Origin of the sequence: Ferroplasma acidiphilum, from assembly GCF_002078355.1 — an archaeon.
Lineage (GTDB): Archaea > Thermoplasmatota > Thermoplasmata > Thermoplasmatales > Thermoplasmataceae > Ferroplasma > Ferroplasma acidiphilum.
On sequence record NZ_CP015363.1, the window covers coordinates 287,996 to 345,666 of the forward strand.

Below are 57,671 nucleotides of genomic sequence, written 5' to 3' on the forward strand. Positions count from 1 at the left end.
GTACCTTATCTTTGAAAAACCATACCCTGCGGTTAAGGCATCAGGCAGTGGTTTTGGCCCTGGTGCTGGTGCAGGTGCATTTTACACCTTCAGCCCGACAGTGATGCAGGGGCTTGGCGTGCTTATTGCATACATAATAATATGCGGGATAATTGCGATAATATTGTACTCAAGGAGGCAAATAGAGGGATAAATATGGAAATAACATTCAATAAAGTTACAAAGAAATACCATAAATTTATGGCACTCGATGATGTTTCATTCAATTACCGTGACCATGGGGCTATTGGATATCTCGGGCCAAACGGCGCTGGAAAGACCACAACCCTTAAGGTTATGACAAATCTCCTCCGCCCGTCTGAAGGGCATGCGGAATTAAATGGCATAGACGTAAATAAATATCCAAAGAAAGCACTGGCAAATGTTGGCTCTATGATAGAAACGCCAACTCCATATCCATTTCTTACTGTGAAAGAATCAATGCAATTTGTTGGTGAATTAAGAGGAATAGATAAAAAAACAATCAATTCAAAGATAGATGAATTCTATGATGCATTGAAATTGCCACCATTGACATCGAAAATGGGCCAGCTATCCAAAGGTCAGAGGCAAAGGGCAGTGTTTGCATCTGTATTAATATCTGATCCAGATGTAGTTATACTTGATGAACCCACCAGCGGGCTTGATCCATTTGAAAGAAAGATATTCCGGGATTTTATACTGGAATTGAAAAAAACCAAACTGGTCTTCTTTTCATCACATATACTTTCAGAGGTTTCAGAAACCTGTGACGATGTGATTTTTATTAATCATGGCAAGATACTGAAACAGGGTAAAATTGATGAGATAGCCCAGGAGTTTAACACCAATGCCGTCTCTATAGAATTCCTCAAACCCTTAGATAACAATATGATAAAAAACATTCGGTCACTGGGAAGCGGTGTATTAAAGACAGATGGGAAATACGCCGTAATTAAATTTTCAGGGAAGGAAGATGAAAGGGCACAGATACTGGAGAATGCAATAAAACTTGCACCAATTATTTCATATACTTCGTATGGTTCTGACCTGGAATCAGCATACCTGTCAATTCTGGGTGAGAAATCCTAACTTTAGTGGTGGAGTCAATGCTCAGGAAATTTCCGGATAATTTCATGTTCGGTACCGCGACAAGCCCATTTCAGGTGGAAATGGGCAGATCAGATAATTCTATATCTTCAGAGAGCGACTGGTATAAATGGTCACATGATAGTAATATAATACAGAAAACCTATGTAAGCGGAGATTTCCCGGACGATGGCCCGGATTTCTGGAATAATTATAAAAGATTCATCGATGCTTCTATTGATATGGGAAATAATTCCATAAGAATTGGCATAGATTGGGCCAGAATATTCAAAACATCAACTGAAAGTGTGGATGCAGTTGCAAGCAAAAACGAAAAGGGTGATGTTTATGCAATGTCATTCCCTGATAACTTTATCCAGAGAATGGATTCCATTGCGGATAATGATGCTGTAAAACATTATGCTGAAATAATGGAATACATAAAGGCAAGAAATTTAAAGCTTATTTTAACAGCATACCACTGGCCTTTGCCAATATGGTTGCATGACCCTGTAAAATGCAACCAGGATTTTGCAAATTGCAGGGAAAAAGGATGGGCAGACAAAGCCACAGTAGAGGAATTCGGCAAATACACTTATTATCTTTATAATAAATTTCACAGATATGTGGATATTTGGAATACACTGAATGAACCGAACATAATAGCTATTAATGGCTATGTTTATGGCAATCTGGAGGGATTTCCTCCTGGATTGTCTAACTTTTCAATAGCTGTATCCGTTATGAGGAACCTCGCCTACGCACATAATATAGCGTATAAAATTATCAAGGCACTTGATCATTCCTCACAGGTCGGGATCAATGTAGCTGTCCCATATTTCCAGCCTGAAATGGATACACCGGAAAACAGGTTCATTGTAAATTATGTTAAACACATTTTTTATGACCTGTACCTCAATTCTGCCCTGTACGGAAACTTTGACAATTCCCTATCTGGAATTTTTAATGAATCACGGCCCTCTGAATTTGCAGGTACAGATTTTATAGGAATAGATTATTACAGCAGGATAAGGGTAAGATATGTGGACAACGACAATGTTGACCTGAGGTATAGATTTGCCTTTTTGCCCTGCAGCAAGTGCTCGGATAATTACTGGGATATATTTCCTGAAGGCATACGCAATGTTTCGAGGTCAGTATTCAACCATTACAGAAAACCTGTTATGATACTGGAAAATGGGGTTGCGGATGCAGAAGGATCATTGCGCAAAGAATTCATAGAAAAACATCTTATAGAGCTACATAAGGCCATTAAGGAAGATTATATACCTGTAAAAGGATATTTCCACTGGTCTATAGTGGATAACTATGAATGGGCCAGGGGTTATAAGGACAAATTCGGGCTTTATAAAATCAATAATGGAGAATTCGTGAAAACGGAAGCCTCTGAATTTTATAGCAAAATATGCCACGATCATGGTGTGGAAGATAGCGATTTTAAAACTTATTAGCTAAATGAAATCCAGAGAGAATGCATAAAGGTTAAAAATATATAATAAAGCTATATACTATTATATGTATCTACGAAGCTATTTAAATTCACCGGAAGTAATGGAATTAATAGATCATATAGTGCATTCTGATTTTGTAAAATCCATGAAAGATGGAACTATAGAGGATGAACGATTCAGGTATTACTTAAAGCAGGATCATATATATCTAAAATATTATAAAGCAGCAGGAGACGTTATAGGGAAAAATACCGGTGATGATAATATCAGGGAACTCTACAATGAAATTGGCAGCGAAGAGCCAGAATTTCACAGGAACATGTTAAAGCAATTTGGAATAGATGAGGCCGGAATAAAAGAATCTGAAATAAACTATACAACATATTCTTACATAAATCACCTTTTACGGTGGTCAAAAGACTCTTCTATTAACGGGATGCTATCCATGTTCCCATGCCAGTGGTCTTACGGTTATATTGCGGAAGCAACTGCAGCACCCTCAGAAAAATATCTATTCTGGTTTGATTTTTACCGGTCAAAAGATTACAGGTCAATAACTGATAAATATCTTGAAATATTGCAAAAAGAACCTTTAAGCACATATCAGGAACAGATTATCAAATTTGGCCTGGAGTATGAATTAAATTACTGGAAAGAATGCTATATCGAAATAAAATAAATAGTGGTTTACCATTCACATCTAATGATAAACGGGGCACTGGATTACCTGTATAACCTCAAACGGGAAGGCATTAAACTGGACCTGACTGCAACTCAGGATTTCGCCAGCCATGTGGGCAATCCACAGTCTAAATTTAAGACGATACACATAGCAGGAACAAATGGTAAAGGTTCCATAGCATCATATGTGTATAATATACTCCGGCAAAAGTATAAAACAGGAATGTACACATCCCCGCATTTGCTTGATTTCAACGAAAGAATAATACTTGATTTAAATATGATTCCCGATAGTTATATTATTGATTTTATGAACTCAAACCGCGATTATATAGAAAATCTTGCAACCGTATATAGAAATCCCACATTTTTTGAAACCACAACAGTAATGGCATTCAAATATTTTGCTGACAATAATGCTGACTACGCGGCGATTGAAGTCGGACTAGGTGGGAGGCTGGATTCTACCAATATAATTAACCCGGAAGTAAGCGTCATTGCACAGATAGGGTATGAACATTATCAGAGGCTGGGCTGTTCACTAACTTCAATAGCCCACGAAAAGGGTGGAATAATCAAAAATGGAAAACCGGTTGTACTGCTGGATAATAAACCCGAAGTTGTGGCAGAGATTACTAAAATTGCCAGTGTAAGGAATTCAAAGCTTGTAAAAATTTCAGATTATTGCTCTATAACGGATCTTAAATTCAATCTTGACGGCATGTCTTTTAAGCTCCAGACACCCGTAGAGGAATATCATATCACCACATCAAACCTCGGATTATTCCAGCTCGGCAATATCAGCACAGCAGTAGCAAGCATGGAACTTCTGCCGGAAGGGTCCCCCGGTAAAAAATCCATAGAAAAAGGTATAAGGGAAAGTAGATGGCCATCCAGGTTTGAGGTAATAAGCAGGGAACCACTGGTAATAATGGACTCATCACATAACCCTCCCGCAGCACACGCACTAGTAGAGACCTTCTCAAACTTTGTAACGCAAAAGCCGGTACTGTTGATAGGAATGCTTGATGACAAGGATTATTTCTCCTATATGTCAATATTAAGAAAACTTTCAGACAGTGTAATTTTAACCACACCGGATGAACCATCCCGTTCACTGGATCCGGATGCCCTGGCAGCTGGCATAGGACATATGTTTCCTTCTATCAGAATAATTAAGGACCCAGTTGAGGCGTATAATTTTGCAATTCAGAATTATAGCTGTGTTCTGGTAACAGGTTCAATGTATCTTGTAGGCATGTTAAAAAAGTATCTGGGTTCGTCTGTCAGACCGTTTAACATGGATTAATCTATCGGTAAAATAGTAGGTAACAAACCAGGTTAAAAAACCTATTTGTATGTAGAATATATATGATGTAATTACTGGTATCTATGGACAATCCTTTTATCAAATACAACAAATCAAACGATTACGTGGTGGGCGACCTGAAGAAACTCAGCAGTTCATACATACCCGATAACTTCCCACACAGGGAAAAGCAGATAGATAGCATTGCAAGGGTTCTGAGCTCCATCGTTACAGGCGGGCTGTCATCAAATCTGCTGCTTTATGGCAAATCAGGCTCTGGCAAGACCTCTTCAGTTATTTATGTTACAGGCATGCTTAAGGAAACACTCAAAGGAAATATTAATATTATTTACATTAACTGTGAAATTTATGATTCGCAGTATTCCATCCTGGTATACCTTACCAATGCCATAAATTCTGGAGATGCCCCCATTCCCATACTTGGCCTTCCCCAGGACAAAATATATTTTGAACTGGTTAAAAGATTAAACAAATCAGGGCGTTATACAGTAATAATACTGGATGAGATAGATAAGTTGATTCAGAAGAGCGGCAGTGACGCTCTTTACGTGCTTTTAAAGATAATGGCGGATAGCAACACATCATTGATAGGAATAACAAATGATGCATCATTTGTAAATGCACTGGATGCCCGTGTGCAGAGCAGGTTGAACCAGGAAAGCATCATATTTCCCCCATACAATGCTATGGAACTCAGGGATATACTGAATTTCAGGGTTTCAGGAATAATTAAAGATGGATTTATCACAGAAGCATCCATAAACCTCTGCGCTGCTTTGGGTGCCCAGGAACACGGTGATGCGAGGAAGTCTATAGACCTCCTGAGAATAGCCATAGATTCTGCCCTGAAGGACGGTAAAGATTGTGTTACTATAGATGATGTATACCTTGCCCGTGACAGGTTTGAGATGAACGTTCTGAAGGAGTCAATAAGGACGCTTCCCATCCATTCGAAGATGGTGCTGCTTAGCGCATGCCTCACACAGGAAACAGACGCAGATCTTTCAGTGACCGGTGAAATATATGAAAATTATGGGAACATATGCACCGAGCTGGGATTCCAGCCTCTTACAATGAGGCGGATATCAGATCTGCTGTCTGATCTGGAAGATACAGGCCTGCTTACCACAAATACAAGATCACTGGGAAGATATGGAAGAATGAAATTTATCAGGGTAATGGGTTCTATACAGAACGTAAAGGGATACACCCTTGAAGATCCTGCATTCGTAAATTTTCAGGGTTCAAAAATAGTCCGCCAGTCCAAATTAAGAACCAATTTTGATGCGTATGTGGAAACTTATAAAAACGGCGATTTTGACAATAAATGAGTTTTACAATCACCGGAGTGAAAGTTTCCAGTGTTGCGCATATGCCTGTCACAAAAATTTAATAAGGTTTTTACAATAATGGAATATGTTTAAATTATACAAACTGCCAAAGGAAGATAGGGGAATTATAGACGCCCTCCTTGCCGATGATGTTGTCGGGAGGCAGACAATTACCTATAAAGATGGAGTCAATTATGGCTATGATTCATCATATATTGTTCTTATAGAAGGTCCTGAAGATATTTTTAAAAACGTTGAAACTATTGCATCAGGAAAACTTGAACCGCTGGGCAAATCAAAACAGGAAGATATATACAAAAAGATCAAAGATGAGGAAAACAACTCCCAGAATGGGCTGGGCTTTATTTTTGGATGAATATGCTTATCATAACAGGCATGCCGGGTTCTGGCAAAGATGAATTTGTAAAGGTTGCAAAATCTATGGGCTTTATAGATGCCCATATGGGGAACACAGTAAAGAAAAATGCCTTGGAAAAGAAAATTCCCTTAGATGATGGAAGTATAGGTGCATATGCAACTGAAGAGCGCAAGAAATACGGTATGGATATCTGGGCAAAGAGAACCGCAGAATTGATTACTGAACCTGATATAACTATAGTGGATGGTTTAAGAAATGAGGAAGAGCTTGATTATTTTAAGGGCAATTTCCAGAATATTATAGTAATAGCAGTATTTGCAAATGAAAATGACCGCCTTGAAAGAATACTTGCAAGGGATAGGGAAGACGATTCACATAATTATAATGGCATGCACCAGCGCGATAATCGTGAACTTTCATGGGGTATCGGAAAAGTAATATCACTCGCAGATTACATGATAGTAAACGACTCAAGCCTGGATGAATACCATAAAAATGTAAAAATTCTACTTAACCATATTATTTCAAGGCATCCTGAGATAAATATAAAATCAGGCGCCTAATTTTTTTGTATACTCATAAAGGGAATTAAAGAAGACCTCTCCTGTTCCATTCTTATGCTTGTTGCCATCATTCATCATCTGAAAGCCGTAATAAACCCTTTCAGGATGTGGCATAAGACCTATTACATTTCCTTCCCTGTTTGTCAATCCAGCTATGTCCATAACAGACCCATTGGGATTCCATGGGTATGAAGAATCGGTGCCGTTAATATCTGTATATTGAAAGATCATCTGATCATTTTCTATAACAGAATCCAGTGTTTTCTTGCTGTCAAATATTACTTTCCCTTCCATGTGGGCAACAGGAACCTGTAATATCTTGCCCTCAAAATGCCGCCTAAAAATTTTGTTTTTTGATGTATACTTTATGTATGTATACCTGCATTCAAACCTATCAGAATCATTTGTTCCCAGAACCATGGTTCTTTTTCTTTCTGTACCTGTATCTGGAATCATGCCCAGTTCGCTCAGAACCTGGAAGCCGTTGCATACACCTATCAGTATTTTTCCTGAATCTACAAATTTATTAAGCTCATTTATGTGCGGTGCTAAACGGGAAGCAAATATTGCTCCTGCCCTTACATAATCGCCGGCTGAAAAGCCTCCTGGTATAAACAATAAATCATAATCTTCAAACTTCTTCTTTCCTATTTCCGATACATGTACATATTCAGATTCAAAACCGGATCTTCTAAGGGAAAGGAAAGCCTCTTCTTCATTATTGGTGCCTTCCATTCTTAAAATTCCAGCCTTTAATTCATTACTTTGCACTCTTTCTCTCCTTTGATTTGACTCTTAATCCAGTATAACCGCATTTTCTGCATTTTGTTGCGTTTATTGAATTTCTTGCATAACATTTCATACATATTTTGCGTGTCAATCTTCTTTCTATTGCTTCTGCGAACGGCATAAAATCACTCACTCCTTATCTTTTAAGAATATTTTAACTTTGTTGTAAAATGGTAAAAATTATAATTAAATAAAAATATTAAATATTATTGCCCGCCCTTCATCTCAGAATTAGCGCCCTTATCTTCTATTTTCTTAAAGTCCTGTGCACGTTTTTCGAGGATTTTCGGGAGTGCAGTGTATTCCATATCTTCATCAGGAAGCCTGTGTGGCTCAAATACACCCATTCTTCTCATGTAGTTGGCCATATTCAGTGCCTCATTTCTTGCATAATCAAAGGCTACATCCCTGAACATATCAACAGGACCTGCCAGTTTTCCCTCTTTCATGACAAAGCCAAGAGCCATAACTCTTGGTGGGCCATCAAATCTGGTCATCTGTGCATTATCCATTCCAACCGGCATCATAGGCCCATTAAACGATCCTCTCATCCAGCCTGATACAAGATAAGAATTGGCAAATGGCTCCAGTGCTTCACCTGAGGCAGGCAATCCTGATTGTATTCTAACTATGCCTGCAGGGTCATCTTTGCCTACATATTCTCCGGCTATGAATGATAATTTATCCGTAGTTATTACTGCAACATTTTCATCCGGTAGTTTTGTGTGAGTATTCTTTGTGTATACCCTCTTAATTACGTATTTGGACTTTGAACCGATAAATGCGAGCAAATCATATGTATCTTCAGGCAGTGATAGATAAATCTTTTTTCCGTTGTATATATCCCATACCTCAAATTTGAATCCCATATGCATATTCGGGTCAATTACAAGACCTGGTGTGTTGAACGGGTCTCCGAACATTTTATATATCGGATAATTAAATGCCCCTGGCTCGGTTTTGTCCATCATGTATACAATGAATGGTTCAGCCTTCCGTGGAGTTATTTCAAGTTCAGCAACTCCTGGCCCCATACCCTTTATATTCCCTGAAAATGCATCCTTTAATAAATCCTGCCCGGCACCATATAACCCTATTTTTTTTGCAACTTCAGTGCCTGCTTTAAATGCGTCCCAAGCAAGCTTGTGTATTTCCGGATTGTCAGCACCTCTTGTGTGCACCATGGTAATCTGTATGTCATCACCTATGTGTGATATATGGAAATCTGAAATCAATCCCTCTGAATTGTTTTTTACATAATTTTCTACTTCGTCAACTACTGGCTGGTATACAACAGTATGCCCGGGCAGGCTTCCAATATCTGCCTTAATATGTGAAATTGTTGTTTTCATACATTTCTATATCAATAATAACTATTAAATTTTATGTTAAATTTCTGTACGAATTTATCTTATTTCTATGTTTCCATATAGTTTTTAACAATGTGTCCGGATTGCTAGTAGAAACTGACAGTTATGTAAGAATATTTAAATACTATAATGTAAACTCATGATAATTTCTATACTTCCCGCGCATGGTTTATGGAAAGTGCAACCGCCGCTTCTTTTATTATGTGCGCTATGCTTCCGTGAACAAAAATATTGCCAATAGTCCCGAAATACTGGTCCCCCACCCTGATAATATTTGCAAAATTATTCGGTACAAAGGGTTTTGTCCCTCCCATTGCGTTTTCCATTGCTGTAATTCCGGATGACCTGGCAATTATAGCCGACATAGGAATAAATCCGCCATTATCCACCAGCATTGAATCACCTGCGGCATATACATCGGGATAATCCACAGATTGCAAAAATGAATTTACAACAATCCTGGAGTTCTTTGTCTTTAATTCCTGTTTCATTTCCGGGAGATTCCCTGTAAATCCTCCGGCGAATAATGTGATATCTGAATTAAACTTTTTTGTGCCGGATACCACACAATCCTTCTTAACCTCGTCAACAGGGTTTCCAAGTTCTATATTTACCCCATTCTTCTCGAGCAATTGTGTGGCATAATCTGAAAACTTTAGTGGCAAACCAGCGAGTATTCGGTTCCCAGCTTCCAGTATGGTTATACTGGCGTTCTGCATTGCTCCAGCGACCTCTACTCCCAGGTATCCTCCTCCGATTATTACTATTTTCTTTCTATTTACCAGTTGATTGCGCAGGTAAAGTGCATCCTCAAGACCGGAAAATCCATGGATATACTTGCTCCCATTTATGAAATCATATTTCTGGGAATGGCCAGTAGCTATGACAAGTTTTTCATAGGCTATATTTTTTCCATTTATATTAACAGTCTTTTCTTCCAGGTCTATCCCTGTGGCTTTTCCAGTATAATCTAGATTTCTCTTTATTCTTGGAAAATCCACGCTTTTTCCGCGCAGCGTATCTATGATTCTCGGAGCCATGATCATAAAAGGATTCTCATCCATAAGTTTTGATTTTCTGTTTCTCAACTTCGCAGAAATGCCTGCAATACCGCCGCCTATAACAATAATTTTGCCAGCCATGAATTCCAGTATGTTATCTCCAATAATATTATTAATTTTTGCAGTTAGAACGGAATTGAATTTTAGATGCAATTTCAGAGATACATGCCAGAATTCAGAACAGGGTAAATATTATGATACCGTACATTATTTAATTCCATTTTATTGCATCTCATATTATTCTGTTACCGGGTCATTACGGGGTTCTGGCAAAATAACCAGAGGCAATGAACACTATAAAGACAGACCGTGCTAATGAATCATAGATGATTTTTAAATATTAGAAAATGATTAGTGAATATGGATGAAAACGATTTAAACGAACTTAAATACATTTTTTCTTACCTTGTGGATTCGTTTTCATATGAGGTTGAAAGGGATAAAAAATCAGGCGAAATAGAAAATATGACCAGAATGCTTGAGAATGACAAAAAAGCTATAGATAAAATGAAGAAAGGCATGAGAGAAAACATGGATGAATTTGTTGTAATCTACAATGATTTTAAAGTAAATGAAGAAAAAATTATGGATTATATCAGTTCAGTCACTGATCAGTATTATACAAAACATTCCCAGGACATACTTTCAACAATTTCACAATTACAGCATGAAACTGAGAATTACATTGAAAATGGCGTAAAGGCAATGAACCAGTTTTTTTCACTGAATCCACTGACTATACTGAACTCATCCATAGAAATATCGGCAGGCAAAGATGCATTTGATATAAGGCAATCTATACAGTCCAGTTATGGGATAAGCTATATATTTAGCCTGGAACCGGCACTCAGCCAGTTTATGAAAAACCCATATTTTTCATCACTCTATACAGGAATCAAAATTCCAGTATTAATTGCTGGCGATGGCAGTGTAAATTATGAAAACCTGGATAGCTATAAACTTTCAGGTGCAAAATTATCCGAGAATATTCTTGACTGCAGTTTTTATAATGAAACCTCAGGGAATTTTATCGACTTCAAATACAAAATCAGTGGCCCCGATATAGAAATTGTTTTTGCCAACAATGGCGAGAAGGTTAAAATAACGGATAACCCTGATTTTATGTCCCATATGGATGTAAAGATCATGGATGATGCACTTGGCAAGCTCGCAAATGAAATTACCGGATTAACTGGGAAAGATAGGCATCTTGTATCCCTGAAGATTGATGGGGAAGAAATACTTACCACCATGTCATTTGAAAAAATATTTTTTAGAATAATTAAATCAGATTACATTAAATCACTTGTAAAGGAATTGCCCGAAAACTGTGAAAACTGTGAAAATCCCGATAGCATTTCAAAGGAACTTATAAGGCACAGGATACACATAATAGGGAAAGATGAAGATTATATACTTTCAACTCTTTTTGGATGATTTTCTGAATAGATGTGTAAAATCAGGGTTGTAAAGATATGATTTCTTATCGGAGTTATATGATATATTACCACCTACCATTATAAGCGCCTGCCTGTTTATCCTGTTTTCAAATAATGAATGCTCAAGCCCGTTAATCGTTGTTTCTATTATCTTCTGGTCAGGCCATGATACCCTGTATGCTATTACTGCCCTATCATCACCTTTGTAGCCTCCCTTAATTAGCTTCTCCGTTACTGCCCTAGCATTGGATGCACTGAGAAAAATTGCCAGTGCAGTTTTGTGTGAAGCAAGAATATCAAGTTCCTCATTTTCAAAATGTTCTGTTCTCCTGGGCACCCTTGTTAGAATTACCGACTGGGTGGTACCCGGCGATGTTAATTCCATGCCCATGCTTGCCGCAGCCGCGAATACAGAACTTATGCCCGGAATAATTTCATATTCCATTCCATTGCTGTTAAAAAACTGAATCTCATCATTAATTGCACCGTATATTGAAGGGTCCCCGCTGTGTAACCTTGTTATATCAAGGCCCTCGTCGTAATATTTTTTAACAAGCATGTTTATCTGTTCTATGTTGAGCGTAGACGTCTTTACAATTTCCTTTGCCCTGCTCTCACTGAAAGTTTCAGGGCTTACAAGGGAGTCAGCATAAATTATTACATCGGTCGAATCTATAATTTTCTTTGCCTTTACCGTTAAAAGCTCGGGGTCTCCGGGCCCTGCACCAACTATGTGTATCGTTTTATCACCACTATTGTCATATAATCCTTTATATCATCAATGTTATTATAAATTATTTCCTTTTCAGTTGAAACATAGCTCATAATATAATAATTGGTGAGCTGATTTTTTTTAATGATTTCCTTTATAATTTCTCTTGCCCTTATTGCCTTAAATATTACTACATTTCCATAGGACATAATTTTTTCTTCCATATAGCTATAATCCTTTACTGCCGGGAGCACCAGGAGCGGTTCATCCTTGGTAGCTAAAATAATCTTCATTGCAGCTGATATGCCATTCATGGAGCTGATTCCTGGAATGACATCAAATTCAATATCAATATATGGCATTATGTCAAGGAATGTGCTATAAAGCATCGGTTCTCCCTCAACAGCGTATACAGATTTAAGATTATCCCTGCTTGCTTTCATTATCATACCTGCGTATTCCCTGCTCAATGCGGATATTTTTTCGCTTCCAATTGGAAATTCTAATTCCCTCATGCGATTACTATTGACGCCCAGGGACTTCAGGATATTCTCTGCAGAGTTTAACGATGTTTTCGGATAAAATACAATATCTGCGTCCATTATGGCTTTATAGCCCTTCATGGTTATAAGTTCAGGGTCACCTGGCCCGAGCCCTACAACCTTAAACAAACTCATTTTTTCACCACCTTTACAATGTAAATTTGATCAAGAGGCTCAAACCTTGTGTACACTGATACTGGCTTGAGCCTGGAGATATTTACCTGTTTCACATCAAATTGCAAGTTATTTTCTTTTATATAATTCATCATGGCATAGAAATTTTCCATTGTGGTTATATTCGCAACCATTCTGCCTCCATCTTTAAGCCGGACATAACAATACTTAACAATATTTTTAATATTTCCTGAGGAACCACCGATAAATACAGCTTCCGGGTCTGGAATTCCATCCAGTGCTTCCGGTGCCTCTCCATTTATTATGTTAATATCAGTAGAAAATTTCCTCATATTTTCATCTATGAAATTGCAGAGAGCCTTATCTTTTTCTATTGCAAAAATATTTCCATCGGGGTTTATCAGGGATGCATATATGGCAACAGATCCTGATCCGGAGCCCACATCCCACATCGTGTCTCCGTTATTTAAATCAAGTTCAGAAACAGAGATTTCACGTATCTCTTTTTTTGTAATATTATTGTTTTTTCTTAAAAGCACTCCATCATCTAGTAGTGAAATTTTGACATTGCCATCTTTAATTAAAATCATAATATTCAAATCATTGAATTCTTTGCCTATTAATTCTTTAATTTTATATTTAGAAATAGACTCATCTTTATATCCAAGCCTTTCCAGAACATATGACGAGTAATCCACCAGCCCGAAACTGGTCATGTATTCAGCTATCCTTGATGGTGTGTTATTTCCATCAGTGAATATTGCAATTTTCCTTTTATTCCTTATTTTCTGTGCGAGACCTTTTATTTCCCGCCCGTGCAAACTTATTGCCACCATATGGCTTGCATCCATCCCCAGCCTGGAAAGGGCCACCTGCAGTGAGCTTACTTCCGGGACGATATAGATATCACCGGAATCATAATGTTCCGTTATATACTTCCCGATGCCAAAAAATAAAGGGTCTCCGGATGCTACAACTGTAACTGTCTTATTGTCTGCCAGTGTATTTGCCAGATCTCCTGTAAACTGTTTCATAGAACCTATATTAAAAATCTGTGCTGGAGTTTGTGGGATTAATTCCAGATTGCGCCTGCCTGAAAATATTACCTGGCTTTCCATAATGCACTTCTCCGCCTCTGGATTTATTGGCCTTCCAGGAAAAACACCGACTATATTAATTCTTTTCATCCCCGTCACCAAAATACGACATAACTTTGCTGTACAACCCTTCATATGGATATTCAATCCTTATTACTCCAGCTCCATCCTTTACCTCTATTCCTTCCGGCAAAGTATCTGATTGCCCACCTATTATTACAAGATCAGATTTTTTAACATAATCATCTATATAGCTTCCCATTTCCAGAGGCTTTACCTTCACAGCCTGCAATTCCTTTTCTTTCCCGGAACCTATCCATATATAATCATTTCCAGATTCTGAAATATCAGTGGTATCAAATATTCCGTAACTTTGAAGCAATGCTTTCCCGGTTGAATCTGTTGCAATTTTTCCCAGCCATCTCAAATCAAATCCACTGGAGCGGAGTATATCCATTAACATATCCGTGTAACAGCCATAAAATGCAATATTTTTCCTATAAAGCTGCGCAGTTTGCATATTGCCCGGAAATACATCTGCGCAGCGTATCTTGAATACAGTAATCCCTTCATTTTCCAGATCATCTGTATCCGGGGCATACAGATCATAGAAGAGTGTTACAATTTTCCCTGAATAAATTCTATGCTCTGATCTGGAGAACTCTTTATGGTATTGTACAACATCACCTATAACTATGAGCGAGGGTGAATCATCATATGAATAGTCTATGTCTCCAAGTTTTCCTGTATATGTCTTCTGGTAATTGTATGTTCCATTTTCTATCAGGGCTATAGGCAGGGCAGGGTCATAGCCCGATGACAGGAGCCTTGATACTATATCTCTCAGATTGTGGGCACCCATGAATATAACAAGTGTATACATTCTGCAGTTAAAGGTGCGGCAATCAGGTATATTTAAATTTTCCACACTGTTGCCCGTTGTTACAAGTACTCCATGATTTACATTTCTATGGGTCAGTGGAATTCCCGCAGATTCCGGAACCCCTGTCAGGGATGAAATGCCCGGTATAATCTCATATTCTATATTATTTCTAATCAATTCCTCTATTTCTTCTCCCCCGCGCCCGAAAACAAATGGATCGCCTCCCTTTAGCCTGGCCACGGTCCGGTATTTTAATGCTTCATTTACAATAATTTTATTTATTTCTTCCTGGGATATCCGCTTAACGTATGGTTTTTTACCCACATAGATTTTTCTGGTGCCAGGAGTGGCATAATCAAGTATTTCAGGATTTACAAGGTGGTCATATATTATGGCATCAGCATTTTTAATAATTTTAATTGCCTTAATTGTAAGCAAATCTTTGTTTCCCGGGCCACACCCTACTATATACGCTTTTCCCATCTATCAGATATTTTATTCTAATATATGTTTTTACTTATATTTTTCCGCCGGGCACAGTCTGTATAGCAATATATATGAATATTCTAATCCCTTATTCCTGCCACATTCCATCGTTCTAGATGTTAGAGAGACGCATCCATCTTTTTCATTGCTTCCATCCCAAGCTTCATAGCCTTGAGGTTTATATCGAGCATCTTCCCGCTGAACCTATCATTCAATGCCTCAATTATGCTTTTTTCATCGACTGGAAGTATCCCAAGAGAAAGCACTGCACCTATCATAACTGTATTGGCTGATCTGAATGAGCCTGCCTGGTTGCCAATATCGCCAGCATCAATTTCATAGATCTTTTTTATGCCGGGGATAAGCAATGCCATGCCGTTGACATCAGGATATTCTGCATCTTTCAGGCTAACAGATATTGGCGTTATTTTTTCCTTATTCATAATTACCCTGGCATCACTGTTAATTGTGCTTAAAATCCTCATAGTCTCAATCGGTTCAAATCCAAGCACCAGATCAAATTTTCTTCTGGGGGAAATAGGGCCGTAGGCATTACCAATCCTTACTTCTACATTAACTGACCCACCACGTTGTGAGAGACCATGTATTTCAGACATTACCACATTAAGCCCCATTTTAATTGCAGCCTCCGATATCAGTGTGCCGGCAGTGATAATCCCCTGCCCACCCACGCCTGTAATAATAATATTAAACGTCTTCATTGTGCCACCTCTATAGCTTTAAACGGGCAAACATAAGGTTCAGCACATACACCACAACCATCGCATATATTGGAATCTATTTTAATATTTCCACCTTCTATCGATATGGCAGGGCATGCAAAATTTTCCACGCAATTCATGCATTTGCCGCATTTGTCCTGGTTAACAGTATATGTGATAACTCTGTGAGTTTTCTGCATTGCTTTGTCCCTAAGGATTGCACACTCCCTGCGTGCCACAATCACAGAAAGCGTATTTTCTCTCAATGCCTTTGTTACTGCCTTTAATGTTTCCTTTATATCATAGGGGTCAACTATCTGGACATCAGCAACGCCTATGCTTCTGGCAATATTTTCAATGGATACTGGTGGCAATTCATCACCTGGCGGGCTGAAATTTTCCCCGGCATTAGGTTGCTGGCCTGTCATTGCAGTAGTTCCATTATCAAGTACCATCACAAGCATATTAAGCTTATTGTGTACAGCGTTTATCAATGGCGGTATTCCTGAATGGAAAAATGTTGAATCCCCTATAAATGCAATAACTTTCTGTTTAGTAGACATTGCAAACCCGTTAGCCATTCCTATGGAGGAACCCATGGAGATCATTGTATCAGCTTCTTCATAGGGGTCATAGAGCCCGAGTGAGTAACATCCTATATCTGACGCATATATTGTATCAGTTTTGTTCATCATCTTAACTGCCCTCTTGACGGCATAATATGTTGCCCTGTGTGGGCATCCAGGGCAGAGCACGGGTGGCCTTGCAGGGAGCACCAGTTTATTCTCAGGCACATCCTGCACAGCAAAACCCATAATCCTGGAAAGTGAATGCGCCACTGTATCGGGTGTAAATTCATGGCTTTCACTGAAATATCCATCAAGTTTTCCGAATATTGTGGAATCCAGTTTATTCATCTGGGCAATAGTCCTGATTTTATATTCAAGATACGGGTCAAGTTCCTCGATGATTATTACTTTTTTATTATCTGATATAAATTTAACAATAGCACTCTCCGGCAACGGGTTGGTGAATCCTAGTTTCAGGACGCTTATATCAAGGTCATATTCTGAAATAACATCCATTACAGAATTATACGCAGCTCCGGATGCAATTATCCCATATTCTCCGGTACCTTTCCTTATAATTCTATTCATAGGTGATATATCTGATTCTTTTTTCAATTCATGCTCTTTTTCAATAAGCTTCTCTTTGAGTGTGTATGAATTTGAGGGAAGGCAAACAAATTCATGGATGTCCCTGATAAATACGCCTGTATCCGGCTGGCCTTCCCTGATTTTACCCGGTGTCACAGCACCACGCATATGGCTTACTCTCGTAGTAGTTCTGAACAGTACAGGCAACTTAAACTTTTCAGATAGGTCGAAAGCAAGTACAAGAAAATCCTTTGCTTCCTGGGGATTTGAAGGTTCAATCATAGGCACATGTGCAAGGTCTGCGTAATGCCTGTTATCCTGTTCGCTCTGGGAGGAATACATAGAAGGGTCATCTGCTGACATTACTACCATGCCTGCCCTGACGCCCGTGTATGCAATGCTCATGAAAGGGTCAGATGCTACGTTTAAACCAACATGTTTCATAAATACCATTGACCTTTGCCCGGAAATAGATGCTGCAAATGCAGTCTCTATAGCAACCTTCTCATTAATAGAAAATTGAAATTTCATTCCAGATTTGCCTGCTATATGTGACAGTGTGTCTCCCACCTCACTGGACGGAGTGCCCGGATACGTTGTTGCAACTCTAACTCCAGCTTCTACAGCCCCTCTGGCTATAGCCTCATTGCTCAATAAAAAAAGTACCTCATTCTCAGAATTATCCACCATATTAGCATCAAATTTTACCATAACATTACCATCCTATAATGATACATAAACTGAGAATATATAACTATTTAGAATTATATAAATATATACATAAATTTTAAGTTTTATAATACTGTACAAAGATACCCGGGAAGAAGTGAATGCTTATTGGGAAACAGGAAATATACACAGGATATCTAATTGCAAGGTTAAAAGTTAAATATAAATATATACTAATGATGTATGGACACTACTAATGTACTTATTATTGGTGACGCCAACGCCGGAATAATAACGGCAAACAAGTTGAGAATGCATACAGGCAAAGATGTAAATATAACCATTATAGGCAATTCGGAAAAAACATATTTTAAACCTGAAGGTGTACTTATACCTTTCAACGGAATAGATTACAGGGATTCAATCAAGCCTACAGATTTTCTTATAAATTATGGCATTAAAAGAATAAAAGCCATGGCAACCAGGATAGATCCGGCAAACCGGTCTGTCGTGCTGGATAACGGGCAGAAACTTACATATGATTATCTTGTAATAGCTACAGGAGATCGACTTGTCCCGGAAGATGTTCCAGGCTACAACCCTGATGTATACCATTTTTATGATATTGAAAACGTCCTTAGATTAAAGAAAATGTTAAGGGGATTCAAGGGAGGAAAAATTGTTGTTGGGCCTGCAAGCACGCCCTTCCAATGTCCGGTAGCACCAGGTGAATTTATGTTCGGGCTTGACCTTCTCCTGAGAAATAAGGGCATAAGGGAAAATAGTGAATTGTCACTTATTGTGCCCATGAAAGATGTACTGCCATTTAAATCTGTATCAGACTTTGTAAGGAAAGGCTTTGAAGAATATAATATTAATTTTATACCTGATTTCAAAACAGAATATATTGAACCTGAGAAAAATTCTATTGTTTCTTCAAGTGGAGAATCGCTTCAATACGATAAACTGGTGCTCATACCACCGCACAGGGGGCAGAAATTCCTCTCAGATTCGGGCATGGCCGGAGATTCTGGATATGTCGATGTGGATAAATTTACACTGGAATATTCCGATTATGATAATGTTTTCGCCGTTGGCGATGCAGCCAATTTCCCCATGAAAGTTGGGGCACTTGGCCATTCAGAAGCCGCATATGTAGCGGAAAGGATAGCATCAGAATCAGATGGTGTTATCTCGGACACCAAATTCGATGGCTTCATGGGATGTTCCAGTATATATGCGGAACAGCGTGGTTTTACCCTCTCATTTGATTACAATTCAAAACCATCAGTGAATTTCGCTTCAGCGCCGGATTATTTTTTGAAATATATATCAGGAGATACATATTTTTCATCAATAATAAGGGGGATGATATAAATGGCAGGGATAGAAAAGAATGAAAGCAGCAATGTGGATATAGCAGATATTGAGAACGCCATAAAAGAAAATGCCGATGTTGTAATGGCATTTATGAAACTGCTTGAAAAGTTAAAGGGTGCTGGCATCGTGGATGCCCTTAACTCCATAAATGAAAATGTAATACCGGACAATCTTGATTTCTTCGCTAAAGCCTTTACTTCAAAAGATTCAATGGAAACCTTTGCAAGGTCAGGGAACACACTGTTTGCCCTTCTGTTCATGCTGTCAAATCGCAAAATGGCGGATGTTGTAAAGGCAATAGCATTCAATTCACAGGGAATCGCAGAATCCATGGAAGAGGGTGCTTCAAAGCCACAGACACTATCAGCACTCAAACTTCTGGCCATGTTAAAAGACCCGGAGGTATCATCCGGCATTAATGCAGTGATGAATGGTTTGAAGGTGCTTGGAAGTGTACTGCAAAAGTTAGACTGAACGGGCAACATCAAGCAATTCAAGGGCTCCAGACTCATCAAGTTTTGCATTCATATACTCTGTGCTTATCTTCTTTAGCCCTTCATTATATCCATTTATCATAACCGTTATCAATTTTGTTTCATTTTCTTTTCTGAAATAATCCTGCATGTTTACCTTGTCTTCCCCATCGGTGATTATTATTATTGTATTTGTTTCACTTCTAATTTTTGTATCCTGCAAATCTCTAAGAGCGGTCTTAAGTGCGCATTCTATGCATGTTCCTTTGTTTGATTCCACGGTAAGAATATTTTCCACAACGTCGAATGGGCTATTCAGCAGGTCATGCGGCTTGTTGTCAAAGAATCTGAAATAATACTTTCTACCCCTGCTTCTGGCTATCCTGAACAGTGCAAGGGCTACTGACCTTGACCACAGGGTTTTATCGCCCTCATACATGCTTCCACTCTTGTCAAGTAGTACGTAATATGATCCAGGGCTCATTAAGCGTTTTTCCTTTCCAGTAAACCCGTTTATAAGTTTGGAGTAAAAAATTTCATCAGGCATAGCAAGTTCCCTGGAAAGTACATTGGAAATGTGCCTTGTCTTATAATACCCTGCCAGTTCGCCGGTATTGGAAAAAGACCTCATTTTCTTAGTATAGCGGGGCATAATATCTATAAGCTTATTTGCCAGTGTGAGTATCTTATCTGCATTATCCACCTTCATTGCCTTATCCGTGAGGTCAATCAGGCTTTCAACCGACATGCCTTCCTTCTTGCCTATATTCCCTCCAGGGTTTTTGTCCTTAACTATTTTCTCTATTTCGTGTGCCATTTCCACTTTCTTTGATGCACCTTCCATTGATTTTTCAATAGTTTTCTGATCCGGTGCATTGCTTGAATTTCCATTTCTTGGCTGATTTTTTTTGGCATTTTCATTCAGTGCCTTCATGAAGTTTATGCTGTATAGCATGGAAAGCCTGTCATTCAACTGTGTGTATGCCCTTTCCTGCTTAAAGTCCTTTGTTTCAGTAATATACTCCATTCTGAGCCTGACACTTTCCATAAACTCATTCTTATTTTTTTCACTCCTGACTGTAGCCAGGCCAGAATAAAAAAGGAAATACAGGTCAGATGCAGCCGTTTTTATATTGTCTGCTGAGTTTTTATCAAGGTCAATATTAACACGCCTCACCAACCTTTCCTTTGTTATCTTATAGACAGTGCTGGATTGTGGTATTCCATCTATATTGCTTCTGGAGTTCTCCGGCATATAAATCACCTCCCTTTGAGTTTTTCATACCTTGAACCCGCAAATTCCAGGGATGTATTAATTCTATTAACTATATCCTTGTGGTAAGGTGAATTGTCACTTCCAAGTTCAAATTTCATTCTCTCAAGTTTTTTAATGTATATCTCAAGGAGGCTAAGCTGGTCAAGTACAACATTGTACGGCGAGTTTCTGTTTATGGCATTTTCAGTGGACTGGATAAGTGATTTTGTTTCCTCCATGGTGGTTTCAGCTTTCTGTACAATATCGGATTTGTTTTCCAGTTTGGAATCAATAATGGCTGCCTCAATTTTCGGGATGTAATCCTCTGAATCTGCACTGTAACGCATGGCCATTGCAACATCGTTCCCAGTAATCGTTTTCGAATCCATAAGCATACTGAATGCTGCAGCTATTTTTAGAAGTTTTATCTTTCTCCTGTCACTGAGTATCACATCGTTTTCCTCCAGCTGGAATATGGCTTCCATGTAGCGGTCGATTACATCATTATCGGTGCTCCTCAGCGTATCCATCCTTCTAACTGCTTCGGATTGAAGCATTACAACCTCGCCCGTATCCAGCAAAGGCTTTTCCATTGTTTTTCCGGATTCCATGCTTATACCTTTGTCCAGAAGGTCTTTGAGTATAGTGCGTTCAACATACCTATGGAAGATCTTTATCGGATACCTGTCATAAAGTGCCATATCCTCCTCATCATCCGATATTTCATTGCTCGCAGAATAGATGCCAAGGAGGTCAAGGTTAATCATAGTACCACCATTGGGCAACCTGCGATTGAGCATTATGTCAAGAAGCGTATTTCTTATTGCCGAGCTTGATTTGAATATTTCATCCAGAAATACTATATTTGCATCAGGGAGCTTTCCCTTTGTTATGTTCCTGTATTCACCATTTTTCAATGCCGTTATGTCTATAGGCCCAAGCAACTCCTCAGGTTCCGTAAACTTTGTCAATAAATAATAAAAGTAACGGGCATTGATCAGTTTGCTCATTGTATCAATTATAGAAGTTTTTGCCGTACCTGGCGGTCCAACAAGGAGGGTAGGTTCACCTGAGATAAGCCCTGCAAGTACACCGTTTATCACATCCTCCCTTCCCACGAATGTATCTGTAAGATAATTTTTAACTTCAAAGATTTTGTTGATGTTCTTCATGGCTATAACAAATTAAAACGATGTTTTATAAAGTTTTCCTAGCATTTCAGTATTATTGTTTTTTAGTGTCATCCTTGTGGGTATTATCATTATCTGCCTTCAACTTATTATATATCCTTTCAAATGAAAGGTTAGTGTCATTTATAACCTTATCCACTTCTTTTCCCGCAATTTTTACCTTTGCAAGGTATACATTTGTTGAGGCGCCACGTGTTAACAATATAACTTCAGAATTCGGTATCTGTTTAATTGCTTCATCTATTAATTTTTCAGAAGGTACATCAGAGTTCAGTGTAACAGTTAGTGGATATACATTTTCAGGGCTTTCCCACATTGCATTCGGACCGAGGACATTGAATTTTGATTTTATATTCCAGTATGCTGAATCCAGTGCATTGTTTGCCCTTGCTATTTTTTCATTGAGTTCTGTAACCTCATTAAATACAATTAAAGCTTCAAAGGTATTGCTCACACCATTTTTCGTTGAAAGGAAGAATTTGATATCGCTAAAATCATTGTTTTCTTTTATCTGGCTGAGTATTTGATCTGCTGGAACATCAGCCTGTACTGTTATATTCAATGGATAGGTATAGCTTCCATTTTTCGTGCGGAATTCTGTGATTACACTGTTGCCAAGTATCTCTGAATTGGGCAGGTAAATTATATTATTATCCTTTGTAAGCATCTGTGAAAATAGTGTTTTAACATCAATTATTTTTCCGGTGGTTTCTATGCTCCATACCCATGAATTTACAGATATAACTTCACCGTATTTTATCGTGTTTGTAGATGTGGCGAATATGCTTGATAATAGATTGGAAGCAACCGTCTGTACCGCAAGCCCAAGGACAACACCGCCAATAGCACTACCGGCCAGTATGCCTGTTACACTTATATGAAAAGCACTCATTACAAGTGCCAGTATAATAATATAAAATACTATTCTTATAATCAATGATACCCCGTATAATGACCTGTTTGTCTTTATCAAAGCTTCTTTCAGGTATTTCAGGAAAGACCCCACTACCAGAAATCCTATTATAAGTATTATAACTGCATGTACAGCTTCAACGATAAATGGTTGATAACTTTTATACTGTGGCAGAAATTTGTTAATTACTATATCAATAGCAAAACCTGCGAGAAGGGCAAGTACTATTCCTATTATTACTTCCACAACTATTTTCAGTACCTCATTCCGCATTTTACCTAGTTTATGTTTGTCTATTGCCATTATATATCATCCATACCTATTCTGCTGAATCCTGTATAGGGTACAAGTACATCCGGAACCTTAATATAATCATCTTCCTGGAAATTTTCCATTATTGCCACAAGTACCCTTTCAGTTGCTATTGCTGTGCTATTTAATGTATGGGCAAATTTATTTCCGTCCTTTGCCCTGTAACGGATATTTAAAGACCTCGCCTGGTAATCCGTGTCATTTGAAGCCGATACCACCTCCCTGAATTTTCCCTGTGAAGGGTACCATACCTCTATGTCATACTTTTTTGCAGCCAAACTCCCGAGGTCGCCGGAGCATATGTTTACTATCCTATATGGCAAGCCAAGACTTTTGTATATATCTTCAGAATTCTTTACAAGCTCATCAAAAAAGTCCCATGACTCTTCCGGGCGGCAATAGATAAACTGTTCTATCTTGTTGAACTGGTGTACCCTGAATATTCCCTTTGTGTCACGCCCATGGGCTCCTGCCTCCCTTCTGAAGCATGGAGAAACGCCGCTTACCCTCAGTGGCAACTCTGATTCTTCCAGTATCTCTCCTGATAGCATGGAAGCAAGAGGGTGTTCAGCAGTGGCTATAAGGTAAAGGTCATCGCCTTCTATTTTATACAGGGACTCCTTAAATGTTTCTATGTCTGTGGCCCCGGACATGGATGCGTAATTAATCATAAAAGGTGGCTCCATAACGGTAAAATTTCTCTGTGACAGGAAATCTACTCCATAATTTATGAGTGCCAGTTCAAGCTTAAACAATCTATTTTTTAGAAAATAAAATCTGGAGCCGGCAATTTTGCCTGCCCTTTCGATATCTGCCAGATTATATTTTTCCATTAATGTTTGATGGTCAACCGGCTTTTTATCAATTACCGTATAATCCTTTGAATTGCCGCTGCCTTCCCTGAAATTTTCGATATCATCTTTAAAAACCCTTGCATTTCCGACATATCTGACAAGCTTGCTATTTTCATCTCCCTTGCATATTGGAACATCTTCCGCAAGCAGGTTGGGTATTAACCTTGCTAATTCATTTCTCTTTGATTCTATATCATTCTGCTCCTCTTCCAGGAGGCTAATTTTTTTGTTTATCTTCTCAACTTCTAATTTTAGGTTGTCAATATTTTCCCCTTTTTTAACAAGTGAAGAAATATCAGCGGTGATAATATTCTTGTCATGCTTATAAGTATTTAATATCTTAAGGTTCTCCCTCCATTTTAAATCAAGTGAGAAAAATTCATCCAGTATATTCAGATCAAAGCCCCTGGCCCTGCATGAATTGTAAAATCTTTCCTTATCTGACCTTAGAAGTTTTATATCTATCATAATTTAACCTTTTATAATTGATATAAATATAGTATATGTTTTTTATGCTATAATTAATTAATTTTTCTTGCAAACGCCTCTAAAAATTCTCTTTCATTATCATTTATCGTTGCCGGTATTATTATTGAAGCCGGAGAGCCCGGTGGATTGTATTCCATTACTTTATCCAGATTTCCATAAATTATGCTCTCATTTTCTGATCCTATGGCGATACCTGCTATTACTATCCTTTCCGGTTCTATCAGTCCTTTTTTCCGGCTATCTTCCATTCTTTTAAGAATTCCCAGTGCATCCTGTATACCCATAGTTTTTCCATCCTTTAAATCCAGCAATAGCAATGTATGCATATTATTTGAGTAATTAATATATATTCTATCATAAACGCTCACAGGGAAAAAATTTTCGTAAATAAAGGGCATGGATACAATGTTCCCGAATTTGTAATTAAAAAGCCCGGTTTTAGAAATAAATGCTGTAATTATGGATGCATTTTCAAATATTCTTACCTCAACACCTGCCTTCTGCGCCTCCATCCTCAGCTCATTGTGGGTGGTAGCTGATAATGCGTCTCCTGTGACAAGGAGGGTAACAATTTTATTTTTTGCTTCATTGATTATTTCGCTGTCTGTTTCAATCAGATTTCTGTCTGCCAGCCTTATCATTCCTCCGGTTAATGATGACAGGGAATCAACTGTATTGCCGGGGGATATTGATGTATATATTTCGAAATATACGAGATCTGATTCCTTCAAGGCATCTGCTTCTTCCAGTGTAAGGCTTTTTGTTCCCCGTAATCCCAGGCCCATAATATTAAGCATTTTTAAATCAAATCCTCTTCCAGGCGTATAACTTCATTGAGTTTCGCTAATCTTTCACCACCTATTGTTCCTGTCTTTATAAATTTTGAATTAAAAGCCACTGCCAGGTGTGCTATGAAATCATCGGTAGTTTCTCCACTTCTATGTGAAACAACGGTATCCATTGAATTTTTAGTCGCGAGCTTAACAGATTTTACAGTGTCGGAAAGTGTTCCTATCTGGTTTACTTTTATAAGTACTGCATTGGTAGATTTCATATCTATGCCTTTCTGTATTCTGGCGGAATTTGTTGTGTAAAGGTCATCTCCTACTATCAAACTATCTTCTCCAATTTTCTTTGTAATTTCTGCAAAACCTTCAAAATCATTATCGTATAATGGATCTTCTATAAAGTAAAATCCATGTTCTTTATTTAATGAGACTGCATAATCGATCTGCTCATCCTGTGTTTTCTTTGATGTTTTATAATCATATTTGCCATTATTATAGAATGAATCTGCGGCAAAATCTACTCCGAGATAAATTTTAACTTTGTTTTCAGATGATATTTCGCCTGCAGCTTCTTTCATTATTTCTATTGCTTCCTCATCAGAAACATCCGCTGTCCATGCTTTCTCATCCCCGAGACCAACGCTCTGGCCCTTTAGCTTCTCTGATAATTTCTCACCAACTCTCCTGTGTACCAGAATGTTATAATATACGGAATCATAAAATGTTTTTCCCTGCGAAGAGACAAGAAATTCCTGTATTGTAGTTCCATTCTTTGAGTGTTTTCCGCCACCTATTATATTTCCCATAGGACGCGGTATCTGTGGATGCAGGCCTCCAACATATCTGTATAAGGGTATCTCAAGATAGTTTGATACTGCCTTTGCATTTGCTATCGAAAGGGCAGTAGCAAGATTTCCTCCCATTTCAGAGAAGTTATCCGTTCCATCCAGTTCGTGCAATAATGTGTCAAATCCACTCTGATTCAGTGCATTGAAACCTTTTAATGCATTTCTTACGTGCTTATTATAGAAATCCACACTGTTGTCAATATTATTTTTGGGATACGCAATTACTTCTGTTTTTCCCGTGCTCGCACCTGCAGGTGCTGAACTTGTGCCGGTTGCATAATTTAAAATAATTGTTGCCTCAATAGCCGGGTTTCCCCTTGAATCAAATATTTTTGTGATTCTTGAATCTGTTATTTCTATACTCTCTACCATATATGTATAACCATATAGAAAATAAATATTTATTGGTTATAAATAAAATATTGACCTGTGTTAAACTAATAATGCGCAGAGTCCCCCATTTAATAGCATCTTTTATTGCATGGAGTTAGAACAAGGGTTTTTACTGGATTCATGCAAAATATTAAATTTATAATTCCGTTCACCACATATGGTTAAATATGAAATAAGGGGCGGAGATGTACAGTATCTTCATGCAACGCTTGAAGCTGGAGAATCTGCATATATCGAACCGGGACATTTGATATATAAAACTCCCGGTGCCCGGCTGGATACCGGTACCGGTGGCTTAAGGGGGGCATTTTCCCACATGCTTGCAGGTTCAGCTGTTTTCCTTTTAAAGGTTGATGGCCCTGGCAATTTTGGGTCCGCAGGCTTTCTACCCGGTAAAGTTTTTGAAATAAAGCTGAATAACAATTCAATTTTCGCTGAATTCAATGCTTTTCTATGTATGGATTCCACAATTAAGTATTCAACAAAATTTGCCGGATTCTGGCAGGCAATATTTGGCGGCGAGGGCATATTCCTGGAAGAATTCTCAGGCACAGGCTCTGTAATGCTTCATGGGCATGGGCAGGTAATAGAATATGAATTAAAAGACGGTGAAGAGATACAGGCAGAACTCAGCCATGTACTGGCATTTGAGTCATCTGTTTCCTATAACGTCTCCAGAATTGGCGGTATTAAAACTATGGTTCTAGGCGGCATGGAGGGTGAGGGATTTTTCTTCGCCAATATGCGTGGTCCGGGCAAAGTATGGTTGCATTCGATCTCCCTTCTGGAACTGTCCGCAAAATTAGCCAGAAGATAAATACTTTTTTTAAAATAATTTTTTTATTTTGTTATATAAATTAGTTAGTTAAACCAGCATAAGAAAGTTTAATTATTAAGATTAGATAATGATTACGTGGACTCTAATAATGATGACGTTGAAGAATGGATATCTAAACAGGGCATCAAAACTACCAAGGAGATTGAGGTGCCCAAGCTTCTGTTTAATCAGGTGATTGGACAGGAGCATGCCGGGGAAGTCATACAAAAAGCAGCCATGCAAAAAAGGCATGTCCTTCTTATCGGTGAACCGGGCACAGGAAAATCTATGTTAGCCCAGTCTATGGTAGATTTCCTCCCCAAAGAGGATTTAGAGGATGTATTATGTTTTCCAAATCCAGAAGATTCCAATAAGCCCAAGATTAAAACTTTCCCTGCAGGCAAGGGAAAAGAAATACTCAGGCAATACCAGATAAAAGCAGAAAGGGAGAAAAAGGATAGATCAAAAAGCCTTCTTTTCATAGTTTTATCAATCATACTTTTAGGTGCAATACTTGCTATTTATCTCTGGGTGAGTGGCAATACTGCCGTTGCAATAGAAGTAATGTTTCTTGCTGTTATAGGTGCAGCATTCCTTTACATAATAATGGCCATGAATCCTGCGGCGAGGATGGAACGGGCAATGGTTCCAAAGCTGCTGGTAGGTCATAACCCTAATGATAAACCACCATTTATAGACTCTACTGGAGCACATTCCGGGGCACTTTTAGGTGATGTCAGGCATGATCCGTTCCAATCCGGCGGACTTGAGACCCCTGCTCATGAAAGAGTTGAAGCGGGCAACATGCAAAAAGCTGACAAAGGTGTCCTTTTCATTGATGAAATTAACCTGTTAAGGCCAGAAGACCAGCAGGCATTGCTTACTGCAATGCAGGAAAAGCACTTTTCCATATCAGGGCAGAGCGAGAGGAGTGCAGGAGCAATGGTTCAAACAGAACCGGTTCCATGCGACTTTGTCCTTGTAGCTGCGGGCAATCTTGATGCAATAAGAAATATGCATCCTGCACTGAGATCCAGGATAAGAGGGTATGGATATGAAGTTTATATGAACGATACCATGGAAGACAGCGACGATAACAGAAAGAAAATAGTTCAATTCATAGCACAGGAAATCGCAAAGGATAAGAAAATTCCGCCCTTCGATGATGGTGCAATTATCGAAATATTAAAGGAAGCACAGAAACGTGGCGGAAGAAAAGGAAGGCTCACATTAAGATTAAGGGAACTTGGCGGGCTTGTGAGAGTAGCAGGAGATATAGCTGTAACAAACAAGCAGCCAATTGTCACAGCAGATGATGTGAATCAGGCTAGAAACCTTAGCAAACCAGTTGAACAGCAGATAGCAGATAGGGCCATAGAAGTCAAGAAACTCTATAAAATGTTCACAGGAAATGGAAGCGCCATAGGGAAAGTAAACGGGCTTGCTGTTATGGGTTCTTCTGATATGTCCGATTTCACCGGAGTTGTGATGCCAATTGTTGCAGAAGTTACACAGGCACAGCATCCTCATAATGGAGGAGTATACGCAACAGGCAAACTGGGTGAAATTGCCAAGGAAGCAGTTCAAAATGTTTCTGCAGTAATTAAAAAATTGAGTGGCAAAAATGTATCTGATGTTGATATACATATACAGTTTATAGGAACCTATGAAGGTGTAGAAGGGGATTCAGCAAGTGTGTCAATAGCAACAGCGGTTATATCATCACTTGAATCCATTCCCATAGACCAGACAGTTGCTATGACCGGTTCTCTCAGTGTTCGCGGTGATGTACTCCCCGTAGGTGGAGTTACTGCAAAGGTTGAGGCTGCAATTGACACAGGGCTAGCCAAGGTTATAGTTCCTGCAAGCAACTTTAATGACATTATACTGGATGAGGCACATAAGGGTAAAATACAGATAATAGGTGCATCCAGAATAGAAGAAGTACTGGAAAACGCACTGATAATGGGTCCGGAAAAAGATAAGTTCCTCCAGAAAATAAAGGATATCGTAAACCCTGCCACAGATATCAAAAAACCCGCCCAGAGAAGGGGCACACATGTTGCATGATTTACAGTATTTTATTTTAAAATATTATAACAATAAAATTTTTGATTATTTGAAAACCAGAACCAGCCTTATTCAACTTATTGATGGCAATTCAATATCTTCAGAGTTGGAATTAAGTGAAGCAATCAGGAAAACAGATCGTTATCTGGAACACAATGGAAAGATCCATTTTCCAGGTACTGTCCTTTTAATGTATCTTGCACATACAAATCAGATCAATGTTGCCATAAACAGGTGCGGCATTAATCCAGATACGCAATCCGGTGTTGTTGTTTACTCAAACAGGGAAGACCTGGATTTTTTAATAGAAGGAGGATATATAAAATTAACAGAAAGATTCATTCCATACGACCTCCCCAGAAAGGATTTCGAGGTTTTTTCCAGCATGGCCCGGCTTGAAACTATGATTTAATGGTTTTAAATAGTTTCAATATATCCTGGAAATTAAGGTTAAATTCATTTATATTATTTTCAATAGCTTTTGAGGCCGTTATATTTCCAATACTTACAGAATCTTTTAATGTATACCCATTTGAAAGTGCTGTAAATAGGCCGGCCCTGAACGAATCACCCGCACCAATAGTGTCTGCAATGCGATCCGGTTTTATTCCAGGCATCAGAGTAGATTCTCCATTTTCAATCAAAGTTGCACCTTTTTCACCTTCCGTTATAATTATATTATTTACTGTTTTATATACGGCTGCACTATCTGTATTCAGCAATTCAAGGAGGTGGTAAAACTCCTTTCTGTTCATGATAATCATATTGCTGTGGTTAACCATATACTCTGCACTTTCCTTATTGTAAGTATACCATATTTCCTGTCCCGGGTCAAATACTACTTTAGCTTTCTTCTCCCTATCCAGAATTTTCATATACTCTTTTACCGGTCCTGTACCGATGTTTAAGAATGTATAATTTCCATATTCAAAATGTTTTGAAGCTTCCCAATTATTCATCGGGCCCTGAAACATATATGCAATCTGTTCCCTTCCATCAGAGGGCAGGTAACAAATAGGCCCATTTTCTTCTTTCATAATATCAACATGTTCTGTATTAATTCCTACTTTTTTCAGATTTGCAATGTATTTTTCATGGGATATTTCACCAACAGCAGAATACAGATCAAATTTCAGTCCCAGTGCATTTGCAACGTATGCAAAATTCCCTGCAGTACCTGCAAATTTCTCTCTAAGGGCCTTTACACCGGTAGCCTGGCCTGGAGACGGTAGAGATGGCACAGATAGGGTTACATCTATATTTAAGTGGCCAAAGAAAGCCAAAAACTTCATAGCTAGCGATTGTAATTAAATATTTAACAAATTTGACCGGGAAAAGGAATATTTCCTATCAACTGGAGCCGGCATCTATATTTCCCACAGCAATTTATTTTATATTGCTTAATTATTATCACATAGAAATAATATATAATACATTACATACTTTCACTATTTCAAAACATTTATATTGGTAAATTAACTCATTATATATATTGAATCATAAAGTTATAATTGCCGTTGCAGTTAGTGCAATTCTTATTGCAATGGTCTTTGCAGGTGCAAATATTCCCTATCCGGGTTACAATCCAACCGATCATCTCATATCTGGAAAACACCCTATTTCCAATGTATCAGAGGTACCCAAGAATTTTACTTTATCTGGAAACGTATCTAATTCTAATAATAATTTGCCACTTTCCGGAACTATAACAGTAAGCAATTCCACAATGTCCAGAACATTTAATACCAGCAGCAATGGAAGCTATAATATCACTCTCCCGCAAGGGAATTATAGTATATCGTCTTCAATACCTGGATTTCAAAATTATTCATCCACAATCAATCTGGATAGCAATAAAACGCAGAATATATCAACGCCTCCTGCTACTACCATAGGAAATGGAATTAATCAGGTTCCAGGTTCTACCAATGTGTCAACACTGGTTCCATATCTCAATAATAGTATTATGTCTGGAGGGCTTAATACTGACAATATAACCGGAACATTTGATAAAAATATCACAATAGATCTGGGCAAGAAATTAAACAATACACAATTTGTTGTATTGATGAAGTTAGACGGTGCAGTATATAGCTATAATTGGGTGACAAACGGAAGCGGGATGGCGAAATTATTCCTTAAATATTCCGGAAATTATACAATGTCCGCATATACACTGTATTATAATTCTAGTGTAATTCATTACAATACTGCAAATAATGATACTGCCAGATTCAATATGACAGAGCGTATAACATTCATTTCCTCTGTTATTCTTCAAAGTGCAGTCCCATTACATGATAATTCATCAGTTGCAAACTCAACACTCACAGTCAAAGGGGGAGTTTTCTCTGTACCTTCCTTATCCGTTAACAGTAATTTAACAGGGACTTACTATAAATATGAGGTACCCGTTGGTTTCTATAATTTTGCTTACAGTAATGCCCATTACGTTTCAAAAAATTTTGGCGTTGATGTAACAGGAAACAGTACAGTAAATAAAACAATTGACCCTTATTTAATATCCATAAATATAAGGAATAATACCGGGAATACATTTAATTATACACTTGGTAGCACATTTTATAGTGGTAATGGCATACACATGGCTACTTCAGGCATAACCACCCTATTAGTGTTCCATGACGGTAAAATAGTATACGACAATACAATACTCCTAACCAGTGCAAATCCATACTACCAGCTTAACCTTACTATTAGCAACAAAAATCTTACATTTAACGGCATTGAAACGGATTCGACAAATCTTTCCATTGTATATTCAGGCAATGTAACTTCTAACTTTTATATTGCATCCCTCGAATTTGAAAACTTTAGCACATCTGCCACTAACGGAATGATAATTATTTCCGGTGCTGCGAGTGGAAGCTACCCCCTAGACAGTGGATTATATACATACAATATGTCACAATCCCTTCCAACATCAGCGGGCAACCTCACAATAAAACTCGTTTATGATAATGATTCTAAGGTAAGCACAGATGGGCGTATGACTGTAGAGGTATATGGTTATAATATATCCACACTAGGAAATTATATTACGGAGTGATTTTTATTGCTATTCAAAAAGAATGTACAGAAAACAGAGAAAATTGAAGAGAAGACTAAAACTGTGTTGAAAATAAAAACAGTTGACGATATACCTGTAATAAAGGAAATGAGGAAGAAGATAGGGAATGGGGAACGAAAGGAAGCAATAATATACGGGTACACAAACCTGAAAAATGATTATACCAGATTTTACGGTTGCCAGAAATATTCATCAAACCGGGATTTTATCCTCTCAGAAATAAGCCATTTTGATATAGTTCCGGATCGTACTGAATTCAGTACGGATAATTTTACCATCAAAAATTTAATAGAAAATTCAATATACAATAAAGAGGAAACAGATGCTACTCCAGATAATGCTGGTAAAACGGATAGCGTGGAAAAGAATACCCGTTTTTTTGCAATAAAAAAAATAGCATTGTTTTATTTTAACTACTATGAAATTGCCCGTTTTGGTGATTATAACTGGGATGCGCTGGATGAAAAGGAGATAATAGACCCGGTCAAAGACGCATATAATTATATGGATATAATGAAATTGTTTTACGGTGGTGAACCTCATGGGGATTAATATAATTGGTCTTTTTCTTGATTACCGTACCAGCTTCAAATTTTTCTATCCTGTGGTTGTTCTACTTTTCCTTACCCTGGTTGTGACATTTCATTCCAGGAAATATAAAAATAAGGAAATGGACGAAATTATCCGTGATGCAAACCTGAAAATTGAAGATACACATTTCCTGAAAGAACTCAAACTCATAAAATCAGGGGATTTCTCTTCTTACCTGATGGAAATAGATAATGATATGTCCCATGTAACGCTTCTATTAAAGCACTATAAACTTATGGTGAGAAAATATCATAAATATAACGCCAAAAGCAAAAACTCTTCTAGGATTATGAGAAAACATGCTGCTAAAATGAAGGATGCATATCTTCAGTATATTTTAGATGACTATGAATCGATTAAGAAAATAAAAATGAATATGATAAATACGGAGGTGTACGATGAATGGAAGAAACAGAAAATATAAGGGATACAATAATTGATATGGAAACATCCATAGGAAATACGGTAATAGGTTCTTCGAGAATAGTCCGCTTTATGCTTATTTCTCTATTTACAAATAACCACATACTTATGGAAAGTGTTCCGGGGCTTGCCAAAACAATGCTTGCATCAGAATTCTCCAAGCATCTTGGCTTGCAATTCAAGAGAATACAGTTTACCCCTGATATGCTCCCCTCAGACGTAACAGGGAATATGGTTTTTAACCCCGAAACAAGGAAAATGGAATTCAGGGAAGGCCCTGTATTTTCAAACATTGTCCTGGCAGATGAAATAAACAGGACACCACCAAAGGTCCAATCTGCCCTGCTTGAAGCCATGGAAGAAAAGCAGGTATCAGTATACGGGCTCACAACAAAACTACCATCACCATTTCTTGTAATTGCAACCCAGAACCCCATAGAGCAGGAAGGCACATTTCCCCTTGCAGAAGCCTTGATGGACAGATTCCTGTTCAGGTACTATATTGATTACCCTGATAGGGAAGACGAGATAAAAATTTTAAAATCTATTTACAGAAACGCAGCTAAAAAATATAATACCCTGGATTCAGCCACTATACTGCATTACCGGAATTTAGTAAACGAAGTTTATGTTAATGAAGAAATAATAGAATACATTATAAATATAATCAGGAAGAGCAGGGAATCAGATATGGTATACCTGGGTGCCAGTACACGTACTGCAGTGAAATACCTTAATGCTGCAAGGGCAAATGCTATGCTAAGCGGGAGGAAATACGTTATTCCTGAGGACGTAATCTTTATTGCTCGGGAAATCCTAAACCATCGCCTTATTATGCGCCCTGAGGCACTTATAGATTCAGAGGCAGATTACAGAAAAATTATATACAATGTCATAGATTCAATAATAAATTCTGTAGAGGCACCCCAATGATCCGGAAGGCAGGTTATGCTATACTGGCTGTATTGACATACGGAATACTTGAATCAGTTCTGTTAGGATATAAATATTACATTATATTTACGATTCTTACATTCTTCATGGTTGCATTTGATGTTGTATATTTTAATATATCAGGTTCGAAGGCGATAAATCATATTTCGGTTACAAGAAGGTATGATACAATTAAATTCAGAAAAAACAGGAAATTTCAGATAACCCTGCTTTTTGAAAATAAAAATCCATTTCCAGTCTCAGTGCATTTTTTTGATGAAGCCATAGATGTGCTGGAGATTTCCGGAAAAACAGGTGGAAATATAACCATTCCTGAAAATGGGTCATACGAAACATCTTATTCAACAATTCCGCGTTATATAGGAAAATATAAACTGGGAAATATAACAATCAGCATCTCAGACCTGTTTCATATTGCTTCAGTTAATAAGACAATAGCCATGGATATGGCGATTCGCATATCACCTTCTACACGTGACATAAAATCTATCCGGAGTGAAATGATAAGCAGTTTTATTTATACCCAGGGCAACCATTATTCCCACCATGTTGGCCAGGGGTACAATCTATACGGTGTAAGGCCCTATACATTTGAAGACGATCCCCGGTTTATTGTATGGAGCAGATACAGTGAAGGCAATGAGGATAGCATAATGGTAAAAGAAATGGAGGAAGAGCGTGAAATTACAACAATTTTTATCATAGACTACAGCATAGCCATGAATTACGGCGATATAGACAGGGTTTACGACAGTTCTATAGTAGATATTATTAATTCAGCCCATTTTATGGCAAAAAACCGTGACAATGTAGGATTTTTACTATATTCAAGCAAAATTAATGTATATATCCCGCCTGGCAAGAGTGGCGAGAGTATAAGCAGATTGGAAAAATCAGTTTCCAGTATTCTTCCAGATGGGGAATTTAGAATTGGGGATGCCCTAAAAGAACTCCAGCTAAAGCAAAAAAAGCATTTTCTAACATTTATTATAACCGCATCCAGATCATACATACCGCGAAAATTTTTAAATTATAGCTCAACAAGCATATTCCTTATAGACAGTGAATCATACTATGAATATTCGCCAACCGGGAAATTCGACGGGCTTCTCATACAGAATATGCGGAAAAAAGATCTGGAAAACCTGTCACGAAACGTTAAGGAGATCAGGGATTATGGCATTAGATGCACATATGTGAACAGGAAAAATATGCTTTCAAAAATTATGGTAGAATATAATTACAGGAGGAGCATGAATGCAGGTGCGTGATAACATAAATAAATATTTAATTCCTGTACTGGCAGCTATTATATTTATTCCTGACTTTATAATGTTTTACGCACTGGGAAATGTGATTTATAATTCAACGGTTTTCTACTTTGTTATTTTATTCACAGTTGAAATGATACTTTCAAAATTTATTAAACTCTATGGTTTCCTGATCTTCCTTTTTACCCTCATGGCTGTGTTATTGTTGTATATCAAAACACTTTATTATTATACACATATTGTAAAAAGGTATTTTTATTATCTGCCCAACATGCCTGTTACCACCAGGTTGATTTATACCTTTGTGGTTATACTTATTATTGGCATACTGATGGAGGGGTTATTTGCCAGAAAATTCTGGCATCTAATTTCATCATATATTGTTGTATCCGGTACCATGCTCATGCAAATGGCAACACTGGCATATATGCATGCTGGTGGAATAAATATTAATTATAATTCATACATGACTGGCCTTTACAGTGTATCTGTATTAGAATACAAATCTGTTCTCTCACTATTCCTTCACGGGTACCAGACCTACCTGCCCCTGTACAAACTTGTGCTTCCCATGGCATTTCCTCTTGCAATAGGATATATGGTATCTGTAATCGGAACAATACTGTGGTTATATTCTATAGACAGCAGTAAAACAGACAATGTTTTTGGATACTTCTCAATAGTTATCGGGCTTGCAATCGGTTATCTGTTCTTTCTCATGATCCACTATGTTACCCCTGTTAAGTTTGAATTTTTATCAATAGCCATAGCCGTTGTATCTGTTTACCTTATTATTTCATACAGCAATAGTAAAAGCAAGGATATAACGGTCAAAGCTGATATAGATTATGAAAAGTAAATTGCTGATTAAGCCATATAAACTATCCCTATTTTATAACAAAAAAACGGTATCTTTATGTAGTTAATTGGCATTATTATATAAATTTGCATTAATAAAAAGCATTATGAAGCTATCCAGCCAAAATCTGATGTAGTCCCATCAGTATTGCTGAAAGGTGGCTGCATATGAAATGCAAACTATATCAGTGGCTTGTCCTCTATTTCCCATCCATACAATCCATTGTAAAGATTATATACATTTGTTATGCCATTTTCCTCAAGAAACTTTCCGGTATAGTAACTTCTATGACCGGAGCTGCATACCAGCACTATTTTTTTATCCCTGTACTTTTCTACCAGAGATATATTATTAAAAATATCGTACATAGGAATTGGCACAGAATTTTCTATATGGCCGGATTCATATTCAAATTGTTCCCTTACATCTATTATCACGCATTCATTCTTTTCTGCCATTTCCGATACTTCATCAGCATCTATGTTGAGAACCATAAAACACAAATATAAAATTATTATTTAATTTTTAAAACGCTTTGAATGCTACATATTTTAAATAAACATAAGAATTACCAATAATAACAATAAATGGGGTTGCCTGACAACACTATGAGACTCTAAAATATATTCAGTCTTTCTGATTCCGGTAAGCAGATGAATATTCAAGAATGGCTATTATAAATTCGGCATTGCTCCATACCAGCGGAGAAACAGAATGTGGTTCTCCTGTGTAGGGGTTGATCTGTTCTGAAAAAATTCCAGATTTTTGCCTGTGGGATTTTACCCATTCTATAAGGGACCATGATTTTTCTAAATTTCCTATTCTAATATAGTAACGAGCCATCCAGAGTGTTGTAATTATCCAGGGATTTCCAGTTATGTTGCTATCTTCCCTTATCCGCATATAATTGTCATTTTCATATCTCGCTATGCCTCCGCTTCCATTTACCCACAATTTTTCCATAATCGCTTCCATTGTTGAAAGCACCCTCGAATCCGTTGGGTTTTTCATTCCGAATATGGCAATTGATGATAATGCGCTATCCACCGTGAAATCCAGTTTTCCATTGATAATGGCACGGGCATACCTTCTATATTCATCCGAATAAAATTTCTGATCAAAGGCATTTACCATTCTATCTGCAGCATCTGAATACTTTCTCGAAAGTGCCTGGTCGCCAAAAACCCCCGCGAAATTGGATGCGGCTTTAAGTGCAGCAAAGGTGGTAGATACAGTATATGCATGTATCCCGTATCTTTCTTCCCAGAGGTCAAACGATTCCCTGGGCAGGCCGTCAGCGTCTACAAACCCTGTCATAAATTCAGCGGCCCTAATCACAATACTTTCGTAAAAAGGCGCAGTAAACCCTATATCATTATATTTTTTGAAATATTCCCACAGGACATATATAAGTAGTGCGGTTTCATCCTCCTGGATCGGATATATCTCTTTGCCATTCATTATATGGGGAAGCCAGCTACTGGCAGGGCTCCCATCCATATTGTACTTATGGTACATATAGCCTTTTCCGGACATCAATGATGTTGACATTGAAAAGAATTTCCTTCCCGATTCAGTATGTCCGGCTATACTGAGTGCATAAGCCGCTATGGATGCATCCCTCGGCCACATGTAATAATAGCCATCGTGGCTTATCTTTAGAATATCACTATCGCAGGAAGCAGCTATTGCTCCAATGGAATTGGAATGGCTTTTCACTATAAAGAGCGATCTACGGAAAATGGCATTTGTCTCAGAATCCAGGCCTGGCAACACTTTGGATGACCATAGCTCCCAGTAATTTGTGGTTCTCCTGTTAAGTTTTTCCATATACTCAAGATTTATATCCATGCTGATTTCTTCTATATCTTCATAGTTTTCCCCAGCTATAATATAATAATAGAGGTAAAATTTACTTTCTGCTTCTATATCAAAGGAATGCCGTAAAACAGAATCTACAGATCCTATGGAGACCGGATTCATTGAAAGCTCATTATCCTCAGCATCTTTCCATGTGCCCTTAAGGTTGCCTACATCCTTGACACCGGTAGCATACTGGTCTATGGATTTTCCGTTCTGGTCTATTGTTGACGCCATAAAGTACCGTTTTTCCTTATAATGTAAAATTCCGTTAAATTCTGGATAAAAGGCTGCTGTGTCTCCTATATCATTCCCGTAAATGTAAAAATTCTGGTGGAAAAATAATTTTACATTCTTCTTGACACCACTGTTATTTGAAATGGTAATGAATCTTACATATACATTTCTGTAAATATCTACAAAATCCTTATTTTCGAAATTGATGCCGTCAGAAGAATAATTTACGGTCCCCACCATTGTGTGGTCATAATAATCCATGGAGTCTATCTGGTTCCTATCAATCCATTTAAAATTATCATCTACGGAAACACCATACATAAAGGGGTGGCCAGCCGCATGATTCCCGGATGCGGTTTCAGAAAAATAAAAATCAACAATTCTATAATCTTCATCAAAGGTTAATAACATCTTTCCATTTCCCAATGGAATATATCTTACCATAACATAGAGATATGATATGCAGTTTAAAACGTTTTTGTATATGGAGGTATTAAGGCCTTATCTGGAATTGCTATTTGCCTTTTATACCATCTGCTGTATTGCCTGAATTTAGAGATGAAAGTTTCTGGAAATCAATCATATCCATGAAATATTGAAAAGGTTTATTAACATATTAACCTTAAATATTTATGAATTTTAAAGAAGAATGGCTTATTGCTAATTCAAAGGGTTCCTATTCTTCTTCAACAATCTCATTTGCAAATACCAGGACATATCACGGGATTCTGGTCAAATCCGAACAGAATAATTATAATAGATATGTTATATTATCGAAACTTTATGAGGAACTTGCATTTCAGGGGAAACAGTATGCAATAGATACAAATTATTACCCGGGAACAATGTGGCCTGAAGGATTTAGATACATACAGGATTACTCCACCACACCATATCCTTCGTTAACATTTAATCTTGAAGGAAATATATGCAAAAAATCATTAATTCTGGATCCGGATGCAGATACAGTTGTTATAAGATATGAATTTCCTGAAAAAATACCGGATATGGTTAACCTTTATCCGCTGCTGGCACTCAGGAGCTTTCATAATGTAATAAAATCCGGGCAAAAGGAATTTGTTGCAGACGAAGATAAAGGCTCTTATAGTTTCACAGATGGAATTTATTCCCTTAAAATTTCAAAGATTGGGAAATTTATTAATAAGGGATTATGGTATTATAATTTTATTTACCCTGAAGAGCAGGAGAGGGGAACAAATAGTATGGAAGATTTATACCTGCCAGGGGTAATAAGCATAAGCAATATCAAAAGCCCGCTGGATATAGCAATAACAACGGATGACAATTTCTCAGGGAATTTTCAGGACATCCAGCAAAGATTAACAGCCAGGGGGGAAAATAATGAGGGGGACCCTGCAATTAACGCATTGAGAAGAAACTCATATAATTTCAGGTTAAAAAATGATTTAATTGCCGGATTCCACTGGTTTGGCCCATGGGCAAGGGATACCTTTATATCAATGCCAGGACTCTTATTAATAGAAAAGAATTTTGATATGGCAAGGGAAATTTTCTTAAATTATGCTGGCAAAATGAAGGAAAACCTAGTACCTAACAATCTTTATAGCCAATCTTTTGAAAGGTCTGCGGATGCACCATTGTGGTTTATATACGCTCTTTACAAATACTATGCTTATTCAAATGACAGTTCATTTGTCAGATCATTATTAAAGAATGTCAGAGATATAATAAATTCGTATATCTCCGGGAATGAAGATTTTTCCCTCGATGGTAAATTCATAAAGGTCAGCAATGCACCTATGACATGGATGGATGCTAAAAACGGCAACACCAGTTTCACTCCGAGAATCGGCAAACCTGTTGAAATCAATGCACTCTGGTATAATTCCCTGAAAATATATACTTATTTTTGCAACATTTCAGGGGAACAACCGGAAAAAACGGTAAATGATATACTTTCCGAGTTTGAGGATGAATTCACAGGCAAATTCATTATTAACGGGGAAATAGCTGATACTATAGACCCTGTGGACACATCTTTCAGGCCCAATTTTCTATTTGCATATTCACTTCCTTTTCCACTTTTAAACCAGAAGCAATTCCTCGAGAAAGCCCGATTAGAACTTGTAACCCCATACGGATTGAGAAGCCTCTCTCCCCGCAGCAATAAATTTGCAGGTACATACTCCGGCCCGGTCATGGAAAGGGATAGGGCATACCATAATGGCACTGTGTGGCCATGGCTCGCAGGCCCCTATATAACAGCCTGTGTCCGGAATGGCTCCAATCCGGATAACCTGTACAGATTCTTTTCTGACTTATACTCTATGGAAATGGTTCCTGAAATCTTTGACGGATTATCTCCAGGAGAACCACGTGGATGCATTATGCAGGCATGGAGCTACGGGGAACTCATAAGGGCATATTATGAAGATATTAGAAAATACTCCCCGGGCACCACTGTAAAGAGGGGAGTGAAATGAAGGTTGCAGTTGTAGGATGGGAACTTCCCCCGGCATTTTCCGGCGGGCTGGGAATACACACATCCAATATTTTTTCAATAATAGGAAAAATAGTTCCGACAGAGATTTATCTCCCTGATATGGGCTATTCTTTTCCATATTACCCATTCAGTATAATAACAGTGAAAATAACGAAAGGTGTTGCCGGTGGTTCCTATTCACAGGTAACCAACTTTATCGATGCTGTAGAGGATTATAACCGGAATGTTATTGAAAATTTCAGGCCAGATGGTGTGTCGGTAATACATTGCCACGACTGGATAACATTCAGGGCTGGAATCGAGATAAAGGAAAAGTTTGGCATTCCACTTGTTGTAACATTCCACAGCACCGAGTACGATAGGTCAGCATACTTTAACCCCCAGGGCAATATAATGAAAATTGAAAAAGAAGGTGCTGAAAAAGCCGATGCAATAATAACAGTTTCAAACTCTACAAAAAGGGTTCTGGTAGAAAAGTATGGAATAGATGCTGACAAGATAACAACCGTTTATAATGGAGTTAAATCCTCAGCTTACACACAGGGTGTGAGTTATAAAAGAGAGAGGATGCTCCTTTATTTTGGTAGGGTAACAAGCCAGAAAGGGCCTAAATTTTTCATGGAAATGGCGGATAAGGTCAACCAGTATGAGAAAAATGTTAAATTTGTTATGGCAGGAACAGGGGATATGATAGGTGAGATGGAGAGCTATGCAGTAAACCATGGATTCAGGGAAAAAGTATTCTTTCCCGGATTTGTGGATTTCCACAAGGCCATTGAGTATTATAAAAGGTCCGGAGTATTTGTTATACCTGCAGTCTCTGAGCCATTTGGCATCACTGTCCTTGAATCCATGGTTTCCGGATCGCCGGTAATAATGAGCAAAACTACCGGTGTTGGTGAAGCGCTTAACAACGTATTGAAGGTGGATTACTGGGACACTGATGTCATGTCTTCCTATGCTATTTCTATACTGAACCATAAGAGCCTCCGGGAAACCCTTTCACTCTATGGAAAGTATGAGGGCATGTCATTTACCTGGGAAAAATCTGCAATTAAGACAATGGAGGTGTACAGGTCAATATGGAAAATATAGCCTTTTACTTTGAACTGCACCAGCCCTTAAGGCTTCGCCCATTAAAAATACAGGACAGGCCTGATAAGATGGGCATATTCTGGGAAGAACAGAACAGGGATATTTTTAAGAGAATATCAGAAATTTCTTACATCCCAGCAACAAAACTTTTAATGGAAAGCGGGATTAAATCAACATTTTCCCTGTCAGGGACGTTTATTGAACAGGCATTGAAATACAGCCCTGAAACTATAGATGTTATAGATGACTATGTAAAATCAGGATTGTGTGAACTGATGGGAGAAACATATTTCCATTCCCTTGCTTCAATCTGGAATGAAGATGAATTTAAATACCAGGTAAATGAACAGATGCATTCAATAAAAAGCATCTTTAATTATTCCCCTGTGTCATTCAGGAATACGGAACTCATATACAATAACAGGATTGCAGAGATGGCCAGGGATATGGGCTTCCGGAATATCCTGGCGGAGGGCACGGATGAAGTCTCAGGGCGTTATAGCCCCAATTTCAGGTATTTATCCCCATCCGGTGTAAACCTCTACCTTAGAAATTATCCTATGAGTGATAATATTTCGTTCAGATTTTCCAACACTGCCTGGAGCGGGTATCCACTGACAGCAGACAAATACATTCAATGGATTCAAAATAGCCCGGGAGATATAATGAACCTTTACATGGACTATGAGACTTTTGGCGAACACCAGAGAAAGGAAACGGGCATATTCGATTTCGTCCACTACCTGGGAAAATATATCGAGCAATATGGCATGGAAACCCTGAAGATTGATGAAATACAGGCAAAATTTAGCGTGAAGGATACAGTCAGCATTGACAAAACAATTTCCTGGGCGGATACAAGGAGAGACCTCTCTGCCTGGCTCGGGAATAAAATGCAGAATGAAGCATTTAGCCGGCTAAAGCACTGTGAAGATTGCCCGGATAAAAAACTGTGGAGATACCTCCAGACTTCAGATCTTATATACTATATGTCCATGGGAGAGCCGGAAGATTTTACAGTGCACGAATATTTTAATCCATACCGGTCGCCATACCTTGCCTTCATTTATTATATGTACGCACTTGATAACGTATGCGAAAATGCTGGAAAACAACTGTAATTTATTCTTTATACCGGTAAAAACTATGCTGGCATATTTTTAAATAGATAAAGGCAATGTAAATAATATGAAATGCTCAACACCTGACTGTGCAGGCGAAATGGAACCTGCAGGCAATATGAATTTTAGAGTTGGTGGATATACCGGAATAGGTGGAATGTTTCTGGGTGGATGGAATGACCTTACCGAAACCACACAGACATTCACATTGTACAAATGCAATACCTGCGGGAAGGTTGAACTCTATGAACCACAGCCCGTTCAGGATGACCGGGGAGAAAAGAAACATCACTTCCTTTAATGCCCGAAATAATTTGTTGAATCCTTTTTTTCGTTATCCTTTTTTATAACTTTCTTCTGTCTATTTATCCCGAATGGGTCTATACGTGTGTTTGTCTCAGAAATTGTATTCTCTTTCTGGCCTTTAATTTTACTCTCCTTCCCCTTATCAGGCAATGTCTCCTTAACATTTTTAAGCGCAATCTTGCTCCTCACAGGCTTTATTGAATTCCTGTTTCCATTATTATCCTCACTCATATATTCCACCTCCTATTATTTTTCCAGATAATACGAATCAAAATAATTGTATTCAAAATCCATATGCAGGCCAGGCTGGAATCCCGATTCAGTGAATATTTTATTTAGCTCATCATGGCAGATCCTTATATCCAGTGGAGGGCCCATGGCACTTTTTTTGTTAAATTCTATCAGGTAAACGTTCAATGGCTTCTTAGAGTTCCGGATCATAAAATCGATTATATCCTCTCTGCATTCTATATCGTGGAAAACAGTTGAAAAGAATATTTTGTTAAACCCTTTAATGTCTACATGGCACATATTTTCATTGACAACTTCAAAATTCTTCATTTCCATTAAATTCCTCTGTAGATGGGGCAAAACATCGGGATTGCGTTCAATTGCATACACCTTCCCATTTTTGAGTTTATCGGCAAATAATTTACTGTAAAATCCATCCCCAGCCCCCATATCAATTATTACATCATCGGGTTTAAGGTCCATTTTTTCAACAATTTTATTGTAAGGGATATATTTCTCCCTGAATTCTTTAATCCTCTCGTATCTCATTCCTAATAGATAATTATATAATATTTGAATATTCTTATTTTTCGGGATGATTATTATGTTATTCTATCCAGGGATTTTTGCAATCAATGCCATTATAAACAATTGCTTCCATTATCTTTCTATCATTTTAGCTGAAATTATCTTAAACGCATCTGTCAGGTCTTTCTCCTCAAGAATAATTATTGTATCACTATAAAATGAGATAATCTGCAGAATATTAATGCCAGCCCTGTACAGCAGCATGGTTATAAAATTAATATATCCCTTTGTTTTTTCTATCTCTTCCGGGCTTATGATGGATAGTTGCCCCAGATCCTTCTTATGCTCTATTATCTGTTCGTCTGAAAAGAAATTTGAAAACCCTTTAATTGTTTCATTGTCCCCAATAAGGGAAAAGGAATTTTTTGTCTCAACAAGGTTTATGGAATTCAATTTTTTTAGATTCCCTATAATTCCTGTTATAATTTTAAGGCTTTCATAGCTTTTTTTAATAACTATAAGGGAAATATTGGATGACATTTCAAGGTTTGACCTGTCTAAAATTTCAGAATTATATACAGCCTGCCCATTGCTTCTATACCGTTTCAGGGCAGCCATCGTAGCATCAAAATCTTCTATTCCTGTATTTGCCATAATTTCCCGGGAAAGGGCTGAAATATTGATAATACCTCTATTCAGGTAATCTTTTAGGTCTGGATTCCCATCGATGTACTTTCTAACTATTTCTGCGGTGTTAACCATTTTATCATGTATATACAAATTGTTAAAATAATTTATCAATTGATAATGAAAAGGATATTAACCAGCTTGAAATTGGGTTGTATGTTTGATTATATTCCTACAGTATTAAGATCACAGGAAATCATAGATAAATCATTTCATAAGGCTTCAAATATCGTTGAACCTTACTTCCCGAAAAAAGAAATGAAAATCAGGAAGGAGGTTACTGACAGAATATCCACAATTGAAAGTATTTCAACGGGCCACCTGGATAAAATAATTAGAAAATTCCCTACCATTGAAACACTACATCCCTTCTACTTTGACCTAATTGATTTAATGTTCGACGTTGACAAATATAAGCTGAGCCTTGGAAATGTCCAGTGGACAACGGATAAAATTAAGGACTTCAGCACAGTTTATATCAAAAAACTCAAAGGAGTAAAAACAATAAATGAAATGAATAATATAATGAAGCAGTACTACGGAAGATTCTCATCACTTATAAAAAACATAAACAAAGACCTGCTTTATCTTGGAGAATGCAGAAATTATCTGCGCAGGCTTCCAGGTATTATAACAGATATACCAACGTTCATAATCGCAGGTATTCCCAACTCCGGAAAAAGCTCACTGATACAGAAGCTTACAGGAACAACACCAGACATTGCCAGTTACCCCTTTACAACAAAGGAGATACTTATAGGCTATAAGAATATAGGCACCAGGAGGGTTCAGTTCATAGATACCCCTGGAATTCTGGATCGCCCCATGGATGACAGAAATGATATAGAAAGGAGGGCAATAATAGCCTTATCAAAAATAGAAGGTACTATACTATTCCTCTTTGATTACTCCGGGACTTCCAGTTATACGGAGGATCAGCAGAATAATTTATTCAATGAAATTTCTGGAAGCTTTCCCAATAAAATAATAAGAATCCAGACAAAAATTGATATAAGTGAAAGAAAGGAAAACAAATGCATATCATCTGTAACTTCTCCCGGGCTTAAGGAGCTTGATGATGTGGTAATTGCCGAGGTGGAAAATTTTTATGCAGCAAGAAATCAGGAAACAGGTTATTAAAAACGCATATATGCATGGTGGGAAAGCGGATATTTCCTCAGTTGTTGGAAAGTTGATTTCCATTAACCCGGATGCAAAAAAGGATATGAAAACCCTTATGGGAACAATAAGGAAATATGTTGACGAGGTAAATGCAATGGGTGCTGACCAGCTGGAGGAGATCGTTAACACCGAGTACCCGGATATACTTATAAAGGAAAAGAAAGAAGAAAGGCATGAACTGCCTGATCTTCCCGGGGTAAATGGGAGTGTTGTTATGAGGATGGCTCCGTCCCCCTCAGGACCCCTGCACATAGGCCATTCGAGAATGGCTATCCTCAACGATGAGTATGTAAAGCGTTATGGCGGGAAACTGATACTTAGAATAGAAGACACAAATCCGGGCAACATTGATCCGGATGCATATACAATGATTCCGGAGGATCTAAAATGGCTGGGCGTTGATGTTACAGAAACTGTAATCCAATCATCCCGGATGGAGTTCTATTATTCTGAAGCAAAGCGCATGATTTCTGAAGGGTATATGTACGTTATTGAAGAAAATCAGCAGGAATTCCATGATCTCAAATTGAAGAAAGTACCTGTAAAAGAAAGGGATGCCGACCCTTCAGTTAACCTTGAAAAATTCGATAAGATGATTTCAGGCCATTACTCCGAGGGTGAAGCAGCAGTGGTAATGAAAACGGACATAAATCACCCGAATCCCTCGATAAGGGACTGGATTGCATTCAGGATAAATACCACCGAGCACCCGCTAACCGGATCAAAATATTCAGTATATCCTACTATGAATTTTTCAGTGTCTGTTGACGACCATTATCTGGGGCTTACACATGTTATAAGGGGAATTGACCATCTTGTCAATACCGAGAAGCAGAAATATGTTTTTATGTACAATAACTGGAAAATACCTGAATATTTCCATTATGGTTTCATAACAATTCCCGATACAATTCTTAAAACAACAATAATCAAGGAAGGCATAAAATCCGGAAAGTACAGTGGATGGGACGATATCAGGCTTGGAACTTTAAAGGCATTGAAGAAGAGAGGATATAATCCTGAAACATTCAGGAAGTACTGGGTCCGTTCAGGAATGAATAAAAGCAATGCAACCTTTTCATGGGAAATATTTGATTCCATGGATAGGGAAATAATAGATTATAATACAGAAAGGTATTCCTTTGTACCACATCCGGAACTCATTAGCCTTCAGAATGCAGAACCCTTAAAAAGCCATGCCCTGCTACATCCACAGCGCCCAGATTCCGGTTTCAGGGAATATAGCATTCCGGCACAGGCATCTGTTTATTTCCCTGGCGATGAAATTGATAAAATAAATGAAGGGGAAGTAATAAGGTTAAAAGACCTCTGTGTGGCGGTAAAAAAGGGCAATAAACTTGTTTATAGCAATATTGAACCGGAAGGCAGGGTGAAGATAATCCAGTGGGCACCTGAAAATTCTGGAGATATCCAGATATTTCATCCGGACGGGAACATAGACAAGGGAAAACTGGAACCTTTAGCAACAGAGAAACGGGGAGTTGTACAGCTGGAACGTTACGGATATGTCAACCTGGATGGCAAAAATGGTTATTTCCTCCATAAATGATTGTTATAGCTTTATATCGTAAAATTCATGTTTGTGTGGCACAAACATATTAAATTAATTTCAGCCCCTTTATGGTTTTGCATATTACTGTGAAAATAAATAATAATATTTATTATACTTCATAAGATGTGAGTTCCTTATAAATAAACCTGTAATAGACTGCAGAATTTAGGAATCGATAGAAAATGATGGTCAAAGATAAAAAGCATCAGAATATTACACATATTTTATGTGCTGGAATACATAAATTTATACTGTTTTTAACAGGCATAAATAATAAGTCCTTAATTGTAATGTTGTGCTTATGAATGTAGATGACCAGAGAGAGGTTATATGCGGCGGAGACCCAGATAATTATCTGAAAGCCTATCTTAAAGGGCTATATTTTGACCTGGATGATGGCCAGGAAATAAAAGTCATATTTTCATCTGAAAAATTTCCATTTAACAATGAAAAGTTCAGTGAGATGGTAAAAGCCGCAAAGCTAAAACTTCTAAATTACAGTGGTACAGAAGATACTAAAACACTTATAATAAAAAAATAAATTATATTTTTCCCTGGATTTTCCCCAGTGCATTGCCCAATTTATAGAGGAATAAATGGTCGTTCCCCCCCTGTAAAATGCCGGAACATTTCTTCTCATCAAAGCTTATCCTGTGTATTTTTAAACGGTTATAATCCAGTTTGGCATTTATTATTTCCTCACCAAATGAAATTCTTTCCTGGAATGTTTCCTTATCCCTCATTATTTCCGCATCAATTATGAAATTTGTATTTACAGGTATTATGCCCTGGCAAAATGAATTATTATTATCATAGTTAAGAATAAATTTTTTCTTATCATCCATGTGAAATGATGAGGCAATTATATATTTCACGGAACATGTATTAAATATTTTTACAGGTATGTTGCCATTTTTTCCTTTAAAATAGTTTTTGTCTGCAATAAATATATACTCTTTATTATTCCTGACTTCAATCCTGTAAAATCCCAGATGGCCGTAACTATCATACACAAATCCAAGTGTGAGGTAATTAACCCTGTTCAATGGATCATAAAATAAAGGCAGTGATTTTATTCCATGGAACACATGCCTGAATTTCTTATTTTTTATTGAAAAATTATTCTCGACTTTAACAGCATTGGTTGAATTTATTTTATTTACGAACTCATCTAACTGTGTGTTCCTGAAAAAATCTATATAAACCTGCCATCCATTAGCTTTAACATATTCCATGAAGGTAGATTTTATATGATTAATTAAACATTAACAATTGTTGCACCTGGCAGTTATTGCTTCTAGCTTTCATATAATGATGTTATCAAACAATAACCACGATGCCGGAAATAACAATTCCGCCAAACTCAATAAAACTTATTACGTTATATTGTATTACAGTAATAGTATGGATAAAGCTATGGATAATTATGATGCATCTCAGATACAAATTCTTGAGGGATTGAAGGCAGTAAGAAAAGTACCGGGCATGTATATAGGCTCAACGGGGCCTGATGGCCTACACCATATGGTTTATGAAGTTGTTGATAACTGTATAGACGAAGCCATGGCCGGTTTCGGTTCTGATATAAATATAGTAATATATAAAGACGGTTCAATATCTGTGGAGGATGATGGAAGAGGTATTCCGGTAGATATACATCCTAAATATAAGCGTCCAGGACTTGAAATAGTTATGACCGAACTCCACAGTGGTGCTAAATTCGATAAAAAAGTGTATAAGGTTACAGGAGGGTTGCATGGCGTTGGTGTACATGTGGTAAATGCACTTTCTGATTATTTGCTTGCCGTGGTAAAGAAGGGAAATAAAATTTATTATGAAAAATTTAAGCAGGGTGTTCCGGTATCGGGGCTACAGGTTCTTGATGCAAAAAATAAATCAGCTGATCCGGAAATTGGGGATATAGAAATGAAATATCCGGAACACGGGACAATTATAAAGTTCTACCCAGATGCAACAATTTTTGATACCATAGATTTTTCATACCCGGTTATTTCACAGAGAATCATGGACCTTGCTTTTTTAAATCCAAATATAACCATAGAATTGAGCGATTTAAGGTCAGGCAAACACGAAAAATTCCATTTTGATGGCGGGCTTGTAGAATATGTCCAGTTCCTCAATCAGGGAAAGGATATCGTTAATAAGGAGCCAATTTACTGCCGTGAGGAATACAAAGAGTATGTGGTAGAATTCGCGTTGCAGTATATAGACAATGTAACCGGCACAGAGGAAAGCTTTGTAAATAATATAAAGACCCCCGAAGGCGGAACCCATATAACCGGTTTCCATACAGGGCTTTCACGTGCTGTTCTCGAATATGCCAAGGCTAAAAACCTGGTAAAGGGCGTAAGCGGGCTTATAGGCGATGATACCAGAGAAGGCTTAACTGCAGTGTTGCATGTAAAGATGTTTAATCCCCAGTTTGAAGGGCAAACAAAGGAAAAATTAGGAAATTCAGTGGTAAAAAGTATAGTATCTTCTATTACTGAAAAATATCTCAAAGATTATTTTGAATCATATCCTCCTATAGCAGATGCAATAATAAAGAGAGTACTCGCAGCTGCCATAGCAAGGGAAGCTTCCAGGAAGGCAAAGGACCTTGTAAGGCGGAAAACTGCCCTGGAAAGCGGAACATTGCCAGGGAAACTTGCAGATTGCTCATCCAGCGATTCAGATCAGACTGAAGTGTACATTGTAGAGGGAGACTCTGCAGGCGGGTCAGCAAAACAGGCGAGGAACAGGGAATACCAGGCAATACTTCCGCTGAGGGGAAAAATACTCAATGTGGAAAAATCAAACGATAACAAGGCTCTGGAGAACGAGGAAATTAAAAACCTTATTACAGCAATTGGTACAAATATCAAGGATAAATTTGACATAAAAAATCTCCGTTATGGCAAGATAATAATAATGACAGATGCCGATGTTGATGGAGCCCATATAAGAACACTTCTCCTGACATTTTTCTACAGGTTCATGAATGAACTTATCCAGGGCGGTCACATTTACTTTGCCCAGCCACCATTGTTCAGGGTACAGAAGGGCAACGATATAGTATATGTATTCAGCGAGGATGAAAAAGACCGTGAAGTGGCAAAGATGGGTAAAAATGTGGTAATACAGAGATTTAAGGGTCTCGGGGAGATGAACCCGGAACAGCTCTGGGAAACCACAATGAATCCTGAATCAAGAAAACTGGTGCAGGTAAGCATAGAGGATGCCTTATATGCCGACCAGCTGTTTAACATACTTATGGGAGAGAAAGTAGAGCCAAGGAGAAAATTCATAGAGGATAATGCAAAATACGTCCAGAATCTGGATATATAGGTGGGATAAATGTTATTAAGGCCAATTGAAGAGGAAATTAAAACATCGTATCTTGACTATGCGATGAGTGTAATAGTGAGCAGGGCAATACCTGATTTCAGGGATGGATTAAAACCGGTACAGAGGAGAATAATATACTCCATGTACGAACTGGGTGTTACCCATGACAAGCCCTATAAAAAGTCTGCACGTATAATAGGAGAAACCATGGGTAAATACCATCCACATGGCGATTCGTCAATATACGAAGCACTGGCAAGAATGGCCCAGGATTTTTCGTTGCGGTATACACTGATTGACGGGCAGGGAAATTTTGGTTCTATAGACGGGGATGCCCCTGCTGCTATGAGGTATACAGAAGCCAGATTAGGCAAAATGGCAGAGGAAATGGTAAGGGACATAGAAAAGGAAACAGTTCCATTTAGCCCGAATTTTGATGGTTCACTTGACGAGCCGGTGTATTTCCCGTCAAGAATACCCCAGTTATTAATAAATGGAACATCTGGAATAGCTGTTGGAATGGCAACCAATATGGTACCACATAACCTTTCAGAAATTTCAGATGCAATAATGTACGGAATAGACCATCCAGACTGCAGTGTTGAAGATTTACTGAAATTTGTTCAGGGCCCGGATTTTCCCGGTGGCGGAATGATTTATAGAAATTCGGACCTTCTGAATATTTACAGGACAGGCCATGGCAAGGTATTCTGCCAGGGAGAAATAGATGATGAAGAAAAGAAAAAAATCATCATTAAAACACTGCCATATGGGGTTAATAAAGCTCTTTATATCCAGAACGTTGCCGAACAGGTAAAAAACGGAATTATAAGCAACATATCTGATATAAGGGATGAAAGCGACAGAAACGGCATACGGGTAGTTATCAAGATTAAAAATGATGACAGCAAGGGACTTACAATTAACCAGTTATATGAACACACCCCACTGGAAACCACCATAGGTGTGAATAATCTGGTTTTGCTGAACAACGAACCAAAGGTCATGACACTTGATGAAATGATTCTGGGCTTCATAGATTTCAGGCTTGAAATAATAAGGAAGCGTTCAGTTTTTGAAGTAAATAAATTGATGGACCGGGAGCATATACTATCAGGGCTTGTTATTGCACTGGAGAACATAGATCGCGTGATAAAAATTATCAGGTCTTCCGACAATGCTGATATGGCTAAAACATCCCTGATGGATCAATTATCACTTTCCGAGAAGCAGGCTCTAGCCATACTGGATATGAGGCTTCAGCGCTTAACTGGATTGGAAATCAAAAAAATTAATGATGAGCTTATAAGCATAAAGGAAAACATTGAAAGGTTAAATGAGATAATAAATAATGAATCCAAACGGAGGGACGTACTTAAGCAGGAAACCCTCGAAATAAAGAAGCAGTTCGGCGATGTGAGGCGCACAAAGGTTCTCAACAGGGATATCAACGCAAGAAACGATGAGGACATCATACCTAATGAGGAATCCATAATGATACTCAGTGAAAATGGGCTTCTTAAAAGGGTTTCTTCTGAGGAATACAATGTTCAGAAAAGGGGCGGAAAGGGAACTATCACAGCAACCAGGAAAGAAGATACAGTTAGAAGCATTTTATCCTGCATGTCCCATGATATGATTTATTTCTTCACGAATACCGGGAGAGTATTGAGAACTAAAGCATATACAATAGAGAAAAAATCAAGGACATCACTTGGTAGTGTCGGCGGAACTTTCCTTAAAATGAATGAAAATGAAAAGATAAAACAGATAATGAAATCGCCCGCAAGCCCTAAAAACTTCCTGATAATAATTACAAAGAAAGGCTTTATAAAGAGAACTCCTGTAAAGGAAATACTGGATATGAGGGAATCTGGCCTGAAGATTATTAAACTCGACGATCAGGATGAGGTAGTTTCTGTAATGGATCTTGAAAAACCATCAAAGATATTTGTCGCAGCCAGCAATAACAAAGCGGCAGTATTCCTTTCCGATGAGGTATCTTCAACCGGCAGAGCTTCAAGGGGAGTTAAATCCATGAGGCTAAACGGTGCTGAAGTAATCAACTCATTTTTAGTGGATGACAACGATACTGTAATGAGCATAACGGAAAATGGGTTGGGAAAAAGAACAAAGATAACTGATTTTTCCATACACCATAGAGGGTCTTCTGGAAATCTCATCTTTAAGGAAAGTGAAAGGACCGGTTCACTGGTTACTGCATTACCTGTTGGCGATTCCCAGGAAGTCCTGATAGTTACCAGAAACAATAAAACTATCAGATTGAATTCTGATGAAATCAAAATACAGTCAAGGGTTACCTCAGGTGTAAAACTTATAAATGTAGACGATGACGATCTTGTTGTTGCCGCCTCGGTACTTTGAATACATATTGATTAAATACCATAAATTTAAGTTTTTAATTTAAAATTTTTTATATTCAATTGAAAATGAAATAAGATTATAGTATACGCCTATTCAACAGCGACTACCCTTGCCATAGCTCCACTGCCTCCATAAATCTTTAGTGGGAGTGCAATAACAGTGTATTCCCTTCCAGTTTCAAGCTTATCGAGATTCGCTAAATCCTCTATAAAGACCATATTTTTTGAAAGCAAAGCCTTGTGGACTCTGAAATCACCGTGGCTATATGGGTCTATGCCTAACGTATCTATGCCTATAACTTTCGGATGGTGTTCTATCAAAAAATCAACAGTATCGTCGGCCAACCCTGGAAAATCGTATTGAAATTCTTTTGTAAACCCACGTTTTTTATCCCAATTCGTGTTTATTAAAATAATCTTATTGTCATATTCAGGTTTCCATATTTTTTTCAATGCATTAAGCTTAATTTCAGTGCCATCTACTTCTGGCCTTATGCAATATCCTGGGCCAATAATCTGGCTAAGTGGTATTTTGTCCACAGTCATACCGTTATCGATCATGTGATAAGGAGCATCTATATGTGTTCCAGTATGTGTCACCGTTTCAAACTTTTCAACACTGTAGCCATCTCTTGAAAGAACGCCTATTGGATCTATCCTTACTATTGGATTTGTTGGCCAGCAGGGCATATTTGGTTTCAATTCCACGGACAAATCAAAGTATTTTTTAGTATCCATATATGAATAATGATTTAGTAATATATATAATTAACCTAATATAATTTAAACATTTTATTCAAAAATCTCCTGATTGGATTTTCAATTATACATACCATTACAAAATTTTATTTTATCAAATTAATGATATATTCTAATTCTTATACCTGTGATATTTCAGTGGGTATAGGATTCATTATTGCATATAAGGCAGGGCATGCTTTTTTTGAATGCTCCAGCACGACTTTTATATCCTGATCTGCTTCAACCTCTATCTTTAAAGATTTGATTATGGGAAAGTCGGATTCAACCACAACAGGGCCTATGTCATAATATAGATGCCCTTTAAATTTTAATTTTTTTAATACGATGCCCCTCTTTGCAGCCTGAATTGCAACTGTGGATGCAAAGCATGACATAACTCCCATCATCAGGTAGTTAAGTGGGGTCGCATGTACTCCCTGCCCACCGAGAATTCCTGGCTCATCTGCCCCTAATATAAATTTTGCCTTCTCAGAACCAAGTTCTGCGGTAAACATTGGGCTGCCACTTAAATTAAATTCTCCATTTATGTGTTTTTCTACAAATAAATGCCCACCACTAGATTTAATTTTATTTTCAGTTTTTTCCAGTTCAACCATATTTATATTATCTATTATATCTGCCATAAAACATTAAATCTTATCTGTATTTAAATATATCTAAAATAATTAGTAAGTATGCTAAATCGATACATTCAGATAATCCTGTAACGTATACTGTAGCTATATCACATAAAAAATGTAAAAAATGTTTGAAATAAAAAAATTAATTCATTCCGGGTTGCCCGCTTTTTTATTAGTTATATAATTTACACTTTTTACTCCTAGATTTACACCTACAAAATAGAACACCATTGTAACAATAATAAAAACTATTGTATCATATGGAAACGCGATATAATTTAATCCGTGGAACAGGCTACTTCCTATACGGGACATTATAAGTATAAATATAAGGTATACTGGCATCCATATTCCATACATTGCATACTTCATGTCAATTTTTGTGTAGTGGCTGTAAACAAGTACAAGCAGTATACCGGCGAAATCCAATGGAATGATAATCTCAACTGCTGCCCATCCTGACCAGTATACCAGAAGATTGGCAACAATAAATGCTATGGGTGCAAGTATTTTAGCAAATGGAAGCTTAAATGGCCTCTTTGTAACTATATCTGTTTTTCTGAATACCATTAAGCTAATGGCTCCAGGGGCGTATGATAATAAAAAGCCATCAACCATAATGCCTATAATTGTTGCCAGTGACCTCCCCAGTGCTACTAAAACTATTGTGATTATTAATACAAGAACGATAGAATATACCGGTATTCCTCTTACATTCATCCTGTCAAATAGCTTTGGAAGAAATTTATCTTCCCTTGCCAGGACTTCTCCCACTCTAGCAGTGCCACCATAATATATAACACCATCCTTAAACGTGGCTATAAGTGCAACAATTATTGCAATTATTACTATGGCGGGCAATACAAGTACTTTCGATAGTGTAGCATACGGAGAACTGTAGGCAAACAACGCAGACCAATTACCCGTACTTATTCCAAGTTTAGAGAAATTGATAGCACCTGCGAATACAAGTGATTCAAGAGAAAATACAAGACCAGAAACAAGCAGTGCTACTATAATTGCTATTGGTATGCTTTTGCCTGGATTTTTGACTTCCTCTGAATAATCTATAGGTTGCCTGAATCCTCCGTAACCGAATACGGTCAGGGTTATTGCTCCGAAAAACCCGGTGAAGCCGTATGGTATAACTCCTCCTGCGGTGGAAGTAATATTGGATAGTTTAAAATAGAAAGCAAGGGCAATGATCACAACACCAATAAGCAAAAGTGTAATTGCTGTGAGAATGAGGTTTATAGCACCCATATGCTTTATCCTCAGTATATTAACAAGAAATACAAGTATGAGTACTATTTCCGCCACAATTATTCCAAGATATGTTAATGTCCCGTTTGCATAGAGTGATGGAAAATAAAAACTCAAATATTCCACAACTGCAAATACTATGACCGGTCCTACAAATAGATATCCAACCATGGATGACCAACCATTTATCGCTCCTACTATAGGCCCATTACTTTTAGAAGGATAATATGCAACACCACCTGCCTTTGGCCATGTTGTACCCAGTTCAGCGTATACCAGTCCTATGGGAATTATCATAACCATGGCTATTGGCCACGCCAGTATGCCTATAGGTCCAGCATAGGCAAGTGTGTACACAGGTGCATAGGCGACGGCAGGCCCTAAAATTCCACCAAGTGCCAGCATAATAACACTCCAGAGTCCCAGATCCTTTTTGTATTTACTTTTAACAACATTATTCTGAGTTTCAATATCAACCATATGAGTTAAATAATTAGGAAATATATAATACTATGTTATGTAATGACATGACACTGTATACTTTTAATTTAAAAATTGAGATAGAATGAAATATAAAAAGTTATTAAACCTGAAAAATATCCAGTATTATTTTATATACTTAGGGATTTAAAGTTACTTCGAGGGAAAGGTTGTGTACATAATCTCTGTAAAAATATAAATACACAATAGAAATATAAATATCGCGTAATTAGTATATCTATAGGGTTTTGAAATATTCTACAAATAAAAATCAACATAAGAAGTTTTATAAAATAAGTTATAATAAGCAATTATGGATGTTTCTCTTGTGGGGTTGGGCCATATAGGAAAGGCTGTAGTGGGTATTTTGAATGAAAATCATGAGTATTTTAAAACCAGATTTGGTTCCGATATCCATGTCATTTCTGTATCAGATTCAAAAACAACAGTTTATGATAAAAATGGATTGAATCTTGACAAGGTTCTCATGTACAAGGAAAGGGGAGAACTGGATGAAGTTGCAGATGTAATGAAAATGGAAGATATCTATTCCCTTAATTCAGATGTAATAGTAGATATGTCGCCGGCAACAAAGGACGGGCTTGCAGGCATG

The 57,671-nt window shown here is 37.7% G+C and carries 56 protein-coding genes (2 of these 56 running past the window's edge); 30 read left to right on the forward strand and 26 right to left on the reverse strand.

Annotated elements, in window-relative coordinates; genetic code table 11:
* The 8 genes from fad_RS01585 to fad_RS01620 form a co-directional block, all read left to right on the forward strand.
* Positions 1–193 carry the end of an ABC transporter permease gene (locus fad_RS01585; RefSeq protein WP_009887340.1) on the forward strand. It extends 644 nt beyond the left edge of the window, so 193 of the gene's 837 nt are visible here — the last part of the coding sequence; the start codon falls outside the window, past its left edge; the stop codon is at positions 191–193.
* Positions 194–195: 2 nt separating this feature from the next.
* Positions 196–1,110, forward strand: coding sequence for an ABC transporter ATP-binding protein (locus fad_RS01590; protein ID WP_081141502.1), 915 nt, complete (start codon positions 196–198; stop codon positions 1,108–1,110).
* Between the two features lie 17 nt (positions 1,111–1,127).
* Complete coding sequence (locus fad_RS01595; RefSeq protein ID WP_155951093.1) at positions 1,128–2,579, forward strand: family 1 glycosylhydrolase; 1,452 nt, start codon at positions 1,128–1,130, stop codon at positions 2,577–2,579.
* Positions 2,580–2,643: 64 nt separating this feature from the next.
* Entirely contained in the window at positions 2,644–3,258 is a 615-nt protein-coding gene (locus tag fad_RS01600) for a TenA family protein (RefSeq protein WP_081141505.1), read from the forward strand.
* A 24-nt stretch (positions 3,259–3,282) separates the two neighbouring features.
* Positions 3,283–4,569, forward strand: a complete 1,287-nt coding sequence (locus tag fad_RS01605) for a bifunctional folylpolyglutamate synthase/dihydrofolate synthase (RefSeq protein ID WP_081141506.1) — start codon at positions 3,283–3,285, stop codon at positions 4,567–4,569.
* Between the two features lie 83 nt (positions 4,570–4,652).
* Positions 4,653–5,921 (forward strand): ORC1-type DNA replication protein, encoded by a 1,269-nt coding sequence (locus fad_RS01610; RefSeq protein WP_009887345.1) that lies wholly within the window; start codon positions 4,653–4,655, stop codon positions 5,919–5,921.
* An 85-nt stretch (positions 5,922–6,006) separates the two neighbouring features.
* Positions 6,007–6,297, forward strand: a complete 291-nt coding sequence (locus fad_RS01615) for a hypothetical protein (RefSeq protein WP_009887346.1) — start codon at positions 6,007–6,009, stop codon at positions 6,295–6,297.
* A complete protein-coding gene (locus fad_RS01620) occupies positions 6,294–6,863 on the forward strand; it encodes an AAA family ATPase (protein ID WP_009887347.1) in 570 nt (189 codons plus the stop codon). Before fad_RS01615 ends, fad_RS01620 begins: the two co-directional genes overlap by 4 nt.
* On the opposite strand, the gene purQ is transcribed toward fad_RS01620, so the two are convergent.
* The 4 genes from purQ to fad_RS01640 form a co-directional block, all read right to left on the reverse strand.
* Complete coding sequence (gene purQ, locus fad_RS01625) at positions 6,852–7,634, reverse strand: phosphoribosylformylglycinamidine synthase subunit PurQ (RefSeq protein ID WP_019841648.1); 783 nt, start codon at positions 7,632–7,634, stop codon at positions 6,852–6,854. The genes fad_RS01620 and purQ overlap by 12 nt on opposite strands.
* A complete protein-coding gene (locus fad_RS01630) occupies positions 7,624–7,773 on the reverse strand; it encodes a 50S ribosomal protein L40e (RefSeq protein ID WP_009887349.1) in 150 nt (49 codons plus the stop codon). Before fad_RS01630 ends, purQ begins: the two co-directional genes overlap by 11 nt.
* An 85-nt stretch (positions 7,774–7,858) precedes the next feature.
* Entirely contained in the window at positions 7,859–9,004 is a 1,146-nt protein-coding gene (gene fbp, locus fad_RS01635) for a fructose-1,6-bisphosphate aldolase/phosphatase (RefSeq protein ID WP_009887351.1), read from the reverse strand.
* A gap of 167 nt (positions 9,005–9,171) precedes the next feature.
* Positions 9,172–10,164: an NAD(P)/FAD-dependent oxidoreductase gene (locus fad_RS01640; protein WP_009887352.1), complete on the reverse strand. Its 993-nt coding sequence runs from the start codon at positions 10,162–10,164 to the stop codon at positions 9,172–9,174.
* Positions 10,165–10,443: 279 nt separating this feature from the next.
* Here fad_RS01640 and fad_RS01650 point away from each other — a divergent pair, with 279 nt between their 5' ends.
* Positions 10,444–11,520, forward strand: a complete 1,077-nt coding sequence (locus tag fad_RS01650) for a hypothetical protein (RefSeq protein ID WP_081141508.1) — start codon at positions 10,444–10,446, stop codon at positions 11,518–11,520.
* Here the strand turns inward: fad_RS01650 and cobM are convergent.
* The 6 genes from cobM to iorA all read right to left on the reverse strand — a co-directional run bounded on the left by cobM (position 11,503) and on the right by iorA (position 17,967).
* A complete protein-coding gene (gene cobM / locus fad_RS01655) occupies positions 11,503–12,261 on the reverse strand; it encodes a precorrin-4 C(11)-methyltransferase (protein WP_048074062.1) in 759 nt (252 codons plus the stop codon). The two genes, fad_RS01650 and cobM, sit on opposite strands and share 18 nt — an antisense overlap.
* Positions 12,252–12,911: a precorrin-2 C(20)-methyltransferase gene (locus fad_RS01660; protein WP_009887356.1), complete on the reverse strand. Its 660-nt coding sequence runs from the start codon at positions 12,909–12,911 to the stop codon at positions 12,252–12,254. Before fad_RS01660 ends, cobM begins: the two co-directional genes overlap by 10 nt.
* Positions 12,908–14,098, reverse strand: a complete 1,191-nt coding sequence (cbiE, locus tag fad_RS01665) for a precorrin-6y C5,15-methyltransferase (decarboxylating) subunit CbiE (protein WP_196795610.1) — start codon at positions 14,096–14,098, stop codon at positions 12,908–12,910. The genes fad_RS01660 and cbiE overlap by 4 nt, the downstream gene beginning before the upstream one ends.
* Entirely contained in the window at positions 14,085–15,374 is a 1,290-nt protein-coding gene (gene cobA, locus fad_RS01670) for a uroporphyrinogen-III C-methyltransferase (RefSeq protein ID WP_081141511.1), read from the reverse strand. Before cobA ends, cbiE begins: the two co-directional genes overlap by 14 nt.
* A gap of 122 nt (positions 15,375–15,496) precedes the next feature.
* Positions 15,497–16,099, reverse strand: a complete 603-nt coding sequence (locus tag fad_RS01675) for an indolepyruvate oxidoreductase subunit beta (RefSeq protein WP_081141512.1) — start codon at positions 16,097–16,099, stop codon at positions 15,497–15,499.
* Positions 16,096–17,967 carry an indolepyruvate ferredoxin oxidoreductase subunit alpha gene (iorA, locus tag fad_RS01680; RefSeq protein WP_081141514.1) on the reverse strand — a complete coding sequence of 624 codons (1,872 nt, stop codon included), beginning with the start codon at positions 17,965–17,967 and terminating at the stop codon, positions 16,096–16,098. The genes fad_RS01675 and iorA overlap by 4 nt, the downstream gene beginning before the upstream one ends.
* Positions 17,968–18,168: 201 nt before the next feature.
* Here iorA and fad_RS01685 point away from each other — a divergent pair, with 201 nt between their 5' ends.
* Positions 18,169–19,302 (forward strand): NAD(P)/FAD-dependent oxidoreductase, encoded by a 1,134-nt coding sequence (locus fad_RS01685; RefSeq protein ID WP_081141515.1) that lies wholly within the window; start codon positions 18,169–18,171, stop codon positions 19,300–19,302.
* On the forward strand, positions 19,303–19,779 hold the full coding sequence (locus fad_RS01690; RefSeq protein ID WP_081141517.1) for a DUF1641 domain-containing protein: 477 nt from the start codon (positions 19,303–19,305) through the stop codon (positions 19,777–19,779). It begins immediately after the preceding gene.
* Here the strand turns inward: fad_RS01690 and fad_RS01695 are convergent.
* Genes fad_RS01695 through eno form a run of 6 tightly spaced genes read right to left on the reverse strand, consistent with a single transcriptional unit; the run spans position 19,771 to position 26,799 of the window.
* Positions 19,771–21,033: a vWA domain-containing protein gene (locus tag fad_RS01695; RefSeq protein WP_081141518.1), complete on the reverse strand. Its 1,263-nt coding sequence runs from the start codon at positions 21,031–21,033 to the stop codon at positions 19,771–19,773. The two genes, fad_RS01690 and fad_RS01695, sit on opposite strands and share 9 nt — an antisense overlap.
* A 5-nt stretch (positions 21,034–21,038) precedes the next feature.
* Positions 21,039–22,205: an AAA family ATPase gene (locus fad_RS01700; RefSeq protein ID WP_081141520.1), complete on the reverse strand. Its 1,167-nt coding sequence runs from the start codon at positions 22,203–22,205 to the stop codon at positions 21,039–21,041.
* A 52-nt stretch (positions 22,206–22,257) separates the two neighbouring features.
* Positions 22,258–23,439, reverse strand: a complete 1,182-nt coding sequence (locus fad_RS01705; RefSeq protein WP_009887365.1) for a mechanosensitive ion channel family protein — start codon at positions 23,437–23,439, stop codon at positions 22,258–22,260.
* A complete protein-coding gene (gene serS / locus fad_RS01710) occupies positions 23,439–24,770 on the reverse strand; it encodes a serine--tRNA ligase (RefSeq protein WP_009887366.1) in 1,332 nt (443 codons plus the stop codon). Before serS ends, fad_RS01705 begins: the two co-directional genes overlap by 1 nt.
* A gap of 53 nt (positions 24,771–24,823) precedes the next feature.
* Positions 24,824–25,588 carry a diphthine synthase gene (dph5, locus tag fad_RS01715; protein ID WP_236940586.1) on the reverse strand — a complete coding sequence of 255 codons (765 nt, stop codon included), beginning with the start codon at positions 25,586–25,588 and terminating at the stop codon, positions 24,824–24,826.
* A 2-nt stretch (positions 25,589–25,590) separates the two neighbouring features.
* Complete coding sequence (gene eno / locus fad_RS01720) at positions 25,591–26,799, reverse strand: phosphopyruvate hydratase (protein ID WP_009887368.1); 1,209 nt, start codon at positions 26,797–26,799, stop codon at positions 25,591–25,593.
* A 178-nt stretch (positions 26,800–26,977) separates the two neighbouring features.
* On the opposite strand from eno, the gene fad_RS01725 reads away from it, so the two are divergent.
* From fad_RS01725 to cgi121, 3 genes are all read left to right on the forward strand, one after another.
* Entirely contained in the window at positions 26,978–27,637 is a 660-nt protein-coding gene (locus fad_RS01725; protein WP_009887369.1) for a TIGR00266 family protein, read from the forward strand.
* Between the two features lie 96 nt (positions 27,638–27,733).
* Positions 27,734–29,707, forward strand: a complete 1,974-nt coding sequence (gene lonB / locus fad_RS01730; RefSeq protein WP_009887370.1) for an ATP-dependent protease LonB — start codon at positions 27,734–27,736, stop codon at positions 29,705–29,707.
* Positions 29,697–30,119, forward strand: a complete 423-nt coding sequence (gene cgi121, locus fad_RS01735) for a KEOPS complex subunit Cgi121 (protein WP_009887371.1) — start codon at positions 29,697–29,699, stop codon at positions 30,117–30,119. The genes lonB and cgi121 overlap by 11 nt, the downstream gene beginning before the upstream one ends.
* Here cgi121 and fad_RS01740 read toward each other — a convergent pair.
* Positions 30,109–30,999 (reverse strand): nucleoside kinase, encoded by an 891-nt coding sequence (locus fad_RS01740; RefSeq protein ID WP_081141521.1) that lies wholly within the window; start codon positions 30,997–30,999, stop codon positions 30,109–30,111. The genes cgi121 and fad_RS01740 overlap by 11 nt on opposite strands.
* A gap of 200 nt (positions 31,000–31,199) precedes the next feature.
* Here fad_RS01740 and fad_RS01745 point away from each other — a divergent pair, with 200 nt between their 5' ends.
* Genes fad_RS01745 through fad_RS01770 form a run of 6 tightly spaced genes read left to right on the forward strand, consistent with a single transcriptional unit; the run spans position 31,200 to position 36,896 of the window.
* A complete protein-coding gene (locus fad_RS01745) occupies positions 31,200–32,777 on the forward strand; it encodes a carboxypeptidase regulatory-like domain-containing protein (protein ID WP_081141523.1) in 1,578 nt (525 codons plus the stop codon).
* Between the two features lie 6 nt (positions 32,778–32,783).
* On the forward strand, positions 32,784–33,350 hold the full coding sequence (locus fad_RS01750; protein WP_081141531.1) for a hypothetical protein: 567 nt from the start codon (positions 32,784–32,786) through the stop codon (positions 33,348–33,350).
* Positions 33,340–33,813, forward strand: a complete 474-nt coding sequence (locus tag fad_RS01755; protein ID WP_081141532.1) for a hypothetical protein — start codon at positions 33,340–33,342, stop codon at positions 33,811–33,813. Before fad_RS01750 ends, fad_RS01755 begins: the two co-directional genes overlap by 11 nt.
* Positions 33,792–34,745, forward strand: coding sequence for an AAA family ATPase (locus fad_RS01760; RefSeq protein ID WP_081141533.1), 954 nt, complete (start codon positions 33,792–33,794; stop codon positions 34,743–34,745). Before fad_RS01755 ends, fad_RS01760 begins: the two co-directional genes overlap by 22 nt.
* On the forward strand, positions 34,742–36,037 hold the full coding sequence (locus fad_RS01765) for a DUF58 domain-containing protein (protein WP_009887377.1): 1,296 nt from the start codon (positions 34,742–34,744) through the stop codon (positions 36,035–36,037). The genes fad_RS01760 and fad_RS01765 overlap by 4 nt, the downstream gene beginning before the upstream one ends.
* Complete coding sequence (locus tag fad_RS01770) at positions 36,024–36,896, forward strand: hypothetical protein (RefSeq protein WP_081141535.1); 873 nt, start codon at positions 36,024–36,026, stop codon at positions 36,894–36,896. Before fad_RS01765 ends, fad_RS01770 begins: the two co-directional genes overlap by 14 nt.
* 179 nt (positions 36,897–37,075) lie before the next feature.
* Here the strand turns inward: fad_RS01770 and fad_RS01775 are convergent, their stop codons facing one another.
* Positions 37,076–37,390, reverse strand: a complete 315-nt coding sequence (locus fad_RS01775) for a rhodanese-like domain-containing protein (RefSeq protein ID WP_081141536.1) — start codon at positions 37,388–37,390, stop codon at positions 37,076–37,078.
* A gap of 133 nt (positions 37,391–37,523) precedes the next feature.
* Entirely contained in the window at positions 37,524–39,437 is a 1,914-nt protein-coding gene (locus fad_RS01780; protein WP_009887380.1) for a glycoside hydrolase family 15 protein, read from the reverse strand.
* Between the two features lie 188 nt (positions 39,438–39,625).
* Between fad_RS01780 and fad_RS01785 the strand changes: the two genes are divergently transcribed.
* The 4 genes from fad_RS01785 (at position 39,626) to fad_RS01800 (ending at position 43,995) form a co-directional block, all read left to right on the forward strand.
* Positions 39,626–41,458, forward strand: coding sequence for an amylo-alpha-1,6-glucosidase (locus fad_RS01785; protein ID WP_081141538.1), 1,833 nt, complete (start codon positions 39,626–39,628; stop codon positions 41,456–41,458).
* Positions 41,455–42,573, forward strand: coding sequence for a glycosyltransferase family 4 protein (locus fad_RS01790; protein ID WP_081141539.1), 1,119 nt, complete (start codon positions 41,455–41,457; stop codon positions 42,571–42,573). Before fad_RS01785 ends, fad_RS01790 begins: the two co-directional genes overlap by 4 nt.
* The gene (locus fad_RS01795) at positions 42,561–43,694 is read left to right on the forward strand and encodes a glycoside hydrolase family 57 protein (RefSeq protein ID WP_081141541.1); all 1,134 of its coding nucleotides are present in this window, start codon (positions 42,561–42,563) and stop codon (positions 43,692–43,694) included. Before fad_RS01790 ends, fad_RS01795 begins: the two co-directional genes overlap by 13 nt.
* 67 nt (positions 43,695–43,761) lie before the next feature.
* Positions 43,762–43,995 carry a hypothetical protein gene (locus fad_RS01800; protein ID WP_009887384.1) on the forward strand — a complete coding sequence of 78 codons (234 nt, stop codon included), beginning with the start codon at positions 43,762–43,764 and terminating at the stop codon, positions 43,993–43,995.
* Here the strand turns inward: fad_RS01800 and fad_RS01805 are convergent.
* The 3 genes from fad_RS01805 to fad_RS01815 all read right to left on the reverse strand — a co-directional run bounded on the left by fad_RS01805 (position 43,992) and on the right by fad_RS01815 (position 45,521).
* A complete protein-coding gene (locus fad_RS01805; RefSeq protein WP_009887385.1) occupies positions 43,992–44,231 on the reverse strand; it encodes a hypothetical protein in 240 nt (79 codons plus the stop codon). The genes fad_RS01800 and fad_RS01805 overlap by 4 nt on opposite strands.
* A 15-nt stretch (positions 44,232–44,246) precedes the next feature.
* Positions 44,247–44,780: a class I SAM-dependent methyltransferase gene (locus tag fad_RS01810; RefSeq protein ID WP_081141542.1), complete on the reverse strand. Its 534-nt coding sequence runs from the start codon at positions 44,778–44,780 to the stop codon at positions 44,247–44,249.
* Between the two features lie 111 nt (positions 44,781–44,891).
* On the reverse strand, positions 44,892–45,521 hold the full coding sequence (locus tag fad_RS01815) for an ACT domain-containing protein (RefSeq protein WP_009887388.1): 630 nt from the start codon (positions 45,519–45,521) through the stop codon (positions 44,892–44,894).
* An 81-nt stretch (positions 45,522–45,602) separates the two neighbouring features.
* Between fad_RS01815 and fad_RS01820 the strand changes: the two genes are divergently transcribed.
* The 3 genes from fad_RS01820 (at position 45,603) to fad_RS01830 (ending at position 48,742) form a co-directional block, all read left to right on the forward strand.
* Positions 45,603–46,586, forward strand: coding sequence for an NOG1 family protein (locus tag fad_RS01820; protein WP_236940587.1), 984 nt, complete (start codon positions 45,603–45,605; stop codon positions 46,584–46,586).
* Complete coding sequence (locus fad_RS01825; protein ID WP_081141545.1) at positions 46,555–48,198, forward strand: glutamate--tRNA ligase; 1,644 nt, start codon at positions 46,555–46,557, stop codon at positions 48,196–48,198. The genes fad_RS01820 and fad_RS01825 overlap by 32 nt, the downstream gene beginning before the upstream one ends.
* Before the next feature lie 304 nt (positions 48,199–48,502).
* Complete coding sequence (locus tag fad_RS01830; protein WP_081141547.1) at positions 48,503–48,742, forward strand: hypothetical protein; 240 nt, start codon at positions 48,503–48,505, stop codon at positions 48,740–48,742.
* Position 48,743: 1 nt separating this feature from the next.
* On the opposite strand, the gene fad_RS01835 is transcribed toward fad_RS01830, so the two are convergent.
* A complete protein-coding gene (locus fad_RS01835; protein WP_081141548.1) occupies positions 48,744–49,436 on the reverse strand; it encodes a hypothetical protein in 693 nt (230 codons plus the stop codon).
* A gap of 181 nt (positions 49,437–49,617) precedes the next feature.
* On the opposite strand from fad_RS01835, the gene gyrB reads away from it, so the two are divergent.
* Positions 49,618–51,549 carry a DNA topoisomerase (ATP-hydrolyzing) subunit B gene (gene gyrB, locus fad_RS01840; protein ID WP_236940588.1) on the forward strand — a complete coding sequence of 644 codons (1,932 nt, stop codon included), beginning with the start codon at positions 49,618–49,620 and terminating at the stop codon, positions 51,547–51,549.
* Between the two features lie 9 nt (positions 51,550–51,558).
* Positions 51,559–53,934, forward strand: a complete 2,376-nt coding sequence (gyrA, locus tag fad_RS01845) for a DNA gyrase subunit A (protein WP_009887394.1) — start codon at positions 51,559–51,561, stop codon at positions 53,932–53,934.
* A gap of 89 nt (positions 53,935–54,023) precedes the next feature.
* Here gyrA and fad_RS01850 read toward each other — a convergent pair whose 3' ends face one another.
* The 3 genes from fad_RS01850 to fad_RS01860 form a co-directional block, all read right to left on the reverse strand.
* Positions 54,024–54,671, reverse strand: a complete 648-nt coding sequence (locus tag fad_RS01850; protein ID WP_009887395.1) for a cyclase family protein — start codon at positions 54,669–54,671, stop codon at positions 54,024–54,026.
* A 140-nt stretch (positions 54,672–54,811) separates the two neighbouring features.
* Positions 54,812–55,318 (reverse strand): OsmC family protein, encoded by a 507-nt coding sequence (locus fad_RS01855; protein WP_081141551.1) that lies wholly within the window; start codon positions 55,316–55,318, stop codon positions 54,812–54,814.
* Positions 55,319–55,462: 144 nt separating this feature from the next.
* Positions 55,463–57,058 (reverse strand): APC family permease, encoded by a 1,596-nt coding sequence (locus fad_RS01860; protein ID WP_081141553.1) that lies wholly within the window; start codon positions 57,056–57,058, stop codon positions 55,463–55,465.
* Between the two features lie 313 nt (positions 57,059–57,371).
* On the opposite strand from fad_RS01860, the gene fad_RS01865 reads away from it, so the two are divergent.
* Positions 57,372–57,671, forward strand: partial view of a homoserine dehydrogenase gene (locus fad_RS01865; RefSeq protein WP_009887399.1) — the 5' portion only. The gene runs 684 nt beyond the window's last position; the window shows 300 of its 984 coding nt (coding positions 1–300); it begins with the start codon at positions 57,372–57,374; its stop codon lies off the right edge, out of view.

Excerpts from the sequence above, each read along its gene's own strand:
- fad_RS01590 (WP_081141502.1), top strand. The coding sequence starts at position 196 with ATGGAAATAACATTCAATAAAGTTACAAAGAAATACCATAAATTTATG.
- fad_RS01595 (WP_155951093.1), top strand. The coding sequence starts at position 1,128 with ATGCTCAGGAAATTTCCGGATAATTTCATGTTCGGTACCGCGACAAGC.
- fad_RS01600 (WP_081141505.1), top strand. The coding sequence starts at position 2,644 with ATGTATCTACGAAGCTATTTAAATTCACCGGAAGTAATGGAATTAATA.
- fad_RS01605 (WP_081141506.1), top strand. The coding sequence starts at position 3,283 with ATGATAAACGGGGCACTGGATTACCTGTATAACCTCAAACGGGAAGGC.
- fad_RS01610 (WP_009887345.1), top strand. The coding sequence starts at position 4,653 with ATGGACAATCCTTTTATCAAATACAACAAATCAAACGATTACGTGGTG.
- fad_RS01615 (WP_009887346.1), top strand. The coding sequence starts at position 6,007 with ATGTTTAAATTATACAAACTGCCAAAGGAAGATAGGGGAATTATAGAC.
- fad_RS01620 (WP_009887347.1), top strand. The coding sequence starts at position 6,294 with ATGAATATGCTTATCATAACAGGCATGCCGGGTTCTGGCAAAGATGAA.
- fad_RS01630 (WP_009887349.1), bottom strand. The coding sequence starts at position 7,773 with ATGCCGTTCGCAGAAGCAATAGAAAGAAGATTGACACGCAAAATATGT.
- fbp (WP_009887351.1), bottom strand. The coding sequence starts at position 9,004 with ATGAAAACAACAATTTCACATATTAAGGCAGATATTGGAAGCCTGCCC.
- fad_RS01640 (WP_009887352.1), bottom strand. The coding sequence starts at position 10,164 with ATGGCTGGCAAAATTATTGTTATAGGCGGCGGTATTGCAGGCATTTCT.
- fad_RS01650 (WP_081141508.1), top strand. The coding sequence starts at position 10,444 with ATGGATGAAAACGATTTAAACGAACTTAAATACATTTTTTCTTACCTT.
- fad_RS01660 (WP_009887356.1), bottom strand. The coding sequence starts at position 12,911 with ATGAGTTTGTTTAAGGTTGTAGGGCTCGGGCCAGGTGACCCTGAACTT.
- cbiE (WP_196795610.1), bottom strand. The coding sequence starts at position 14,098 with ATGAAAAGAATTAATATAGTCGGTGTTTTTCCTGGAAGGCCAATAAAT.
- cobA (WP_081141511.1), bottom strand. The coding sequence starts at position 15,374 with ATGGGAAAAGCGTATATAGTAGGGTGTGGCCCGGGAAACAAAGATTTG.
- fad_RS01675 (WP_081141512.1), bottom strand. The coding sequence starts at position 16,099 with ATGAAGACGTTTAATATTATTATTACAGGCGTGGGTGGGCAGGGGATT.
- iorA (WP_081141514.1), bottom strand. The coding sequence starts at position 17,967 with ATGGTAAAATTTGATGCTAATATGGTGGATAATTCTGAGAATGAGGTA.
- fad_RS01685 (WP_081141515.1), top strand. The coding sequence starts at position 18,169 with ATGGACACTACTAATGTACTTATTATTGGTGACGCCAACGCCGGAATA.
- fad_RS01690 (WP_081141517.1), top strand. The coding sequence starts at position 19,303 with ATGGCAGGGATAGAAAAGAATGAAAGCAGCAATGTGGATATAGCAGAT.
- fad_RS01695 (WP_081141518.1), bottom strand. The coding sequence starts at position 21,033 with ATGCCGGAGAACTCCAGAAGCAATATAGATGGAATACCACAATCCAGC.
- fad_RS01700 (WP_081141520.1), bottom strand. The coding sequence starts at position 22,205 with ATGAAGAACATCAACAAAATCTTTGAAGTTAAAAATTATCTTACAGAT.
- fad_RS01705 (WP_009887365.1), bottom strand. The coding sequence starts at position 23,439 with ATGGCAATAGACAAACATAAACTAGGTAAAATGCGGAATGAGGTACTG.
- serS (WP_009887366.1), bottom strand. The coding sequence starts at position 24,770 with ATGATAGATATAAAACTTCTAAGGTCAGATAAGGAAAGATTTTACAAT.
- dph5 (WP_236940586.1), bottom strand. The coding sequence starts at position 25,588 with ATGCTTAATATTATGGGCCTGGGATTACGGGGAACAAAAAGCCTTACA.
- eno (WP_009887368.1), bottom strand. The coding sequence starts at position 26,799 with ATGGTAGAGAGTATAGAAATAACAGATTCAAGAATCACAAAAATATTT.
- fad_RS01725 (WP_009887369.1), top strand. The coding sequence starts at position 26,978 with ATGGTTAAATATGAAATAAGGGGCGGAGATGTACAGTATCTTCATGCA.
- cgi121 (WP_009887371.1), top strand. The coding sequence starts at position 29,697 with ATGTTGCATGATTTACAGTATTTTATTTTAAAATATTATAACAATAAA.
- fad_RS01740 (WP_081141521.1), bottom strand. The coding sequence starts at position 30,999 with ATGAAGTTTTTGGCTTTCTTTGGCCACTTAAATATAGATGTAACCCTA.
- fad_RS01755 (WP_081141532.1), top strand. The coding sequence starts at position 33,340 with ATGGGGATTAATATAATTGGTCTTTTTCTTGATTACCGTACCAGCTTC.
- fad_RS01760 (WP_081141533.1), top strand. The coding sequence starts at position 33,792 with ATGGAAGAAACAGAAAATATAAGGGATACAATAATTGATATGGAAACA.
- fad_RS01765 (WP_009887377.1), top strand. The coding sequence starts at position 34,742 with ATGATCCGGAAGGCAGGTTATGCTATACTGGCTGTATTGACATACGGA.
- fad_RS01770 (WP_081141535.1), top strand. The coding sequence starts at position 36,024 with ATGCAGGTGCGTGATAACATAAATAAATATTTAATTCCTGTACTGGCA.
- fad_RS01775 (WP_081141536.1), bottom strand. The coding sequence starts at position 37,390 with ATGGTTCTCAACATAGATGCTGATGAAGTATCGGAAATGGCAGAAAAG.
- fad_RS01780 (WP_009887380.1), bottom strand. The coding sequence starts at position 39,437 with ATGGTAAGATATATTCCATTGGGAAATGGAAAGATGTTATTAACCTTT.
- fad_RS01785 (WP_081141538.1), top strand. The coding sequence starts at position 39,626 with ATGAATTTTAAAGAAGAATGGCTTATTGCTAATTCAAAGGGTTCCTAT.
- fad_RS01790 (WP_081141539.1), top strand. The coding sequence starts at position 41,455 with ATGAAGGTTGCAGTTGTAGGATGGGAACTTCCCCCGGCATTTTCCGGC.
- fad_RS01795 (WP_081141541.1), top strand. The coding sequence starts at position 42,561 with ATGGAAAATATAGCCTTTTACTTTGAACTGCACCAGCCCTTAAGGCTT.
- fad_RS01800 (WP_009887384.1), top strand. The coding sequence starts at position 43,762 with ATGAAATGCTCAACACCTGACTGTGCAGGCGAAATGGAACCTGCAGGC.
- fad_RS01805 (WP_009887385.1), bottom strand. The coding sequence starts at position 44,231 with ATGAGTGAGGATAATAATGGAAACAGGAATTCAATAAAGCCTGTGAGG.
- fad_RS01810 (WP_081141542.1), bottom strand. The coding sequence starts at position 44,780 with ATGAGATACGAGAGGATTAAAGAATTCAGGGAGAAATATATCCCTTAC.
- fad_RS01815 (WP_009887388.1), bottom strand. The coding sequence starts at position 45,521 with ATGGTTAACACCGCAGAAATAGTTAGAAAGTACATCGATGGGAATCCA.
- fad_RS01820 (WP_236940587.1), top strand. The coding sequence starts at position 45,603 with ATGTTTGATTATATTCCTACAGTATTAAGATCACAGGAAATCATAGAT.
- fad_RS01825 (WP_081141545.1), top strand. The coding sequence starts at position 46,555 with ATGCAGCAAGAAATCAGGAAACAGGTTATTAAAAACGCATATATGCAT.
- fad_RS01830 (WP_081141547.1), top strand. The coding sequence starts at position 48,503 with ATGAATGTAGATGACCAGAGAGAGGTTATATGCGGCGGAGACCCAGAT.
- fad_RS01835 (WP_081141548.1), bottom strand. The coding sequence starts at position 49,436 with ATGGAATATGTTAAAGCTAATGGATGGCAGGTTTATATAGATTTTTTC.
- gyrB (WP_236940588.1), top strand. The coding sequence starts at position 49,618 with ATGGATAATTATGATGCATCTCAGATACAAATTCTTGAGGGATTGAAG.
- gyrA (WP_009887394.1), top strand. The coding sequence starts at position 51,559 with ATGTTATTAAGGCCAATTGAAGAGGAAATTAAAACATCGTATCTTGAC.
- fad_RS01850 (WP_009887395.1), bottom strand. The coding sequence starts at position 54,671 with ATGGATACTAAAAAATACTTTGATTTGTCCGTGGAATTGAAACCAAAT.
- fad_RS01855 (WP_081141551.1), bottom strand. The coding sequence starts at position 55,318 with ATGGCAGATATAATAGATAATATAAATATGGTTGAACTGGAAAAAACT.
- fad_RS01860 (WP_081141553.1), bottom strand. The coding sequence starts at position 57,058 with ATGGTTGATATTGAAACTCAGAATAATGTTGTTAAAAGTAAATACAAA.